The sequence below is a fragment of the Liquorilactobacillus mali genome, from assembly GCF_001437155.1.
Lineage (GTDB): Bacteria > Bacillota > Bacilli > Lactobacillales > Lactobacillaceae > Liquorilactobacillus > Liquorilactobacillus mali_A.
In genome coordinates, this window is sequence record NZ_JQAR01000021.1 from 1 (window position 1) to 40,875 (window position 40,875).

General features: G+C 36.0%; 36 protein-coding genes. 13 read left to right on the plus strand and 23 right to left on the minus strand.

What is annotated here, in order from left to right:
- Positions 1-893: 893 nt before the first annotated feature.
- Together IV36_RS08715 and IV36_RS08720 are read right to left on the minus strand one after the other, a co-directional pair.
- On the minus strand, positions 894-1,082 hold the full coding sequence (locus IV36_RS08715; RefSeq protein WP_056991753.1) for a dihydrodipicolinate synthase family protein: 189 nt from the start codon (positions 1,080-1,082) through the stop codon (positions 894-896).
- 44 nt (positions 1,083-1,126) lie between these two features.
- Positions 1,127-1,405: a hypothetical protein gene (locus IV36_RS08720; RefSeq protein WP_056991755.1), complete on the minus strand. Its 279-nt coding sequence runs from the start codon at positions 1,403-1,405 to the stop codon at positions 1,127-1,129.
- A gap of 276 nt (positions 1,406-1,681) precedes the next feature.
- Here IV36_RS08720 and IV36_RS08725 point away from each other — a divergent pair, with 276 nt between their 5' ends.
- On the plus strand, positions 1,682-2,122 hold the full coding sequence (locus tag IV36_RS08725; RefSeq protein ID WP_056991757.1) for a GNAT family N-acetyltransferase: 441 nt from the start codon (positions 1,682-1,684) through the stop codon (positions 2,120-2,122).
- A 1,208-nt stretch (positions 2,123-3,330) separates the two neighbouring features.
- On the opposite strand, the gene bioB is transcribed toward IV36_RS08725, so the two are convergent.
- The gene (bioB, locus tag IV36_RS08730; RefSeq protein ID WP_056991809.1) at positions 3,331-4,293 is read right to left on the minus strand and encodes a biotin synthase BioB; all 963 of its coding nucleotides are present in this window, start codon (positions 4,291-4,293) and stop codon (positions 3,331-3,333) included.
- Positions 4,294-4,459: 166 nt separating this feature from the next.
- Here bioB and IV36_RS08735 point away from each other — a divergent pair, with 166 nt between their 5' ends.
- Positions 4,460-5,002: a biotin transporter BioY gene (locus IV36_RS08735; RefSeq protein ID WP_056991760.1), complete on the plus strand. Its 543-nt coding sequence runs from the start codon at positions 4,460-4,462 to the stop codon at positions 5,000-5,002.
- 510 nt (positions 5,003-5,512) lie between these two features.
- Here the strand turns inward: IV36_RS08735 and IV36_RS08740 are convergent.
- The 3 genes from IV36_RS08740 to IV36_RS08750 all read right to left on the minus strand — a co-directional run bounded on the left by IV36_RS08740 (position 5,513) and on the right by IV36_RS08750 (position 8,915).
- The gene (locus tag IV36_RS08740; protein ID WP_056991762.1) at positions 5,513-5,755 is read right to left on the minus strand and encodes a GlsB/YeaQ/YmgE family stress response membrane protein; all 243 of its coding nucleotides are present in this window, start codon (positions 5,753-5,755) and stop codon (positions 5,513-5,515) included.
- A 36-nt stretch (positions 5,756-5,791) separates the two neighbouring features.
- On the minus strand, positions 5,792-5,998 hold the full coding sequence (locus tag IV36_RS08745; protein ID WP_010077916.1) for a CsbD family protein: 207 nt from the start codon (positions 5,996-5,998) through the stop codon (positions 5,792-5,794).
- A 175-nt stretch (positions 5,999-6,173) separates the two neighbouring features.
- Complete coding sequence (locus IV36_RS08750) at positions 6,174-8,915, minus strand: HAD-IC family P-type ATPase (protein ID WP_056991764.1); 2,742 nt, start codon at positions 8,913-8,915, stop codon at positions 6,174-6,176.
- 207 nt (positions 8,916-9,122) lie between these two features.
- Between IV36_RS08750 and IV36_RS08755 the strand changes: the two genes are divergently transcribed.
- Positions 9,123-10,562, plus strand: a complete 1,440-nt coding sequence (locus IV36_RS08755) for an MFS transporter (RefSeq protein WP_003691317.1) — start codon at positions 9,123-9,125, stop codon at positions 10,560-10,562.
- A gap of 111 nt (positions 10,563-10,673) precedes the next feature.
- Positions 10,674-11,360, plus strand: a complete 687-nt coding sequence (locus tag IV36_RS08760; protein ID WP_003691315.1) for a glycerophosphodiester phosphodiesterase — start codon at positions 10,674-10,676, stop codon at positions 11,358-11,360.
- Between the two features lie 119 nt (positions 11,361-11,479).
- Here IV36_RS08760 and IV36_RS08765 read toward each other — a convergent pair whose 3' ends face one another.
- Both IV36_RS08765 and yidA read right to left on the minus strand, forming a co-directional pair.
- Positions 11,480-12,907: an MFS transporter gene (locus IV36_RS08765; protein ID WP_029327377.1), complete on the minus strand. Its 1,428-nt coding sequence runs from the start codon at positions 12,905-12,907 to the stop codon at positions 11,480-11,482.
- A gap of 176 nt (positions 12,908-13,083) precedes the next feature.
- Entirely contained in the window at positions 13,084-13,899 is an 816-nt protein-coding gene (yidA, locus tag IV36_RS08770; protein ID WP_029327378.1) for a sugar-phosphatase, read from the minus strand.
- A gap of 243 nt (positions 13,900-14,142) precedes the next feature.
- On the opposite strand from yidA, the gene IV36_RS08775 reads away from it, so the two are divergent.
- The 5 genes from IV36_RS08775 to IV36_RS08795 all read left to right on the plus strand — a co-directional run bounded on the left by IV36_RS08775 (position 14,143) and on the right by IV36_RS08795 (position 18,559).
- A complete protein-coding gene (locus IV36_RS08775) occupies positions 14,143-14,598 on the plus strand; it encodes an Rrf2 family transcriptional regulator (RefSeq protein ID WP_003691310.1) in 456 nt (151 codons plus the stop codon).
- 319 nt (positions 14,599-14,917) lie between these two features.
- The gene (gene trpX / locus IV36_RS08780) at positions 14,918-15,925 is read left to right on the plus strand and encodes a tryptophan ABC transporter substrate-binding protein (RefSeq protein WP_056991766.1); all 1,008 of its coding nucleotides are present in this window, start codon (positions 14,918-14,920) and stop codon (positions 15,923-15,925) included.
- Positions 15,922-16,824, plus strand: coding sequence for an ABC transporter permease (locus tag IV36_RS08785; protein ID WP_056991768.1), 903 nt, complete (start codon positions 15,922-15,924; stop codon positions 16,822-16,824). The genes trpX and IV36_RS08785 overlap by 4 nt, the downstream gene beginning before the upstream one ends.
- A complete protein-coding gene (locus tag IV36_RS08790) occupies positions 16,814-17,593 on the plus strand; it encodes an ABC transporter ATP-binding protein (RefSeq protein ID WP_056991770.1) in 780 nt (259 codons plus the stop codon). Before IV36_RS08785 ends, IV36_RS08790 begins: the two co-directional genes overlap by 11 nt.
- Before the next feature lie 456 nt (positions 17,594-18,049).
- Positions 18,050-18,559 carry a type 1 glutamine amidotransferase domain-containing protein gene (locus tag IV36_RS08795; protein WP_056991772.1) on the plus strand — a complete coding sequence of 170 codons (510 nt, stop codon included), beginning with the start codon at positions 18,050-18,052 and terminating at the stop codon, positions 18,557-18,559.
- Positions 18,560-18,640: 81 nt separating this feature from the next.
- On the opposite strand, the gene IV36_RS08800 is transcribed toward IV36_RS08795, so the two are convergent.
- Together IV36_RS08800 and IV36_RS08805 are read right to left on the minus strand one after the other, a co-directional pair.
- Positions 18,641-18,904, minus strand: a complete 264-nt coding sequence (locus tag IV36_RS08800) for a hypothetical protein (protein ID WP_056991774.1) — start codon at positions 18,902-18,904, stop codon at positions 18,641-18,643.
- Positions 18,905-19,010: 106 nt separating this feature from the next.
- Complete coding sequence (locus IV36_RS08805) at positions 19,011-19,967, minus strand: ketopantoate reductase family protein (protein ID WP_003691299.1); 957 nt, start codon at positions 19,965-19,967, stop codon at positions 19,011-19,013.
- Between the two features lie 762 nt (positions 19,968-20,729).
- On the opposite strand from IV36_RS08805, the gene IV36_RS08810 reads away from it, so the two are divergent.
- A complete protein-coding gene (locus IV36_RS08810; RefSeq protein WP_056991776.1) occupies positions 20,730-21,674 on the plus strand; it encodes a ketopantoate reductase family protein in 945 nt (314 codons plus the stop codon).
- Between the two features lie 133 nt (positions 21,675-21,807).
- On the opposite strand, the gene IV36_RS08815 is transcribed toward IV36_RS08810, so the two are convergent.
- From IV36_RS08815 to IV36_RS08840, 6 genes are all read right to left on the minus strand, one after another.
- On the minus strand, positions 21,808-24,339 hold the full coding sequence (locus tag IV36_RS08815; protein ID WP_056991811.1) for a M1 family metallopeptidase: 2,532 nt from the start codon (positions 24,337-24,339) through the stop codon (positions 21,808-21,810).
- Between the two features lie 318 nt (positions 24,340-24,657).
- Positions 24,658-26,136, minus strand: a complete 1,479-nt coding sequence (locus IV36_RS08820) for a glycoside hydrolase family 1 protein (RefSeq protein WP_056991778.1) — start codon at positions 26,134-26,136, stop codon at positions 24,658-24,660.
- A gap of 34 nt (positions 26,137-26,170) precedes the next feature.
- On the minus strand, positions 26,171-26,488 hold the full coding sequence (locus IV36_RS08825; protein WP_056991780.1) for a PTS sugar transporter subunit IIB: 318 nt from the start codon (positions 26,486-26,488) through the stop codon (positions 26,171-26,173).
- A 141-nt stretch (positions 26,489-26,629) separates the two neighbouring features.
- Entirely contained in the window at positions 26,630-28,021 is a 1,392-nt protein-coding gene (locus IV36_RS08830; protein WP_056991782.1) for a flavocytochrome c, read from the minus strand.
- Positions 28,022-28,081: 60 nt separating this feature from the next.
- Positions 28,082-29,464 carry a class II fumarate hydratase gene (locus IV36_RS08835; protein WP_056991784.1) on the minus strand — a complete coding sequence of 461 codons (1,383 nt, stop codon included), beginning with the start codon at positions 29,462-29,464 and terminating at the stop codon, positions 28,082-28,084.
- A gap of 91 nt (positions 29,465-29,555) precedes the next feature.
- Positions 29,556-30,395, minus strand: coding sequence for an aldo/keto reductase (locus IV36_RS08840; RefSeq protein ID WP_056991786.1), 840 nt, complete (start codon positions 30,393-30,395; stop codon positions 29,556-29,558).
- 184 nt (positions 30,396-30,579) lie between these two features.
- On the opposite strand from IV36_RS08840, the gene IV36_RS08845 reads away from it, so the two are divergent.
- Complete coding sequence (locus tag IV36_RS08845) at positions 30,580-31,494, plus strand: cation diffusion facilitator family transporter (protein ID WP_056991788.1); 915 nt, start codon at positions 30,580-30,582, stop codon at positions 31,492-31,494.
- A 378-nt stretch (positions 31,495-31,872) separates the two neighbouring features.
- Here IV36_RS08845 and IV36_RS08850 read toward each other — a convergent pair whose 3' ends face one another.
- From IV36_RS08850 to IV36_RS08880, 7 genes are all read right to left on the minus strand, one after another.
- Positions 31,873-32,532 (minus strand): zeta toxin family protein, encoded by a 660-nt coding sequence (locus IV36_RS08850; protein ID WP_187328441.1) that lies wholly within the window; start codon positions 32,530-32,532, stop codon positions 31,873-31,875.
- Between the two features lie 76 nt (positions 32,533-32,608).
- Positions 32,609-33,445, minus strand: a complete 837-nt coding sequence (locus IV36_RS08855) for a class II fructose-bisphosphate aldolase (protein WP_056991792.1) — start codon at positions 33,443-33,445, stop codon at positions 32,609-32,611.
- A 30-nt stretch (positions 33,446-33,475) separates the two neighbouring features.
- Positions 33,476-33,868, minus strand: coding sequence for a tetratricopeptide repeat protein (locus tag IV36_RS12425; RefSeq protein WP_056991794.1), 393 nt, complete (start codon positions 33,866-33,868; stop codon positions 33,476-33,478).
- 42 nt (positions 33,869-33,910) lie between these two features.
- Positions 33,911-35,194, minus strand: coding sequence for a PTS sugar transporter subunit IIC (locus IV36_RS08865; protein WP_056991796.1), 1,284 nt, complete (start codon positions 35,192-35,194; stop codon positions 33,911-33,913).
- 34 nt (positions 35,195-35,228) lie between these two features.
- Positions 35,229-35,531, minus strand: a complete 303-nt coding sequence (locus tag IV36_RS08870; protein ID WP_056991797.1) for a PTS sugar transporter subunit IIB — start codon at positions 35,529-35,531, stop codon at positions 35,229-35,231.
- A gap of 2 nt (positions 35,532-35,533) precedes the next feature.
- Entirely contained in the window at positions 35,534-37,639 is a 2,106-nt protein-coding gene (locus IV36_RS08875) for a BglG family transcription antiterminator (protein WP_056991799.1), read from the minus strand.
- Positions 37,640-38,125: 486 nt separating this feature from the next.
- The gene (locus IV36_RS08880) at positions 38,126-38,620 is read right to left on the minus strand and encodes a thiol peroxidase (RefSeq protein ID WP_056991801.1); all 495 of its coding nucleotides are present in this window, start codon (positions 38,618-38,620) and stop codon (positions 38,126-38,128) included.
- A gap of 177 nt (positions 38,621-38,797) precedes the next feature.
- Between IV36_RS08880 and IV36_RS08885 the strand changes: the two genes are divergently transcribed.
- A complete protein-coding gene (locus tag IV36_RS08885) occupies positions 38,798-39,634 on the plus strand; it encodes a YitT family protein (protein WP_056991803.1) in 837 nt (278 codons plus the stop codon).
- A 137-nt stretch (positions 39,635-39,771) separates the two neighbouring features.
- Positions 39,772-40,875 (plus strand): glucosaminidase domain-containing protein (locus IV36_RS12505; RefSeq protein WP_156648655.1); only part of this gene is annotated, 1,104 nt, incomplete at its 3' end.

Consider the following 40,875-nt stretch of genomic DNA (forward strand, 5'->3'; position numbering starts at 1 on the left):
GGTTTAATTTTACAGGGGAAAGGTATTCCCATTTACACAAACTTCTTGACACTCCCGAATTATTGGTACGAAAAGCTTTCATCAGAGGACATGAGCTTTTTTCTTTGATAATAGATAGACATTAAGGGTTATACTCGCAATGTTTTTAAAGCTTGAGTTCCTACTTAGAAAATTATATTACTCGAAAGTGATTAATCACTAATATAGACTTAACACACTACACTAACAAATCAAAATATGTCTCTGTCGTGCTTAAATACGCTGTATAGAGACAGGTGTTTAGAATAGACTACAAAGTTCATTTAGTTGAATGTATACTAATTTAAAAAATAGCACACAACTGCACAATACTTTATTTTAAGGGCAGTATTACAAGGAAATTTGGATTTATGAAAAAAATAGTGTAGACTTTCGTATTACTTTTGCTATGTAATCTTTTACCAGAAACAGTATTTATGCTACCTTTACCGACATATATAAATGTCGCCATGTCAATATTATTAGTGTTCATTTTTGTACTATCTGCGGTAACCGCGGTAAAATTGGTTGGTAACCATGAAGACCTGTAAGTATTAAATTAATGCACAGTATCGTCGTTACTTTTCAGTTGACAGTCAAAATGATTTTATGGATGTAGAGATAGTTAATTATCATCATTGAGAGAGGTGAATGTTATGAACAAAATTCCCGTACCTAAAATTAGTGAGATCTTGAAAAAAGAGTTTATGATTCCACTCGGTCTTTCTGCTCATGAATTTTATTAATTATTCTAGTTTCATATACGACTTTTATAGCAAAAGTCACTATAAATGGTTTTTCAACGTATTTTATGAAAAACTCTGACAGAATATATCAAAAAATTCTTTCCATCTTGTTTAAATTGTTTAAAATTTCTAAGTTTTCTTGAAGTCTTCAGCTTTCTTAACACCAATTACTCGTGGGTAACTTAATAGATCAATAATATTTTCAATATTTAAGTCAAGTCCAGTTCGACCAAGATTATTATATACGATTACTTGTTTATCCACTAGTGAGACAATCTTCTTAAAATAACTCATTGCTTCGTGTTGAGTTGATAGCAAATACGGCGAAAACCCTCTATTACAGCATTAATCATTGATGATTCCTAAATAAATTTGCCCAATTCTTCGCCATATTTTTGTCGAATATTTGATATTCCAAATATTAATTCAAAATTCTCAGATAATTGATTCTTATGATCAAATGTATTAATTAGTTCAAATTTTTCATTATTAGAAAAACTATACTGTTTTCCAGATAATAATATGGATTTTATTTCGTGCTGATTTAAGTATTTTACATGTTGAATTGTTCTACCAACATTCAAACTATCATCTTCGTTGAATAAAGTAGAGAAAGCTACATAGGATTTTTCTTTGATCATTATAAATCATCCGCTTTTTAACCATAGTAATTAAGAAAACTATCATAATATAGGATAATTAAAACATTGATGATGAATATGAGAATGATATTTTTCCCAAAAATATAGTTGGACTTTTCTGGACCGGATCGACAGACTCCTAGTCATGCCAAATGATTTATGGTGTTATATGTGATATGATAATTTTTAAAATTTCACATCCCAATGAAAAAATACATCTACGATATGATAAAGAGTGAGCTCTTTTAATTAACGGTGATAAACATGGAGGATAACATGGAAAAATTAGAAATAAAAGTTGGTGCTTTTGACTATCTACGTGCTTCCAGCTGTTACGTTAGAATGTCTGTTTTCGTTTTAGAACGAGACTTAAGCTTAGAAGATGAATTTGATAACAACGATCGAGAAACGACAATATATAGTGTCATTTTTAGTAATAAAAAGCCTATTTCAACTGCTAGGTTTTTACCACGGGATGAAGATATAGTACGTATTACACGTGTAGCAACACTTAAGGAATATAGAGGAAAAAAGTTAGGCACTAAGGTTGTTCGTTCTCTAGAAAACATTGCTCAACAAAAAAATTTCAAAAAGATCGTCATACATTCAGAAATGACAGCAGTAACATTTTATGAAACACTCGGCTATGTTCGCAGTGGCGATATATACCAAGAAGATGGTGTCGCTTGTGTTAACCTTATCAAGACGATTGACTAAGTTTTATATCGACGTTTCTAATAATCAATCATAAACAAGACTCATTCAAACTGTTGATAAATACTAATTTGGATAAGGAGAAAAAATATGGTAAATTTTTATAAAAATATATGGTTTTATATCGGACTATCATTAATTGGCTTGCCATTTCTAGTATTTTTTAATGCGCCGGCTTCTTGGTATTATTACGATATTCTTATATGCGCCATCCCAGGTTTGATTATAAGTATTAAAAATAAAATATAGCAAATAAAAACAAAAAAATATATATTTACCAATAAAAACTTATTTTATAAAATCAAAAAGCTCTCAACATAAAGTAGGAGTTTAATTGGATGTAGTGGGCAATAAATTAAAGAGAGCTCGTCAATCGAACGAATTTTTGCAAAATGAGATTGCTACTATCTTACATAATTCAAGACAGTCCATTTAAAAAATTAAAATATTCATAAAAAATATTTTCTTATGCATACTATTACAACTGTTGATACTAATAAAATTATTGTTAGAGTAGGTAATGAAATCACATTAAAAACATAGTGAAATGCAAAAACTAAAGCAACATATAAAATTGCAATTAATGAAAAAATATCAAATTTCATGTTAACACCGCCTTATTGTATTTAATTGAATAGGTTAAGGATAAAATTATGTTTGCTACAATTCGTCTATTACTTTTGTGTTTAACATAACCAATGTCACTTGCAATTTTTCGAACACATATATATAAGTGATTTCGTTAGGAGTAGCTATATTATTTAATTCATCAATGTTTAAGCTAGCAACATATGCACTCTTATATCTTGCTCTCCCCCACCAATAAGTACCACCATCTTTCGGTTACACCCAAGCCTTAACACTTTTCTCTCTCTTTTAAAGAACGTGGTAATTTACATCGGTATATGTAAATTATGAGTTTACTTAAGCAATTACTGCTTGTAAATCCTTGGTTTCTGGTTTTATTGAGGACTCAATCGAATCTACCAGTTCGGATATTCTTGCTTCCAATATCGCATTATCAACGTAAACTTTTGCAATGTTATCTCACTGTACGTTTTAACAACATCTGAACTACAGACCAAATTTCTGCTTATGTTGTCTGACAAAACCTATTGATTGGGGCTCTTCTACTACAACATCAACTTATTTTGTGGATGTGTTTTTTGAATATTTGCCCCATATATTTTATCTGCATCTTAATGTCCTAATCAGTAGTTTTCTATATTTAAAGCCAAATTTTTAAAGAAATCTAGATCCACATTTTTATTTTCTCCTTCTTCTGTCAGATAATCACCCAGAAACGTTGAATTTACCAATAAGAGAGCCATTGGCTGTAAGAAGTCAAAATGTTTTTCACGTCCAGCACTTAAACGAAGTTCTTTGTTAGGAAAAATGAAGCGCATCATAACCATTATTTTTAAGCACTTAAGCGGCGTCAATTCATTTTTCCCCTCCAATGGGGTGCCTTCAATGGCTAACAGAAAATTAACTGGGATTGAAAAAGGATTCCTGCTCTTTAAATCAAAAGCGAGTTCAACTAATTCCTCATCTGTTTCACCCATACCACAAATAAAACCAGAACAAACATCAATCTGATGCTCATTAACTCTTTCAAGTGTTGCACATCTATCGTCATAATTATGTGTAGTTGCAATTTTGCAATAATTCTCTCTAGGAGTATTTAAATTATGATTTATTCGATCTATTCCAGCACTTTTGAGCTGTGCTAACTGTTTATCATCCACGAAACCGGCAGATAGACAAATCTCAAGACCAAGTCTATTTTTGATAGTTGGGATAATTTCACACAGTTGATTAACTTCTCTTTTAGATGGTTTTGTTCCGCTAAGCGCAATACAAAAGACACTTGCATGATTCTTCTTGGCCAGAATTGCCTTTTTTAAAATTACAGCATTTGGCACCAAGCCGTATTTTTCGATTTTCTCTTTGCTTCTCCGTGACTGGGCACAATAGCCACAGTCCTCATTGCAAATACCCTGTTTTGCACTTAATAAGACATTTAATCTTAACGAGTTTTGTGTCACTTGATTCTTTAAATAGACAGCTGCGGCAAAAATTGACCACCAGTCCTTTTTGCTATGAAGAATGTTAAGTGCTTCTTCTTCAGTGATTTCTCTGTTCCCAGCTAAAATATCTTGAGCTAATGTCATGTAATTCAATTTTCATGCTCCTTCTGTTAACAATAATTTACACAATGGTTAACAATAAAATAATTACACATAAAATAAAAAAAAACAACTGTTAACTAAATTTGACAAAATGGTTAACTAGGATATATTGTTTAACTCGTAATTATTTACACTTAGGAGGCTTATTATGAAGGTACGAACGATAACTCAAGTCGCTTTGATGACGGCTATTTTGATTATTTTGGGATTGATTCCCGGTATTCCTATAGGCTTTATTCCATTGCCAATTGTTTTACAAAACTTAGGTGTTATGCTTGCAGGTGCATTATTAGGCTCCAAGAAGGGAACTTTAGCAGTTTTCTCACTACTTGTCTTGGTTGCCTTGGGATGTCCCTTTCTACCTGGTGGTCGCGGTGGTATTGCGGTCTTCATTGGTCCTTCCGGCGGATATCTGCTCAGTTATTTACTCTGTCCTTTAATTATGGGCAAGTCTTTTGAACTTTTTTCAAATAAGAAAATGTTGGTCGATTTTGCTATCATTTGGATTATTGGAGTTGCTTTTATCAATGTCTGCGGAGCTATTGGGTTAACTGTATCAACTGGGATGCCTTTTCTGAAGTCCCTGTTGTCCGTTCTTGTGTTTATTCCTGGAGATACAATCAAGTCGATTGCAGCAGTACTCATATTCGAAAAATTAAGAGTTAATGTAGTTTTCAGAAGCAATATCTAGTGTTAACTTCTTATGTAACATAAAATACATCTTTTGCTTAGGAAGAATTAATTGACTTGATATTCTGATATGCAATTGAATAATACCTTTCAAATGGGCGTGCGCAATCATCGGTAAGAAGGGTAAACTACGATCTAGTTGACTCTAGCTATGATTAGTTCATGTTTGTCATGAAACACTTTAATTATGCAGTATATTATAATTATCGTAGGGAACAGCTGTGTTATTTGTTAACTATTTTTTTAGTTTCTATGTTCGAATATTATGTTATAACTGTTATACATTTTGGATATTCCTCCATAGGATATTGTTTTTGGACATGCTGACCGTAACCAACAATTTTTTTAATTATATCGAAAGAACTACGCTGAAAATATCATTACCTTTTCGTGTAGTTCTTTCACTCAGGACTTATATATAACCCAGTTCCCATCACTATGAATTAACCAAAAAAAGAACCTTGATGAAATTCACCAAGGTTCTCATTATTTCAAAAAGAAAGAATAAAATTTAGTGTCTAAACAGAATAAATGAAACTAGCCATACAAGAATTACTGCACCAATAATTGATGGTACAATAGCCATTCCAGCTAATTGCGGTCCCCAAGAACCAAGTACTGCCTCACCAATAGATGAGCCCACTAAACCTGCAACAATATTACTAATCCATCCCATTGATTTGCCTTTGCTTGTAATTGCACCTGCAATTGCACCTATAATCGCACCTACAATTAAGACCCATAACCAATGCATAGTCTCTCCCCCTTCGTACAACTTTGTTTCTCAAAATTATTTGTTAATTTTCGACTTTAAATCCTCGGCAGCATCTTTAACAGCATCCTTAGCATCGCCAAGTTTTTCTTTGGCTTTACCCAAGAATCCTTCTGCCTTACCTTGTGCTTCACGAGTCTTGTCACCAGTTGCTTTTCCTTCAACTTCTTTTGCTTTACCGGTAACCTTGTCTTTCATTCCATCGACTTTGTCATCCAAACTCATATACTTTCAGCTCCCTTCGAAAATTCACTTCGTATTAAGCCGTACATAACGCTTAACCTTACATAAATTGTAACAAAGGTTAATATTGTAATCAATTTTTTTGCTTTCACGAATAAAATACGGGAATTCTTTAGGATTTTTCCTGATAACCTAGCTTGAAATACTAAAAGATTTATTATATTTTCGATTTACTTGCTTTTTTTGAGTATACTAATCTTACAACTTTTACTAATTCTGTGACTATCAGCACGATTAATCCTGTTATACTTGGAATTATCCAACCATAAACAAAATTAATCGATCCAGTGTGGAATATATCCTGCATAAATGGCAAATAAATAATACCCACCTGAAATAACAACAATATACCTATAATGTAAAAAGAGATTTTATTCTGAAAAAAATATTTTGAAAAAACAAGATGATTGTTTCGCATATTGAACAAGTAGAATATCTTACCAAAGATAATAATATTCAAAGTCATGGTACTGCCCATTATATGTGACATTCCAAGAGCAGTCATACCATTATAAGCGATCATACCTAAACCTGCGATCAGGATTGATACATAGATTATTTCAACAATATCAAACTTCGTCAAAATTCCACGACCGATATCCCTAGGTCCCCTAGCCATTATCCCATTTTCTGCTGGCTCGAAGATGAAGGCAAATTGAATTGTTAATGCTGAAACCATGTTGATCCACAGTAACTGTGTAGGATATAGCGGCATAGTCTGGTTTAACAAGATACTGAAAACAACAATTAATCCTTCCGCAAAACTTGTTGGTAGTAAAAATCGGATCGTTTTACGAATATTATCAAAAACTAATCGTCCTTCTCTAACTGCAGAAAGAATAGTTATAAAGTTGTCATCTGCCAATATCATGTCAGCCGAACCTCTAGCCACATCGGTACCCTTAATCCCCATTGCAACACCTATATCAGCTTGTTTAAGTGCGGGTGCATCATTAACACCATCACCTGTCATTGATACAACGTGCTTTCTTTGCTGCTGTGCCTTCAATATCTTTAACTTATCACTTGGAGTGGTTCGTGCAAAAACCGTATACTTATCAATATTGTCAATCAAGTCCTGTTCAGACATCTTATCAAGTTCTGGACCCGTAACAGCCTTTAAATTTTCACCCATGTCAAGTTGATTTGCAATAGCTAAAGCTGTATTAGGGTCGTCACCAGTAATCATCTTAACCTTAACCCCAGCATATCGAAGTTGCTTGATGGCATCTCTAGCTTCTTCTCTGGGAGGATCAATTATCCCGACTATCCCCACAAATTCAAACTGCTTTCCTATTTTTGCCGTATCTACAAGTTTCTCAGCGTCATCGACCTTCTGTAATCCAAGTCCAACCACACGTTTTCCCTGTTTAGAAAGTTTCACAACTTTATCTAACCATTTCTGTTCTTCTTCAAAATCAGGACTAAATTTCTTAATCTTACTTAGTAAAGTCTGTGGAGCTCCTTTAACCATTAAATAACGCTGATTTTCAACCTGAACAAGTCTTGCAGAATACCTAAATTCCGAATCAAAAGGAAGTGAATCAATCTCAGATACGTCTGGTTCTTCTCCTGTGACTTTATGATAAAGTCCGGTCAAGGCTCCATCAGTTGGTTCACCAGTAAGTATCCAGGCTCCGCCTTCCAAATGGAATGATGCATCAGAAGTCTGTCCAGCAATCTTAATAAGCTTATTCAGCTTATCATCATTTTTCCAGGCAACAACTCTATTCTCAGTATCAAGAATTTGACCCGAAGCATCATAACCAACACCAGATACTGTGTACTCACCATTGAGAGTTATTATATCGGTGACCGTCATTTCATTTTTGGTAAGAGTTCCTGTCTTATCAGTATTAACAATATCAACAGCTCCTAAAGTCTCCACTGCAGGCAAGGTCTTAACAATCGCATTCTTCCCAGTCAATTTTCTCGTTCCCATTGCCAAGACAACCGAAACACTTGCAGGCATTCCTTCCGGCATAGAACCAACAACTAGTGTAATAATCGCAACTGTTAGTGTTGGCAGACTATAGATTTTAAGATGCATACCTAAGAAGAATAGTATTGCCGCAATTGCCACAATTGCCAATGATAATGTAATCCCCAATTTATCTAGGTTTTTCATCAGCGGCGTTGCCTTGTTTTTGACTTTAATTACATCGGATTGGATCTTACCAATTTGCGACTGCATTCCCGTTGCTACCACGACTCCCGTGCCAGAACCACTTATTACGGCTGTAGCAGCAAAAGCCATGTTTGCTCTCTCAGCTAACGGAACATTCTCCAATTCAATCGGCTCTTCAATCTTATCAACAGAATTCGTCTCACCAGTCAACGTCGACTCCTGTATCTTTAAATTATCGGCTGTCAGTAGACGGATATCAGCTGGAACAGAATCTCCTGCTTCAAGACTAATAATGTCCCCAACAACAATTTCCTTTGCCTCCATCATTTTTCGTTGCCCATCACGAATAACAAAACTCTCGGCTACCAATAATCCTTGAATTTTGTTCAGGGCAGTGTCGGCAGAAACCTCTTGAAAAAATCCTATGAGGGCATTTGCTACAATAACTGCGCCTATAACAATCGAGTCTGGGTAGTGATGTAACAGGAAAGTAGCAATTGCAGTCACTGCCAAAATATAGACAATACTGTTATTGAATTGTTTGAAAAAAAGAACCCAATTAGACTTCTTCTTGACCTCTAGTTCATTTTTCCCAAATCGTTCTAATCTTCTTTTTGCTTCTTTAGCACTTAATCCAATAGTTGCATTTGTCTGGTACCTATCCTCTAACTGTGCTGTACTTGCTTGCCAATCTTGCCTCTGACTGGGGGCACCGTCATCTCCGGAATCTTCACCTTGTTCAATTAAGTGTGCTTGCTGCTCATCTTGCATTAATAAAATCATCCTCTTCTATTTATATTTTTTATCGATCTGGTATACGAAGTTCTAATAATACCCTTCTGATAGTCCTCACCTCCGATTAATTACTACCAATTATAAAGGATAGTCCTCTGAAAATAAAATTCTAGAGTTTAAGATTGCAAAAAAGGTTGTTATATTCAATAATTAACTGATGCTAACAAAAAGGACGTTTGAATATTGAAAAAAAATAACCGTATTTTAATTTTATGTGCCATTTTCGTAGCAACTTTTATGACTTCAGTAGAAGTTACAATTGTTACTACTGCTCTCCCATCCATAATCAGTCAATTGCATGGTTTATCATTTCAGAGCTGGATAATGAGTTCTTATCTCCTAATGACTGCAATTGCTACTCCTATTTACGGGAAATTAGCAGATGTTTGGGGAAGAAAATCATTATTTCAATTAGGTCTCGTATTATTTACTATTGGTTCTCTACTAAGTGGATTAGCACCAAATATCTTCTTTCTAATAATTGCCCGCTGTATCCAAGGAATTGGCGCGGGCTCTGTAATCCCCCTCACATTCACCATTATCGCTGATCTTTATTCATTCAAGGAACGTGCAAAAATCATGGCATTCACCAACACTGCATGGGGGTTATCTGCACTTATCGGCCCACTCCTAGGTGGATTCCTTGTAGACCAATTAAGCTGGCATTGGGTCTTTTTTGTCAATGTTCCTTTGGGGATACTAGTATTTGTCATAATTGCAGCCGGTTATCATGAAACTTATACTAAGCAGCAACTTACTAACATCGATAAAGCTGGAATCACCTTCCTGTCGCTTACCCTATTGCTGTTGCTGATAGGTATCCAGTTATTAAACACTCATGTTATTTTGGGAATTCTGATTCTTGTCATCTCGGGTATTTGTTTACTTCTTTTTTCTTCAGCAGAAATAAAAGCGAAAGACCCAATAATTCCAATCTCAATGTTTGTTAATCGAACATTCTCAAATCAAGTTATTACAGCAACGTTGCTGAGTGGGATTTTGATTTGTTATGAAATATACTTTCCTATCTGGCTACAGTCGCTCTACCATGTGCCCGCAACAATTTCTGGACTTGTTGTAACTTCGAGTTCTGTTATGTGGCTGCTTTCATCCTTTTTTGTTGGCCCATTACTGCAGAGATTCTCACCTAAAAAAATTATATTAGTTGTTGTTATCATCCAATGCATAAGTTATCTACCATTGATTGGAGCGGGTAGAAACTTTCCTGACTGGTCATTCTATATAATTGCAGCAATTAGCGGTGCTGGAATGGGAGTCGTTATCAGTATGAATATCATGTTGTGTCAACACTTAGTTGGACCAGAACAGGTTGGATCTGCAACCGCCATAATCACTTTAGGCAGATCGCTTGGACCGACAGTAATGGCCGGTGTATATGGCGCGACCCTAAATATTATTATTAAAAACAATCTTAATGGCGTTTCACTTGCTCAAGTTAACGATACTATCAGTTCTGCAAGTAAAACGGTGATTGCGCATCAACTCAATATTGAAAATATTATTTTGCAAGCTCTACACGGTGTCTTTGGAATCACCATTCTTCTTTTTCTTGTCATTCTCATTACAAATTTACTTGATCCAAATAAAAAGATTATTGACTGATTATTCTTTACACATTAATTACAATATTTATAACAGTTGGTTACTCCAACGACTTATAATAGAAAATGGATAATGATTTTTTCTAATTGAATTTTAAAAGGATGGTATAGAATGACAGAACAAACATTGATTTTTGGTCATCGTGGTTTTCCTGCAAAATATGCTGAAAATTCACTCGAAGGTTTTCACTATGCAATTGAGCATCACATAGATGGATTGGAATTTGACGTTCATTTGACCAAAGATAACATACCTGTCGTACTTCATGATGAAACTGTTGATAGAACTACTAATGAAAAAGGAGAAATTCGTTCTTTTTCGCTCTCGGAATTGCGAGAACTCAAATTGGAGAATGGTGAATCAATCCCGACTCTAAAAGAAGTACTGGAACTAGTTGGCACTTCACCTGTCCAATTAAATATCGAATTAAAAACTGACAAAATGAACTATCCCGGAATTGAAAAGATTGTTCTTGATATGGTTAAGAGTTATGACCTTGACAAGCCTGTTGTCTACTCATCTTTTAACTTGGATACTTTGAAAAGATGTAAAAAAATTGACGATTCGCAATTATATTGTTGGTTGACCATGCATAAGGTACCTGAAGCAGCGTTGTTTGTTAAAAAATTGGGCTTGTCGGGATTGCATCTTCATCACTACCAAAAAGATGATATTCTCCAAAGGATTTGGACAGTTAATGATTCATTTAAAATAAAAAAACTATTTAGTCAGCAAGTTGCTGGAATTATTACCGACAATTTTGAAAAAGCTTTTAAAATAAGAGAAAAGATGTTGTAAAACCTACACAAAGAGGAGCTGGGTCAAAAGTTAAAGCTTGACCTAGCTCCTCTATTTACTTGGACAAATGTGTTCCATAAGTTAACATTGTCTGTCTAACCGCTAATTTTGCGACTTATCTAATGTTTCTTAGCTCTCATCCAGACACGATATAACGTCAATAACCACGTAAACGAAATAATATACGTTGCGCTTGTGAAGGCAATGTGCATGCCATACACAAAAATACTGCTGTCATGAGCCGGATAACTTGTAATGGTGTACCCTATCTTTTGACTCATAGCAAAATACAAAATTGTGGTCACAAGGCTCGTTCCGGAAATCATCCCCAAATTTCTAGCCAATGCATTCAATGCTCCAGCTACACCAAGTTTGGCTTTGGGTGCATTAGTCATAATCAAAGCATTGTTAGGAGTTTGGAAAAAGGACATTCCTACTCCACCAAGTACCAAGAGACATCCTACAAACAATAAAGAAGACTCGCCATTAACGACCCGCCAGCCGAAAAAGGAGAGTACTAAGACTGTTAATCCGAATAACGTAACATATTCCTGATCAAATTTGTCTGCAATATAACCCGAAATTGGTGTTCCAATTAACATCGTCACCGGCCAGATCATCATATAGATTCCCGCCGTTCCCGAAGAAATGCCTCTTAGATTTTCAAAATAGAATGGTAATAATACATTAATAAAAAAGTTGCTTGTAAATATCAGAAAAGCGGCAACCAGACTAATCGTAAAGAGCGACGATTTGAAAATTGTTAAGTCTAGCAAGGGGTTCTCCGTATGAAGTTCGTGGATAATGAAAAAGATTAATAATATTATCGAAACAACAAACGAACTCAATGGAATAATTTCTACAAATCCTTGCTCTTGTCCAATATTTACACCTAAAAAGAAAATGCTAATTGTCAAAAATAAACTGATGATTCCTAAATAATCAAAAGTCACTTTTGTAGTAGACCTTACTTCCTGTGGTAATACTTTCATTCCAATAATAATCGCTACGATACCAATAGGCACATTTACCCAAAAAATATACGGCCATTTAAAATGTTCCAGTATTAATCCACCAAGTCCTGGTCCAGTAATTGTTCCCAATGACACAAACATTGCATTTAAAGCCATTGCTCGCGCACGCATCTTCATAGGAGCAGCACTCGTGATAATTCCAAAGCTATTACTCATCGTCATTGCGGCTCCCAGTGCTTGAACGACCCTTGCAAAAAGAAGAAACCATAAGCCTAAATTGATTCCAGCAAGTAATGACCCAATTGTAAAGACATAGGTCCCTATCTTAAAAACTTTAATTTTTCCTATTTGATCACCAAGGCCACCAAAAAAGGTTAATATTCCTGAAATAAATATTAAATAAATTGCAACTGTCCAAGTTGCCTTATTCATTGGAATTGCCAGATCTTTAGAAATTACAGGCAGTGCGATGTTAATAATCGATGAATCTAAAGTTGACATAAAAGTAAATATTCCAACTGCGGCAATTATTAGCCAAATATTTTTTTGTGCCCTACTACCCTCATTTCTCATTTTTTGTCCTCCATCTTTCATTTTCCCAATCATTTGAAACCTCATTTTGAAAATGAGTCCCTTTAATGCCAAACAAATAAAAAGAGTTGCTTTGGAATTTCCACAACTCTAATACTAACTAAATTAATTTCCCACAGAAAAGGAAATTAACATTTATCAAAATACTACCAGCATAACTATAAAACGTATTTTTGAATAGCTTTTGCTACCCCATCGTGATCATTATCATCAGTAGTTACACTTGCGGCCTCTTTAACCTGTGGAATAGCATTTTTCATTGCTACACCTAGCCCCGCAAACTTAATCATGCTCAAATCATTTTGTTCGTCGCCAATAGCCATGATTTCATCTGGAGTTATGCCTAAAACTGCCCCTAGCTTAGACAAAGCATTTCCCTTGTTAACTCCCTTTGCATTGGCCTCTAAGTAGAAAGGAGCACTTTTGGTAAAAACAAGCTCGTTTTCCATTTTTGAAAATGGTTCCCAATTGCTTATTGCTTTATCTAAAATGGCCTGTTCGTCAATAAACATTGCCTTGATTAAGTTAATATTACTCATTTCGTCCGGTGTACGATAGGATATTCCCAGTGAAACCAGATTGCTCTCATAAACTGTATAATATCCGATATCCTTATTTGCCGTGTAGATTCTGTCTTCACTGATTGCGTGAAAGTGCAGATTTAACTTTCGTGCCAATTTTTCAAGATCAAGATAATTCTGATAAGTGATTGGCTGCGAGCTGATAATCTTTCCCGCAGTTGTCTGAACCACTGCACCGCCAAAACAGACTACATACTGTTCATCTTGATTATCAAGTTCCAATTCTTTCAACAGTTTTCTAACACCTGAGATAGGTCTGCCCGTACATATTACGACCTTTATATTTCTTTCTTTTGCTTGAGTTATTGTTTCTTTAACTTTCTTAGTTAATTCCTTCTGCGAATTTACTAGCGTACCATCAATGTCAATTGCCACTAATTTAATTGAAATTATAATCTCCTCATTTCTTGACAGCTATGATTATGTTTTCAGAATAGCCTTAAATTAATTTACTGTAAAGCGTTTTCTACCTCAATAAACTTTCTAAACCTAATAACTTAATTCATGTTACTTTTTATATTCTATGTAATTTTAACACAAATCAATCATAGTGTAGTAAACTTGTTTATTTTTTTTTTTTAAGTTTTGTGTTATATTACTTTTAAAGTAACAACAGATGAAAGGAGATGCACTCTAATGGCTAATAATCGTTTGAGCGACCTAATTCACATTCTAGTATATATCGAGTTGCATGATAATCAAAAACTAACAAGCGAATTGATTGCAAGTAGTCTTAATACTAATCCTAGTCTGACACGCAGAATGATGGGACAACTGAGAAAAGCAAACTTACTTGAAACGACTCAAGGAGCGGCTTGTCCTAAGTTGGCAAAAAATCCAAATAAAATCACTATTTTCGACGTATACATGGCAACTTGTCCTGATTCTCCACTTTTAAAAGTCGATCAAAATACCTCGAAAGAGTGTCAAGTCGGTCACATTATTCCGACTATTTTAAACAAATACTATCTGGAAATTCAAAGTACCGCTGAGGCAAAAATGCGTAGAATAACCATTGCAGATATTGCTGATGATGTTAGGATGGATATTGCACATCATCAAAAAAATAGCGATACTTTTGCAAAAATTTAACAGTTATTCTTGACACTGAGGATAATTAACAATATACTAACATCAATAATTATCGAAAGGACGAGTTTGATTATGAGAAAGTCTAGTCTATTCACAGCGAATATTTCATGGCAAAGCCGGCATAGCGGATTGTAATTCGTAATTACACGGATACAATCTGGCAAACAGTTTGTATCTGTGCCGACTAACTTTCTTGTATTCTAAAAGAAGTCTGCATGGGTCTACGCGGCAGGCTTTGGTTCGAGGGCGACCAGGCATGCTGGTTTGCCCTTTTTATTTGCTCTCATTATTTATAATAAAAAATGGGGAGATTTTAATTATGAAAAGACTTTATGGCTTTATTGCAGCATTAGTTATATTTTTAGGGGTAGCCTTTTTTATGACACAAAATAATTCATCAAATACAGCAACGACAAAGAAAAAAATACCTACTGTTGGAATTTTGCAATTAATGACTCATCCCGCACTCGATCAGATCCATAAGGGATTTGTAGCTGGTTTAAAGGAATATGGTTATACACCCGGTAAAAATATCAAAATTGATTTTCAAAATGCACAAGGTGATCAGAGCAATTTGAAAACTATGAGTACTAAATTTTCAAATGAAAAAGTATCACTAATGGCAGGAATCGCTACACCTGCAGCGCAGGCTCTAGCTAATGTTGCTGGTAAAAAAACACCTGTTATCCTTGCGGGTATAACTAATCCATCAGGGAGCGGCTTAGTTAAGACAGATAAGCATCCTGGGGCTAACATTACTGGTACTTCAGGTGAATCTCCTCTAGAAAAACAATTGGCATTGATAAAGACAGTCATGCCTAATGCTAAAACAATTGGTATTATCTACACATCTTCTGATCATGGTGGCACATACAATGCAAAGAAGTTCGCAGCACTTTGCAAAAAAGAAGGAATAAACTATAAACTCTATACTATTTCAGGCACCAATGATATGCAGCAAGTTGCTGAACAAATGGTTTCACAAGTGGATGCTGTCTATGCACCTCAAGACAACGAAGTAGCTGCAGCCATGAAAACTTTGGTTGAAGTTGCTAACAAATCTAAGATTCCTGTTTTTGCAGCCGCTGATACAATGGTCAAAGACGGCGGTCTTGCATCATATGCAATCAGTCAATATAAATTAGGTAAAGTTGCTGGTGAAATGGCTGCACAAGTTCTTCGCGGTAGAAAAACTGCGAATTTCCCAGTTAAATATATTACTAAAGGTGAATATGTAATCAATACAAAGGAAGCTAAACTATTGGGAATCACATTACCCGATGATATTGTCAAACAGGCACAAAGCAGAGGAGAAGTTTTCAAATGAGTATGATTGTCTCAAGTATTGGTCAAGGCCTCTTGTGGGCCATATTAGGAGTTGCTTTATTTTTAACGTTCCGTATCCTGAATTTTCCAGATATGACTGTTGAAGGAACATTCCCACTGGGTGCTGCCGTAACAACGGCTACGATTACACGTGGTGTTTCTCCTTTTCTAGCGTGTATTCTTGGATTCGTCGCCGGAGCAGTTGCAGGCTTATTAACTGGTTTGCTGTATACCAAGGGCAAGATTCCTATCTTACTAGCTGGAATTCTCGTAATGACAGCTTGTCTGTCCATCAACTTGAGAATCATGGGCGGTTCCAATATTTCTCTTTTAGGAAAACAGACTATTTTCTCAAATCATTTTCTTGAATCACTTCCTAAATATTTTGATAGTGTTTTCGTTGGACTAGTCACAGTAGCAGTCATCACTATCTTATTAATGCTCTTTCTTCAGACCGAATTGGGACAGGCGTTCATAGCAACCGGTGACAATCCAATGATGGCCCGTTCGTTAGGAATTAACACTGATTCCATGACCATTATGGGACTAATGCTCTCTAATGGAATTATCGGCCTTGGCGGTGCTCTAATCTCACAAAGTAATGGCTATGCAGATATTAACATGGGGATAGGGATCATTGTAATCGCACTTGCATCAATCATTATTGGAGAAGTGGTCTTTGGTGAATTAACGCTTAATCAAAGGTTAATTGCGGTAACCTTAGGAAGTATTATCTATCGTTTTGTCATTTTGATTGTCTTACAGCTTGGGTTCAGTACAAACGACCTCAACTTATTATCGGCAATAATCTTAGCTCTTTGCTTAATGTCACCTGTATTAGGGAAAAAACTAAAGTTGACTAAAGTGCTGGCTAAAGGAGGTCTCAAGAATGCAAAATAAACCAATTCTTTCTCTTAAAAATATCGTTACAACTGTGAATGCTGGAACTCCTTCTGAGAATGTTATTTTGAATAATCTGAACCTCAATGTCCATCGTGGGGACTTCATCACAGTTTTAGGATCAAATGGTGCTGGTAAATCTACCCTTTTCAATACAATTGCTGGTAATCTTGCAATAACTAGTGGACAAATCCTACTAAATGAAAGGGATATTGCAAAAGAAACCGTTGAAAAAAGAGCACGCTACTTAGGCAGAGTTTTCCAAGATCCTAAAATGGGCACGGCTCCTCGAATGACTGTCGCAGAAAACTTGAATTTAGCGCTTCGCCGAGGAAGTTCTCGTAACCTAACACTTCGCCATTTAAATAAGCACAAATCACACTTTAAGGAATTAACTAGTACCATGAGTAATGGGTTAAATACTAAGTTAGATGTTGCCACTGAAAACCTTTCTGGTGGTCAAAGACAGGCACTCAGTTTTTTGATGGCCATTATCCAAAAGCCGGAACTGCTGTTACTTGATGAACATACGGCCGCATTAGATCCTAAAACAAGCTTTCAACTAATGGAAGAAACAAATAAAACAATCTCCGAGCAGCACCTAACATGCTTGATGATTACACATCACTTAGATGATGCACTAAAATATGGAAATCGCCTAATTGTTTTAGATAAAGGCAAGGTTGTTTTTGATGTTGCTGGTCCAGAAAAGGAAAAATTAACCAAAGAACAGCTGCTGAGCTTCTTTAATGACTTGGTCGAAGTATAATTAACAAATTAATTTTAGAATATTAGTTTAATTAAAAATAAGGATTATACCCAAAATATACGGTATAACCCTTATTTTTCTTACTTATATCATTAAAATAATTCTTTTTGTTTTACTGTAAATTTGGCCAAGTTCTCAACATCAATCTCATATCCCAATCCTTTTTCTTTAGATACATTTACAAAAGTTCCATCAAGTTCAATTTCTGGTTTAATAATGTCATCATTATAATATCTATGTGAAGCAGCAATATCGTTTGTGGTCAGATAACTTTTGAAAGTTGGAGACTACAATATGACAGCTAACTTTTTCCATCTAATATTTAGGCTATATTGTTCCTATTGAATATACACTTTGATTACTATTGCTCAAGCTGATTAATTGAATATTCTTATTTTTTTTTGTTATATTGAAGGTGTAGTAGGATGTTAAGACTAATCTTAGGAGGTAATACAATTGAGTAAAGTTGCAGTTTTAGTTACTAATTTAGTAGAAGAAATTGAATATACATCCCCTGTTGCGGCCTTAAAGAAAGCCGGTCACGAAGTCACTACCATTAGCCTTGATGATACAGCCACAATAAAAGGTAAACATGGTAATGAAATCAAAGTTGACACTGGTATTAGTTCTGTAAAACCTACCGATTTTGATGCACTTCTTATTCCTGGTGGTTTCTCACCAGACCAGCTTCGTTCTGATGAACGTTTTGTCGAATTTACAAAACATTTTCTGTTGAGTGATTCTCCACTTTTTGCCATTTGTCATGGACCACAGTTATTCATTCAAACTGGCCTGGTTAAAGGGCGTACAATGACATCATATAAATCTGTACAGCCAGACCTTTACTATGCTGGTGCAATAGTTAAAGATGAGCCCGTCGTGATTGATAATAATTTGGTGACGAGTCGTACACCCGATGATATTCCTGCATTTAACAAAGCAATCACTAAAATTCTTACTAAATAAATTAATTTTTTCAATAAAAATAGACGCTCTCAAATTGAGAACGCCTATTTTTATTAAATTAACCTGCTAATTCAAAGCAAATCATTTAGTTTTTTCAGCACCAAATACTGGCCGTACTAAAATTCCTAACAATGCTACACCTAACACTGCAACTATTAAGCCTGCGAGAACATTTCCAGCTAAGAAAATTCCTAATGCAGTTGTTGCAACTAGCCCAAAGATAGTTAAAAAGATTCCTAGTTTCTGAATCATATTTAAACGATTAAATTCTCGATAAAAGCCTGCTTCTAAGAGTAAAACACCAATAACTGCAATAGTTCCGAATAAAATGTGTCCGAATACCATAATGATTTCCCCCTATTCTTAACTTTTTGAATTTAAAGCAACTAAGTATAGACCCGAGTATATCAATCATTTTAGTATTTCGTCAAGTAGATTGTGTGAAATATTTTTAGTGATATTTTCTCATTAACTCAGCCAGATGAACTTGTTGTGTGACAAATTCATGAGTACGACACACGTAATCATGTTCACGACCGATTTTTGCGATGTATCCATTAATATAATCAACTTCTGTAGGTCTTCCCTTAGAAAAATCTTGATACATTGAAGGATAATGATACTTAAGTGCATGACTTGTAGTCGTAACTGAGTCAATTTCCTCTTGCCTCGTTTCAATCAGATAAATTCCAGCTCGCTCACAGGCATCATACGCTTCGTCAAACAATTGACGTGCCATCTGGGGAACACCTTCATACTCAATAAACTGTCCCATTTGGACTTCGAACATCGTACACAAAGTGTTAACAACAGCATTGAAAACCACTTTTGACATACACATTCCAAGATAATCCTCAACGACAATTGGTCCCAAATAGGCTCTTTTTAAATCTGTTACAAATTCTTCAGCATCTTCAGGAATACTCTTGCTTGCATACATGGCAAGATGCATGACTTCTGCACCCTTTTTCCCCATAAAATCAACATCTGCTGGACCATCCAGTCTCGTTGCAATCATAGCAGTACCACAAATTATCTTCTCAGGAGCAAAGTATTGTGCAATTTTTTCAAAATGTCCCATCCCATTCATTGCGGAAAAAACATATTGATCGTCGTGAAAAAGTCCAGCCTTAGCATCACGTGCAAGCTCTTCTTCCAACTGCATCTGTTTTTTAAAAACTATCCATACATCAGGATGGCCTTGATACTCTTCTGGATAATAAATATTGATTGGAACAACCCTCCGATTTTCATGATCTCTAGCTACAGAAACACCACCTAATTCGCGAACTTTTTCTACATTTGGTTCCCATGTATCAATGAAATCGACCTCAACACCTGCATTTTCCTGCAACATAACACCATAACGATAACCCATTGCACCCGCACCAATAATTCCATACTTCATAACTTCAACAACTCCTTTCTATTTTTAAAACAAAAAACACCCCTAGATTGATTGCATCATCAACCCAAGGGCGTTCGTAAACGCGGTACCACCTTTTTTGAACTAAAAAAGTTCATCTTAACGGAAATAACAAAATTGTCTTTCCAGCTTTATAATGGAAGTATCCATCTCGCCTCTAAAAGCAAGCTCTCAAATGCGACTCTCGTAAAACAGTTTTGATATGTTTACACCACCACATACTCTCTAAGCAAAACTGAGTCATTAATATTCACATTTGAATAAATTTAGTCTATCAATATTGGTATTAGTCTATGCTTAGAAAGTTAAGATGTCAATCTTTTTTTAATAAAAAACTAATTTTAAATTCATTTTTAATATAATTAACTTTTCTTTCAAAATCTATTGACTACAACAAAAAAGTGTATTAGACTTCAAGCATATTAAAAAAAAATGAGATAGCGTGTTGAAGAGAAGCTTTATTAATTAGATGGATTTAGCGAGCCTAATCTTGGTGAAAGTAGGTATCCTAGGTTAATAAAAATCATCTCTGAGCGTAGTGATCGAAACTCGTAATGAGTAATAAATCACTTTGGGAGCACCCACTATAGTGCTGACGAATTGATTTTTAGTTCGAATAAAGGCTCACTGTTGTGAGTGAATAAAAGGTGGTACCACGCGAAGGCGTCCTTTAGACATTTGTCTATTGGATGTCTTTTTTTATCTTCAACATCTATCTTACAAAAACATATAGGAGGAATCTTCATGAAATTTACAGTATTAGGTTCAGGTGCAATGGGTTATCGTTATGGTGTTTTACTCCAAGAAGCAGGCAACGATGTTGAATTCGTTGATGCTTGGGAACCGAATGTTGAAGCAGTCAGAAAACAAAACGGTGTCTTTGTTTCGCGTGATCATGAAAATAAGCGGCTCGTCCCTATTAAAATGTTCTATCCGGAGGAATACACAGGCAATCCTGATGTATGGGTAGTTTTTGCAAAACAAATGCAGCTTGAAAATCTACTTCAACGAATGGCACCTAAGTTCAACGAAAATCAGTATGTTTTAACATGTATGAATGGCATGGGTCATGTTGAAAAACTGTTGAATTATTTTAAACCTGAAAAATTAATTGCTGGTACTGCCCTTGTTGCCACAGTGCTAAATGGACCTGGAGATGTTGATTTCATTGGTGCCCGTGGAGCCGGAACAATGAATTTAGCAAATTATACTGAAAAACCTGACGAGATGACACACAAAATCGTGACAGAACTTGAAAAGTCACAATTCAACCCGACTCTAACTACCAACTTTTTAGGAACTTTGATGGCAAAAGTGGTCTTCAATTCTGTTGTCAATACACTGTGCACCCTCTTTGAAATTACCATGGGAGAGTTTGCAAGCTATCCTGGTGCCGACGAACTGAGTCGTCAATTGATTAATGAAGCATATGATGTCTGCGAACGTGCGAATATTACTATGATCAATTCACGACAAGAGGAACTAGATAGTGTTAACTATGTGTCAAAGGTTGCTAATCCACTACATTATCCTTCAATGTATCAGGACATGTCACACAATCGCCCAACTGAAGTGGATTACATCAATGGCTATCTTGTTGAGTTAGGTAGAAAATATCGTTATGAAGCTTCTACTCACGCATTCTTGACTCATTTGGTCCATTTAGCAGAACATACAAGACATCATTAAAAATACATTATTAGTTCACATACTTCAAAACCAAAACAAAAGGACTAGGTCAAAATACAATTGACTCAGTCCTTTTTATTTTTGCATCAATACATGATATAAAATCGAGTTTTTATGACTTCTTCACACGATTTTATAGCACTTCTTTAATTGCTTTATTTACACCATCTTGCTGTTCTGCAATTAACTTAACGCGGCTCTCGATCACACTCGTATCCATCTTAATCTCGCGTGTCAACCCAGGAACTACCAACTTTGGCTCAAAGAACTCTTTAAATTCAGTCAGTCTTTCTTCTGTACGCAAGACTCGGGCAATTACGGTAATAAAGGTCGTAAATTCCATGTCACCACCAACGGTATCTTCCAACCATTGCCACTCATTTCTGATCCAGTCCCAAGCCAGTTGTTCACCCTCAGCATTTGACAATACTCCAGCAAACCATGCACGCAAATCTTGTGGCTTAATCGTGTCGGCATCCTCAAACTTATCAATAAGTTTGCTGAGGATTGCTGGATCTTTAGAGCTTGTTAACGCTGCGCAAATATCTGATTTGTAACTTCCATCTGCTGACCGACGATGTTCTTCCAGCAGCTTATCAAACAGTTCACGACTACCAAAATTTTTGACTTCATTTATTAATATTGCTGCACGAACATCAGCTTGCAAACTTGATAATTTATTTTTATTAGCGCTAAACAGTTCATGTGCTTGAGCAACAGCCGTTTTATTATTTCCATAAATTGCTGCACCGACAACATAAGGCCTTGTTAGTTGATCATCAACTGACTCGTTTGTCCTTTGAATCCACCCCAAGCGTTCGACTTGGCGTGCACTTAATTTATTGTACAATGCTTCTAAATTTTGCTCTTCAACAGTATGAGGTGTCACAAACTTACGCAGATTTCTTGCTACACTATACAAAGCCGTGTTGACTAATGCATATTTACTATCTGCAAACTTATTAAGTAATGGAACAATTGTTTCATATGAAACCTGATTACCCTCAGCTAGCAAACGCAAGTCTTGAAGAATTTGTAATTGCGTAATTGAATCGTATCCTGTAACGTCCCGCAAAATGTCATCAAGCAGCGTATCATCGTACTTAACAATAAAGTGCGAACTATTACCAATATTAATCCGCAAAGGCTTGCCCTTTCTCTCTCGTAAATTCTGATACCCAGCAATCTTAACTTCTTTTTCCGACATAATTGTAGGAATTTCATCATAGTTACTATTCAATGGAATCTGCCATTGACGTCCCTGATCATGGCCTTTACCGATAAAGAATTGTTTTTGTGACAAAATAAGCTCATCATTTTCAATTTTTGCAGTTACTACAGGATAACCTGGTTGTTCTAGCCAAGAATTGATAATTTTTAAGACATCCATACCTGATGCTTTACCTAGTGCCTTCCATAAATCAGCACCCGTTGCATTATCATATTGGTGTTCTTCAAAATAATTCTTTAAGCCAGCTCTCAATGCGTCATCACCAATCAATGCTCTGACCATCACTAGCATTCTAGCACCCTTAGCATAGACAATTGCCCCATCAAATAATGCATCAATTTCTGCAGGATTTTCAACTTGCACATGCACCGACTGAACCCCATCGGTTGCATCTCTTTGCAATGCAGCAGGTGACTCTGCTGCTTGGAAAGTCTCCCAGATGCGCCATTCGGGCTCTAATGCATCAATTGCCACATATTCCATCATGTTGGCAAAACTTTCATTTAACCACAAATCATCCCACCACTTCATAGTTACTAAATCGCCAAACCATTGATGAGCAAGTTCATGAGCAATCACAGTGGCAACAAGCTGTTTCATCTCTAATGAAGTATTATCTGGATCAAGAGTCAAATATGCCTCACGATAGGTTACCAAGCCCCAGTTTTCCATAGCACCTGCCGAAAAATCAGGTAAAGCCAACTGCCATGAATGTGGCAGTGGATATGGTGTCTCATAGAAGTCTTCATAAAATTCAATTGAACGTTTGGCAATGTTCAAACCAAAATCTAATTCATTAGCTTTATGTGCCTTCGTTGCGAAAACTCCGATTTTAACTCCACTTTTGGTCTCAGCATACTTGCCTTGCAACTCTCCAAATGCAAATGCCACCAGATACGTTGACATGCGAACAGTCGTATCAAAATAATGTACGCCATCTTCAACACGCTTTTCAGGCATATTTGCTAGAGTTAATTCTCCTGGCTTTTCATCATACTTCAAAGCTAAATCAAATGTTGCTTTTGCTTCAGGCTCATCAACACATGGAAAAGCTTGACGGGCAAAGTTAGTCTCAAACTGTGTACCAATAATCTGTTTTTTGACGCCATCAATTTCATAATACGATGGATAGATACCCATCATTGAATCAGTTAACTTTGCCTCATACTCAACTTTAACTTCAACTTCACCTAGTTTGTCCACAGTCAGTCGAAGAGCGTCTTTTGCTGTGTCAATCTCAAACTTGCTTCGTTCTCCATTTACCTCAACAAAATTAATTTTCAAATTTTTTTGATGAATTGCAATGTTAGTACTTTTTGCAATCCCTGTTATCTTTGTTGTTCCCTCTATCTTTTTAGTACCTCGATCTATCTCAAGATAGATATCATAATGCGATGGTTGGAAATCATCGTAAAATCGTGCTATTTCAGTCATATTTTCTCCCCGCTTCATCAGAATACTTCCATTATACATCCTTGTAGTACTAACTTTAAATAGACAAGTCTTACATGCTTCTTTTTAAATGTTTAAATTGTATAACTAACTTAAATAAGAAAAAAGAACAATGTAATGTGTATCAATGAAAAGTAGAAATCACAGCTTTAGCTTCTAAGAAAATTTAGCTGTAATCAATAAAAAGACTAGCTCAAAATTCAACTTTTGAACCAGTCCCTAATCACTAATAAATTTAGCTGTAATTTTCCTATTTTATACTTACTTTTTGCCTAAAAATTGTTTCTTTCATCACATTTTCTAGATTTTCGAGCCATTATTTTGTATAACTTCTTTGTACCAATAAAATGAGTCTTTGGGAGTTCGTTTTAATGTTCCATTACCCTGATCATCACGGTCAACATAGACAAATCCATATCGTTTTCTCATTTCACCAGTCCCCGCTGATACCAAATCAACACATCCCCACATCGTATAGCCCAACAAATCAATACCATCGATATCGATTGCTTCTTTCATTGATTTAATATTGGCCTTTAGATACTTGATTCGATAGTCATCATGAATTTTCCCATTTTCAAGGACATCAGCCCAGCCTATTCCGTTTTCAACAACCCAAAGCGGCTTATGATACCTATCCCACAACGTATTTAGTGCTATTCGCAAACATTCTGGATCAGTGGCCCATCCCCAAGCATTTGTTTCCAAATATGGATTCTTTACTCCATTAGTTCCCAAGTTTCCGCTAGCTTTTGCTTCTTCTTGATGTGTTGTAAATACAGACGAACCATAACACGAAAAACTCAAAAAATCAGCAGGATAATTTGCAAGGAGCTCATAGTCCTCTGGGCTATCATTCAACACAATTCCTTCCCGCTCATATTGTTTCCACCGATACTCAGGATACTTTCCACCGGTTTGTACATCAGAGTAAAATAACATTTTTTGGTTCAATTCCATAATTTTAACTTGATCAACTGGGTCACAAGTATATGAATATAACGGCTGAAAAGCTAACATTTGTCCTACTTTTATTTTCTCATCTATCTTGTGTGCAAGTTTAACTACTTTTGCACTAGCAATAAACTGATTATGTGCCGCCTGAGCACGATTCTGTGGTGTAGGATCAAGAACTCCTCCCGCAATATATGGAGCTAAATCCATGGCATTGATTTCATTAAATGTCAACCAATACTTCACTCGATCATGATAACGTTCAATCACAATTGCCGAATACCTTTCAAAATAGTCAATTAACTTGCGATTAACCCAACCACCATATTTAATGGATAAATTCAATGGCGTCTCGTAATGAGAAAGCGTTACTAAAGGTTCAATCTCATATTTTTCCAGTTCATCAAACACTTTGTCATAAAACGCTAAGCCTAATTCATTGGGATGTTCATCGTCCCCATTGGGAAAGATTCTTGCCCAGTTGATTGATAATCGATACACCTTAAATCCCATTTCGGCCATTAATGCAATGTCTTCTTTGTAGCGATGATAAAAGTCAGTTGCTGTATGGCTTGGATAGTATTCATCCTCAAGTACAGCAGGTATAGCTTCTTCAGGTATTCCAAACTTCTTCCCCCAGATCACTGGAGCATACCCTTTTCCATTTGTTTTCTCGTTAATCCACGTAACTTTTCGTGCCTCAGTGTGAGATCCATTGGTTAATACATCCGCTGTATTTAGACCTTTGCCGTCTTCTAGATACGCTCCTTCATACTGGTTGGCAGCTGTAGCTCCACCCCACAAAAAATTTTCTGGAAAGCCCATCCTTCTACCACCTCTCGTTGATTAGAATATACTGTTAGGCCATTAAATCTTCCGCCTGCGTCAAAACTTTCGCACCGTTCATCATCCCATATGATTGCATATCAATTACATCCATCGGAATCTTTTTATCAACTAATTTCTTATTAATATCATTTTTCATATATCTAATCTGTGGCCCTAGTAAAACAACATCAATTTCTTTTTCTACTAATTTCTGATCAATTTCGGAAGCCGAGACTGCAAAAATATCATAGTCTTTGCCTTGTTCCTTTGCTGCAGTCTGCATCTTAGCAACAAGCATGCTGGTACTCATTCCTGCTGCACAACATAACATAATAGTCTTTTCACTCATAATAACCCCATCCTCTCATTATCAATTAAAGTACTTTATTACATATTCATTTTACATTATTTAGATAGCGCTTACAACCCTTCCAAATTTATACAAAAAAAGCTGCATTTTAGCAGCTCTACCATAAATACTTTCCCTCATTTATTGTTTCAAATATACATATGCTTGCTGTGCAGCTTGCCTCCCAAAAACAACGGTTTCTGCAATGGAATTGCCTCCAATTCTATTATTACCATGTAATCCGCCAGCAACCTCACCAGCAGCAAAAATTCCTGGAATCGCATAACCATTTCCATCCAGCACTCTAGTTTTTTCATCAACATGAATTCCACCCATTGTATAGTGAACCGCTGGTGCAACGTGAATTGCATAATATGGTCCATCATCTAATTTGATATTCATTCCTGTTTTTCTTCCAAATGCTGTATCCACTCCAGCCTCAACTGCTTTATTCCATTCTGCTAAAGTTGAAGTTAAGTTATTACTATCAATTTTCAAGTTTCCTGCTAGTTCAGTAACTGTTTCTGCACTCTCAACCAGTCCTATATGGTTATAGAATTCAATTGCTTTAACACGTTTTCTGACCTTCTCATCAAAGATCAAGTACGCACTTTTTCCCGGTAAAGCAGTAATTGCATGTGAAACAACTTTCCTTGTATCCAGTTCATCAACAAATCGCTTTCCTTCATTAGATACAAGAATAGCCCCTTCACCGCGAACCGTTTCACCTATCAGGTAAGCATGCGGCGTATCTTGTTGCACTGTTGGATGAATTTGAATCATTTCCATCTGAATTAATTCAGCACCTATTTCCTGTGCCAGCGATAGCCCATCTCCAGTGGCGCCACCATGGTTGGTTGTCTTATAGTTCAACAATTCTGGTCGGTACCTCTTTATCCATTTAGTACCAGCCCCGAATCCACCCGTTGCGATAACAATCGTCTTTCCTACGATCGTCTTTCGCATCTCATCACTTAATCTGATAACTACTTCGTTGTCAGAAGTATTCTTTTTTATATGTTCAACCCTGATCTGTGTAAATAAGGGAATGTTCTCTTTCTGAATAATACGTAGCAGTCCTTTAATTAGATATGCCCCAACTGGTGCAGTCGAAGCTGGCCGATGTGCTCTTTTCTTACTCATTCCACCCGTTATTGTTAAATCGGTCAATTCTATATCGTGAGAAGAAAGCCATTCAATTGCCAAGGCTGTATGTGTAGTAAAGTACTCTAGCATTTCTTGGTTATTCAGCTTTCCTCCGCCTTGATACGTCTCATTGTAGAATTCAGCAAAACTATCAACTACCCCATTAGCTAATTGAACTTCCGTTTCGGCGGCATTCATCCCAGAAGACGCACGATTAGTATTACCTCCAATTTTGTCCATCTTTTCTAAGATAACTGGTTTAAGGCCAAGTTCATGTGCTTGAATTGCACAAGTTAGTCCCGTACTACCAGAACCTATTATTATTACATCGTAGTCTGTTCCAAGTTGTTCAATCGGACTAGGTGTGAAAACAAACTTATCAGGCATTATTTTTCTCCCCCATATTTAGCTCTATTTGTATTTGAGTCTTCTACTTCATTTATTCTTTTATTTTGCGTTGATCATTGTCATCTTCTTAGGATCAACCCACTTATCAAAATCACTTTCTGAGATTTCTCCTGTTTCTAGTGCTGCCTCTTTCAATGAAATACCCTTGCTTTGAGCCTTTTGTGCTATCTCAGCACTTTTATGATATCCCAAATGTGGTGACAATGCCGTTACAGTCATCAGTGAATTATTTACCAGCTCTGCCATTTTCTTCTCATTAACTGTCAGCCCCGCAATCATTTTTTCATTAAAGCCATTGACAGTGAGTGTCAGCAGGTTAACTGATTCTAGAAAAGCATCGATAATCACAGGTTTATAAACGTTCATTTCGAAATTTCCCTGTGATGCTGCCACGGAAATTACCGTGTCATTGCCAATAACGCGAACAGCTGCCATAGTTAACGCCTCTGCCTGTGTAGGATTGACCTTGCCTGGCATGATTGACGAACCGGGTTCGTTTGCTGGAATGTTCAATTCACCATATCCGGCACGAGGTCCACTTGCTAAAAATCTGACATCATTTGCTATTTTAAGTAAATCTGCCGCCAATGTTTTTAGTGTTCCGTGTACAGCATTGATTGCTGAATGTGCTGCTAATCCATAAAATTTATTATTTTCCACATTGAATTTATCATGATAATGGTCGCTGATCTCAGCATTTACGATTTTGGTAAATTCCTTTGTCGTATTTAATCCTGTACCTACTGCAGTTCCCCCAAGCGGTAATTCATACAAACTCCGCTTCGTATTATTGATGAATGATAAATCATGCTCCAACATACTTATCCAACCGCTGATTTCTTGGCCAAATGTCAGTGGAGTTGCATCCTGCAGGTGTGTTCTGCCAATCTTTACAGTCTCCCAATAGAGTTCTTGCTTATCCTTTAACGTGGCTGCTAATTTTTGGACTTCTTCAATTAGATTCTTTAAAGCCTGAGTGGCTGCAATATTCATTGCGGTAGGAAAAACATCATTGGAACTCTGCCCCATATTAACATCATCATTGGGTAAAATTTCTAGATTGGAGTTAAGCTTCTTTGCCATATGCGCAATAACCTCATTAACATTCATATTAGTTTGTGTCCCAGAACCAGTTTGGTACACTCGTAATGGAAAATCACTTCTTAAATCTGCATCTCCAAGCTGTAATAAAGTATCTACTGCTTCGACAATTAAGTCTCTTTTTTCTTCAGTCATTTTCCCAAGTTGACAGTTAGCCACTGCGGCAGCCTTTTTAATTACTAACAGTACCTTAATTATATCCAAAGGCATCTTATTTCCGGCTTTAAAATTTTGCCTGCTTCTTTCAGTTTGCGCTCCCCACAAAGCATCGGCAGGAATATTAACAGACCCAATCGTATCGCTCTCAATCCTAAAATCCACTTTGTTGTCAACTCCTTAAAATAATAGTTTGTTACATTTTACACAATAAATTTTATAACAAAACAGTTAAAAACCTGCTTTGATTGCCTTTTTATTTTAAATTTCCCAGTTCATTAAATTCTGCATCTGTTAACTCAATCTTAGCTGCCTCTAAATTCTGCACTGCATGTTCTTTTGATTTGGTACCAGGAATTGGCATTATTACTGCACTTTTCTTCAGCAGCCATGCTAATGCAATCTGTGAAGGACTTGCGTCATATTTATCTGCAATCTTTAACAATCTTTTATCCTCACTCAACTTTCCTGTTGCAAGCGGAAACCATGGAATAAATGCCAAGTGATTTTTTTCAGCGAATTCTAAGACATCTTCATCAGCACGATCTATCAAGTTATATCTATTTTGAACGGATACGATTGGAACAATTTTTTGTGCTGCCTCAATCTCGGGAACGGAAACTTGGCTTAGTCCAATATGTTTTATCTTTCCCTCACTTTGTAATTCTTTTAGCACTCCGAGCTGTTCTTCAAGAGGAACTGTTTTATCAATTCTGTGAAGCTGCAAAAGATCAATTTGTTTTAATCCCAATGAGAATAAGTTTAATTCAACTTGTTGTCTTAGATAGTCTGGTCGACCATTAGGGGTCCATTGCCCTGGACCTTGTCTTGTAAATCCAACTTTAGTTGCTACCATTACATTGTTATCTGGTCGTTGTTTCAATGCTTCTTTCAAATAGAGATTAGCGAAGAAAGGTCCATATGAATCGGCAGTATCAATAAAATCAACTCCGTGGTCAATTACAGTTGTTATCACTTCTACAGCATTTTCAACGTCTTTAGCAGGTCCCCAAACACCCTTACCAGGTAATTGCATCGTCCCATATCCTAAACGGTTGACTTTCAAGCCCTTACCAAAATCAAAGAATTGTTCCATCGTAGTTCCCCCTTTTCATTTATATACTGATAATACATCAGATAGCCTCAATAATTGTTGCAGAAGTGTTTCTTTTTTAGTTTCTTAAATTTTCGAAAGATTTCCATTGTTTTTCTTAACTCACAGTGCTATATTTAAGATGATATGAACATATACTCATATTATCATAGAGAGGAGTAGTAATATGGATCAACCCAATAAAACAAACTTAAGATTCTTATCAGTTACGACTTTAAACATACTAATCACCTTCTTTGAATTAGTTGGTGGGTTACTTTCAGGGAGCCTCTCGCTGATTTCTGATGCATTTCATAATTTTAGTGATACTTTTTCGATTGTTTTAAGCTATCTGGCCAATGTAATTGGGAACAAAAAAGCTACTCCTAAAAATTCTTATGGTTATCGTCGCGCGGAAATTCTAACTGCATTACTCAACTCCATTATACTGGTTTTGATCTCTTTGTTCCTACTGTTCGAGGGAATTGATCGTATTCAGCATCCTGAAGCTGTTAAGGGTGCCATTATGTTCTGGGTGGCAATAATTAGTTTTATTGCTAATCTGAGTGCTGCTCTCTTATTACGTGACGGCTCACATAATAATCTTAATATGAAAGCTACTTACTTACATCTATTGAGTGACTCACTTGCCTCAATCGGTGTAATAATTGGTGCTATTTTTATTTATTTCTTCAATCTTACTTGGATCGATCCTATTATTACCATCCTAGTATCACTCTATATTGCTTACGAATCTCTACCAATTATCCAACAGACATTCAGAATACTTATGGAAGGATCACCTGATATTGATGTCGAACATGTTAAAAATGATTTGCTGGCTATTCCAGAAATAAAAGATGTCCATCATTTTCACTCTTGGTCAATTAACGAAAACGAACTAATGGCATCTGTACATGTCAATCTCCCCGATTTGCCGCTCAGTGAAACCGAGAAAATATACAGCAGTATTGAGAATGTATTAAAAGCTAAATATAATATTAGTCACGTTACAATTCAGGCGGAGTGTACTCGTGGTCTAAAAAAAGCAATGTGCCTGTCTAACGAAGATGAAGATAACGATATACGAAATGGTAAGTAAAGTCATGTTCCAGTAAATATCGAATTCACAAAAATTTATTAAGAACTCAGAATAAAACAAGTCATATTTTCCAAACAAACAGCTCTACCAGAAGAAGTCATGATTTTTTCTGATAGAGCTGTTTAAGTATATTCTAGAATGAAAATACAGACATGCTACAGTATCTTCAAAACAATACCCTAAAAAATAAAATGCTTATATAAACACGTATTACAACTTGAAATTACAGTATATTTCCATTATTATCCATGCTTTTGCTAGTTTATTTCAGTCTTTTGTCTGCCAATCGTTTCTTCATTATGACCTCCTTGATCAAAAAATTGGTTCTGACAGCACTGCCAATTTGTCACTTAAATAAATAATATATCTCCTCATATGCTAGTTGCCTTTGTTATTTACAGGTAAAGGAGTGATGCCAATTAATTTCTCAAGTGTATTAATTAACCTTGAATAATCAATTTGAGAATAATTACTCACATTAACACGAAGTAATTTTCCTAAACTAAAATTTGCATACCCGCGATCCTTCATTCTTTTTTCAAATGTTTCTATACTTGGCATTCCATCAAATTTTGTGTTTGATTCTAATATATCATCACGATGATAGTGATTCATCAGGTGTCCGAGATGTCGTGGATCTTCTTGATCGCGATTACGTTGACGCCAATACAAAATATCAACTGGAGCCTCTAATCTCACAGTAATTACTTGATAATCGTTTTTTTTTGCAATGCTTTTAAGATGTGGTTTTTGTTTATAGCTAAAAGGATAATCACACAGTATCTGTTTTTTATAACTCATCATGAGTTCAACTGCTCGATAAAAACGTTCTCGTGCCTCTTCATCAAGAACTTTTTTTTGCTCTAAATTATCAAAACCAATTTCATCGTATATGTGTTCCTTAAACATATCTAGCGGTGTATAAATTAGAAAAGGAAATGCTCGCATAATAATTCTTCCTGTGTAACTTTTACCTGTTCCTGGAGCCCCAGCTAATAAAATTAATGTTTTTTGTGCCGAATTCACTACTATCACCATCCCCACTGCAAAGTAAAAGATTGGAAAATTAACGAACTTTTCTCCCAATCTTTACTGTCACATTAAACAATACTTTTTATTTATTCAAAAACAAACCTATCTTGTGTTTTACCACATCATACACTGCCTTATTGCATGGCATGATATTGTTTCGCAAAGAGTTATTAACTTCAGTTTTATTAAAATACTTCTTAGCAGTTCGTGTCCAAGCAACTAGTAATTCAGTGCCAACATTAAATTTACGAATACCATTTTCAGTCAGACGATGATAATCATTCTCGTTAACTCCAGTACCGCCGTGAATTACAAGTGGCGTTGATATATTTGAATGAAGTTCTTCAATTAAGTTCCAATTAAGCTTCGTTTTAGACTCAAACTGGCCATGGTGAGTACCAACACCTACAGCAAGTGCATCAACTGGCACATTACTCAGAAATTCAAGTGCCTGTTTAGGATCTGTATACACCCCTTCGGCAACTGTTATTCCCTCCTCAGTACCTCCAATTGTGCCAATTTCACATTCAACTGCTGCACCACGTTTATGTGCATAATCTGTTACACGTAACGAGCGCTCCATATTTTCCCGAAAGGGCAATGCCGAGCCATCAAACATCACAGAATTGTACCCAGCATCAATTGCCTCTTTTATATTGTCAAAGGATTTGGCATGGTCAAGATGTAGATCCACATCGACAAGTAACTCTTCGGCCATCATTTTACATATAGCTACAAAGTTTTTCATTCCAACATATTTTGCAGTAGATTCACTGGTTTGAATGATAACTGGCGCTCCAGCATCTTTAGCCGCTCGAATCATATCTGGTACCATTTCAAGATTATGCGCATTAAAAGCACCTACAGTATAGTTCAATTTTTCTGCTTCACCTAACATCGACTCAAGATTCTTGTACATAAGATAACTCCTCCTGTTTAGATATAATTTTCAGAACATGTTTGAACGCAGAACTCGTTTTGACATATCCAATAATCTATCTGTTTTCCCAATCCATTTTTGAATTTCAGCATCATCTTTAGCCGCAGCCGCAATTTTGCGTTTTTCCTCATAAAGATTCAATAATACGTTATATGCGTCCCCAAACTGTTCCTTGATCTTCAAGCTTGCTTCATATGCAGAGATAGCATTATCTGTTTGATTAAGTTTCACATATACCGTACCAAGATCCTCATACAATTTAATTTTTTCATCATCAGCATTGGCCGCACTTACCTCTTTTTTAAGTTTTGCTGCTCTAATGATAAGATTTTCAATTTCCTCAGAAGTTAGTTCTTTAGCATTAGTGAACTCTACTTTTTTCTTTTTATTAAATCCAAACATGACATCATCTCCCATTCACAAAATCAGCTATTTTTGTCATACCTAGATTGCCTTCAAAATCGGTGCAAAAATAAATGCATACATTAACGCCGCGACAATCGTATCTGAATCAGTAGCACTGGCGTTTACAAAACCAAGGCTTTGCAAAGCAACAACTAACAGCGCTGGAAGTAATGTAATGAACAAGCCGTGAAGCACACCTCCGATGATTGCCCCTCGTCGCCCACCAACAACATTACCAAAAATTCCAGCAGTCCCACCTGCAAAAAAGTTTGTTAACATTCCCGGTAAAATAACGGCTAGACCCATCACTGGCATTAAGAACATACCAATTACTGTACCAATTGTAGTTGTTACAAATCCGAGAATAACTGCATTTGGTGAATATGGGAAAAGAACAGGGCAATCTAATGCAGGTTTTGCGTCGGGAACGAGCTTCATAGCAATACCACGAAATGCTGGCACAATCTCTCCCAACAGAAGTCGGACCCCTGCCAACAATACGTAGACACCAACAACGAACTGGACGGCTTGTAAGAATGCTTCAACCATATAATTAGTCGTACCGACACTTGCCCACTTGGGGCCTGCAAATGCTGCAGTGATTAAATACAAAGGGACCATAACAACAGCAACTGACAAATAAGTATCCTGCATGAATTCAAGGGCCTTAGGAAGTTTAATGTCCTCAACAGAATGCTTATTTTCGCCACGTTCACCAAAAATCCAAGCCGCACCGGCTTCAAATAGATAGCCGACTGTACAGAAATGGCCTAATGCAATTGCATCGTTGCCTGTAATCTTGCGAATAAACGGCTGAGCCAGTGCTGGCATAGCAACAGCAAAAATCCCCCCGATAACACTTCCCAAAATAACTGTTATGACAGTATTGAAACCACAAATTTTACCTCCAACGACTGTCATTGTAGACATCCATAATAATGCTTGACCTGTTAAGAAAATATATTTCCAAGGCGAAAAGCGTGCAATAATAATATTAACAATGAAAATCCCTAAGAATGTGAATGCAATTGCATTACCTAAACCCAATGTGTTCATTGCTTGACCGTTGATTGCCTCTATACTTGGAACAACACCGTTCAAATGAAATGCATGTTGAAAAATTTTACCAAAGTATGTCAAGCTGGCAACAATGACAGCTGATCCTGCACTTAGAACTTCAAATCCAAGTAATGTTTTAAAAGTACCTGTGAGCACCGTCCCAAATGATTTCCTTTGCAGAACTAAACCCAGTAGCGCAATAAGTGCAATAATAACGGCTGATTGCGTCAAAATGTTTTGAATAATGAAATTAATAACAACCATATCGTCTTACCTCCAGACAAATTTACTGACTACTTTATTCTGACAATTCTCTAATAACTGGAATAAGCTTCTCCTTAATTTCGTTCTCACTAACAATATTGTGTAAAAATACAAAATGAATTTCTGGATCCATTTCAAATTTTTCGAATTGCATTTTAAAATTCTCGGCCGAAACAATAATGTCTGTTCTTAACCCTGGTGCTGATGATATAGATTCGTGCTCTAAATCTGCCTCAATTTTTTCTTTGCTAAGCACATCTTCTACCACCATTTGGCAAGCCAAAGAACTTCCCAGCCCATTACCACAAATAAAATAAATTTTCAATTTCCTACTCATTTTTAAATCCTCTCCTTAGTCTCGTTTGGACCAAACAGCACTTTACAAAATTCGTTAATATCAGAAATATCAGCAAGTCTTTCAACCTTATCTTGATCATTAATTAACCGCACAACAGATTTCATTACATTTAAGTGTGAGTAATTATCAACCGCTGCTAGACAAAAAATAATTTTAACAGGATCATTTTCGGGATTTCCAAAATTGATTGGGTGGGCAAGAGTCATGATTGACACACCAAGTTTTTTTGCACCATCCTCTGGCCTTGCATGTGCCAATGCAATTGATGGACCAATAACGATATATGGCCCATAATCTTCAACTGACTCTATCATTGCCTTTACGTATCCCGACTCAATATAGTTTTCATCTAGAAGTGGCCTTGCAGACTTCATAATCGCATCTTTCCATCCACTAACTGGTACTTGTAATTGAATTTGACTATTGTTAATAAGATCCCTCAACATTGGTTGAACCTCTCTTTCATTTATTTTCAACCTATTTTTTTCAAATACCCTCCGTAGCTCAAAAACCAAGCCATTGCTAACGTCTATGCTATTTTCCTTGAGAACAATCAAAATATTATTGAATAATCGTGCAGGCTCTAACTGATTTTCCTCATACTTTGATAGCTTAGAGTGTTCTTTTAAGAAATTTGCTACGGCTTGAACATCTTTAACAGAAGGTATTGGATTTACTTTAAGGCTCGGAAATCCTGCAATTTCGACATCAACTGTTTTAAAAACCAATCCAACTGGTATTTTATTCAGAACATCAAGTTCAGACACACTTAAAATTGCCAAAACGTCAACATTGAAATGCTCCTCAAGTTTCGCTGCCAGTAAGCGCCCAGTTGCCAATCCATAGTTACAGATAATTGCAATTCTGTACTTACGAACCTGTTCTTGACGAATTTCAACCTGTGTAGTTGAAAAGTAAACAGCAAGATATCCTATTTCATCGTCTGAGAGATTCATTTGGTACTCCTGACCCCTTTTTAAAAAAAATGCTTTAACCGAATTGAAGATTTCTGGATAACTTTGCATAATAGTCCTTTTTAATGGATTATATGCATTTACACTCCTACTTTGTCTCTTAATTAATGCCGAAATATGTTTATATACTCGCTCGAATAGACTCTCACTTTTTGAAAATGGAAACTCAAGTATTTCTTCCATCCACTCGATCAATGCTAAACATATAATTTGGGATTTAGCCCAATTTTCCAATTCTGCTGGTTCATCAGAGTCAAAACTACTAATTGTAAATGCCAAATAACTGGCCTCTGATTTACCAACAATTTTCAAACCAAAATGTCTACTTACAGCATTTACAAATTCTGATTGATGAGTATTAAGTGCAGCCACATCTGTATCTGCGGTATCAACGTTATGACCATTTTGTACACGTAAGAGCCATACCATTGTCAGCACAATCGCTTGCTGTTGATAATTGTCATTTACTCCTAAATGTGAATCAGAAAAGATATTCTGTAAAATTGTTTTCAAATAAATAACATCAGTATTGTTAAAAACTTTTCTTGCCTCATCCACTAATATCTTCGGCCATTTAAATCTATCGCGAACTATATCTAAAATATTAGGCTGGCGACTAAGCATATCTGTAAACATCATTCGAATCGCACGTTCATTTCCTTGCACGCTCACCCCACTTGTATGATTGGTAACAATACGTAATCCATAAGGTTGAACCAACTTTCGCAAATCACGCATATCGTTGTCCATTGTACTTTTGCTAATTTGCATATCTTCTTGCAATTCAACTAAAAATAAAGGGTCCTTATCAAACAAGAATTCCATGAGCAAAAATATGATTCTTTGTTGTGGGTTTAAATATGAATCATCTTGTACATTGTCGTTTGTCATCCGGATAAACTTTTTTATTATTGTCGAGGAGAACGGATTATAAATTATACCCTTATTGATAGCTATTTGATCAAGCCCTTTGCTGGCCAGCAATTCATTGAGCTGTCTGATATCATTTCGTACAGTTTTGGTAGTCACTCCGAGCTGAATTGCTAAATCCTTCACCTTCAGTTCCTGTAAACCACTTAGTACTTCTAATACCTGAATCAATTTATCTCGCATGTTCTCACCCCACATTTACATTCTATGTAACCGCTTACCATTTTAAAAGTACTAATTGTTTCCCTCACTATGGGAAAACAATTGTTATTAGCTCCATATGTTGTAAAAGAGTATAATTTACTCATCATATTTTCTTAATATTTTTCTAAATAAAAGCAGGTACATTTTAAAAGCTATTCGGTCTCAAATATACAACCTTTTTATTGTTGCTCACCTCAATAAAACCCTCTGTTCTTGTAAATATCACCCTGCCAAAAACTATTATACTGAAAATAAGTTTTTCTCGCTAAAACTGTGCCGTTCTACTCCCACAAGTAAAATTTATGGTTTATCTGACATGTATAATAAAAAGGAATGGGACAAATTTAAAATTTGTCCCATTCCTTTTTATTGATTTCATATAAATTTGCCGCATAAGTTAAAAATTTTCCGTCAAGCTTCAAATATTACTAAGCTTATATCATATTCTAGTACTTTGGGTCTATACTACTTATTTTTATTCAAAAATTCTAAAGCAGCCTGATAATTTGGTTCATTCGTTTGTTCAATAATTAACTCACGATACGCTACTTCTCCTTGGGGATTAAGAATCCAAATGCTGCGTGCATCAACATTCCCATCTTCTACGAAAATTCCCACCTTTTTTCCTAAGGAACCATCTTTATCAGAGAGTAATTTCATCTTCGTAACGCCTTCGGCCGCACACCAGTCTTGCTGCTGCTCGACGGTATTAGTTGAAATGGTCAAAAAGTTAATATCTGGAAAAAAATCCACATCTTTATTGAATTTCTTTGTTGAAAGACTGCATACCCGGGTATTAATATCTGGAACGATACTAATCAATGTATACTTTCCACTGATATCTGTATTTGTAATGGTTTCACCCTGTGTGCTTTTTAATTCGAATTCTGGAAAACGACTTGCAATACTAATTGGTTCTCCATTAGTAGATGTTGGTTTTTCATGTCTGGTTATCTTCACTTTACTCATTCCTTCCGTAACTCGATTATCTCAATTGTATGCTAGAAACTCACTGATAAGCAAATATTTGTTCTGATAAAATTTATATTTGTGCAAAAAATTATTACTGATTATCTTGTCTTACAAAACTGTTGTATTTATACTTAGATTGCGCTAATTAACTTCTGAGAGGAGAAATTGATCATAAAAACAACTCGCAAATTATTTTATATTACTTTAGGTTCTTTATTATACGCAATTTCAATAAATTATTTTCTTATTCCAACCAGATTAGGTGAGGGTGGTGTTACTGGCCTGACAACTATTGCTTTTTATACACTACAAATTCCCACATATCTGACAAATTTTGTGCTTAATAGCATTTTATTATTGATTGGCTTAAAATATCTCAAACGAAAAACAATTTTACTATCACTTTGGGCAATTATTTGGCTTTCTATTTTCTTGAAACTTCCCGTTATTTATACTTATCATACGCAACAGACTATTATTCCAACTATCGTTGGTGGTGCTCTAACAGGTATCTCAATGGGTTTAATTTTGAATGCGGAAGGATCCATTGCTGGAAGCACCATTTTGGGAAGAATACTTAATCAATATCTCGGAATTCCCATAGGATCAGCTACTCTTTTTTTTGATCTAGTCGTTGCAATTCCGTCCGTTTTCATTATTGGCTTTGAAAATACGATATTAACAGTTCTAGAATTATATATTTCTGCCAAAATAACCAATATTGCTTTAGAAAGATTTGGTTCAAAAAAGGTAATCCAAATAATTTCATCTCACAGCAGCAGTATTGCCCAAGCAATCTCTGACTCATTGGGACAGGGTGTTACACTCCTTCAGGCCACCGGTTTTTACAGTCAATCGGCAAAACCCATTATTTATTTCGTTTGTACTTCAAAAAATCTGGCAAGAATCATACCAATAATAGCAGCCACTGATCCAGCTGCTCTAATCATTACTGAAAATGTACGCAGCGTGCGTGCCACTGAAATATATCGTCTGCTCTAACTGTAATGTTATTGTAATAATTTATCTTAACAATTATAGTTCATATTATAATATTCTTTTGCTATACTGTAATTATTCTTATATGTCAATATTGAAATTAAATTTTAAAAAATAATTTATTTAAGGAAGTGAACTTTTTGAAAAAACGTAAGGAACGAATTGCCCATCAAAAATATTTGCGGCAAGTCAAGCACATTAAGGGTATAAGTCGAACTGCTTCATACGTTGGAACAGGTTTTTTACTTGGCTCAGCCTCCCTTCCAATCCTTAAAGTAAAGGCTGATACTACAACTTCTCAAAATGCCGTCACTTCTACCACTGGATCTGTCGGATCTACAAGTGTTAGCGAATCCAGCAGCACTTCGGTTCCTAGCACGAGCTCTGCCAATTCAACTAGCTCAACTGCTTCAACTGCTTCAACTGCGGCTAGTTCTACAACAGCAAGTACAGTTGCTACAAGTAGTAGCGTCCAAAAGGCTCCCGTTTCATCTTCAAGCAGCTCGAGTTCGCAAAGTTCTGCAGTCTCATCTTCCAGTAGTTCAGCTAGTGCCGCAGTTTCGTCATATAGCGCTGTCACATTAGATACGTCATCATTGACCTCTGCTCCTGTAAAAGTGGCAACTTTTATCAATAGTATTGCTAGTTCGGCACAACAAATTGCACAACAATACAATCTTTATGCGTCTCTAATGATTGCACAAGCTGCAACCGAAAGTGGCTGGGGTACTAGTACCTTGTCTACAAAGGCTCACAATCTCTTTGGTATTAAGTATTCTGGATCTGGTAGTTACATTACTATGAATACTCAAGAGTATTACAATGGCGCTTATCATACTGTTTCTGCCAAATTTCAGTCATATAGTAGTTACAGCGACTCGTTAGTTGCTTATGCAAAATTGATCTCTAACAATTTTGGTAATTCGACCAAAGCTAATGCATCTACGGTTTCTATTGCCGCAGCTAACCTTTCCAAAGGAAAGTATGGCACATATGCAACTGATCCCAGCTATGCTACAAAGCTTTTGTCCATCATTAATCTGTACAGTCTAACAAAATATGATACTGGTAGTTCGAGCAGTTCAAGCACTAATTCTGCTACTTCTACTTCAAGTTCTAACTCTAGCAGTTCTTCTAATAACGGTTCCTCTGCTTCAAGTAGTTCTACTACTTCATATATCGTTAAATCGGGGGATTCACTCTGGGCTATCGCTAATAAGTATGGGATTTCTGTTGCTAATTTG

Coding starts and splice junctions, on each gene's coding strand:
- IV36_RS08720 (WP_056991755.1), bottom strand. CDS start 1,405: ATGATCAAAGAAAAATCCTATGTAGCTTTCTCTACTTTATTCAACGAA.
- IV36_RS08725 (WP_056991757.1), top strand. CDS start 1,682: ATGGAAAAATTAGAAATAAAAGTTGGTGCTTTTGACTATCTACGTGCT.
- bioB (WP_056991809.1), bottom strand. CDS start 4,293: ATGACATTAGCTCAAGATATTTTAGCTGGGAACAGAGAAATCACTGAA.
- IV36_RS08735 (WP_056991760.1), top strand. CDS start 4,460: ATGAAGGTACGAACGATAACTCAAGTCGCTTTGATGACGGCTATTTTG.
- IV36_RS08740 (WP_056991762.1), bottom strand. CDS start 5,755: ATGCATTGGTTATGGGTCTTAATTGTAGGTGCGATTATAGGTGCAATT.
- IV36_RS08745 (WP_010077916.1), bottom strand. CDS start 5,998: ATGAGTTTGGATGACAAAGTCGATGGAATGAAAGACAAGGTTACCGGT.
- IV36_RS08750 (WP_056991764.1), bottom strand. CDS start 8,915: ATGCAAGATGAGCAGCAAGCACACTTAATTGAACAAGGTGAAGATTCC.
- IV36_RS08760 (WP_003691315.1), top strand. CDS start 10,674: ATGACAGAACAAACATTGATTTTTGGTCATCGTGGTTTTCCTGCAAAA.
- IV36_RS08765 (WP_029327377.1), bottom strand. CDS start 12,907: ATGAGAAATGAGGGTAGTAGGGCACAAAAAAATATTTGGCTAATAATT.
- IV36_RS08775 (WP_003691310.1), top strand. CDS start 14,143: ATGGCTAATAATCGTTTGAGCGACCTAATTCACATTCTAGTATATATC.
- trpX (WP_056991766.1), top strand. CDS start 14,918: ATGAAAAGACTTTATGGCTTTATTGCAGCATTAGTTATATTTTTAGGG.
- IV36_RS08785 (WP_056991768.1), top strand. CDS start 15,922: ATGAGTATGATTGTCTCAAGTATTGGTCAAGGCCTCTTGTGGGCCATA.
- IV36_RS08790 (WP_056991770.1), top strand. CDS start 16,814: ATGCAAAATAAACCAATTCTTTCTCTTAAAAATATCGTTACAACTGTG.
- IV36_RS08800 (WP_056991774.1), bottom strand. CDS start 18,904: ATGGTATTCGGACACATTTTATTCGGAACTATTGCAGTTATTGGTGTT.
- IV36_RS08805 (WP_003691299.1), bottom strand. CDS start 19,967: ATGAAGTATGGAATTATTGGTGCGGGTGCAATGGGTTATCGTTATGGT.
- IV36_RS08810 (WP_056991776.1), top strand. CDS start 20,730: ATGAAATTTACAGTATTAGGTTCAGGTGCAATGGGTTATCGTTATGGT.
- IV36_RS08815 (WP_056991811.1), bottom strand. CDS start 24,339: ATGACTGAAATAGCACGATTTTACGATGATTTCCAACCATCGCATTAT.
- IV36_RS08820 (WP_056991778.1), bottom strand. CDS start 26,136: ATGGGCTTTCCAGAAAATTTTTTGTGGGGTGGAGCTACAGCTGCCAAC.
- IV36_RS08825 (WP_056991780.1), bottom strand. CDS start 26,488: ATGAGTGAAAAGACTATTATGTTATGTTGTGCAGCAGGAATGAGTACC.
- IV36_RS08830 (WP_056991782.1), bottom strand. CDS start 28,021: ATGCCTGATAAGTTTGTTTTCACACCTAGTCCGATTGAACAACTTGGA.
- IV36_RS08840 (WP_056991786.1), bottom strand. CDS start 30,395: ATGGAACAATTCTTTGATTTTGGTAAGGGCTTGAAAGTCAACCGTTTA.
- IV36_RS08845 (WP_056991788.1), top strand. CDS start 30,580: ATGGATCAACCCAATAAAACAAACTTAAGATTCTTATCAGTTACGACT.
- IV36_RS08850 (WP_187328441.1), bottom strand. CDS start 32,532: ATGGTGATAGTAGTGAATTCGGCACAAAAAACATTAATTTTATTAGCT.
- IV36_RS08855 (WP_056991792.1), bottom strand. CDS start 33,445: ATGTACAAGAATCTTGAGTCGATGTTAGGTGAAGCAGAAAAATTGAAC.
- IV36_RS12425 (WP_056991794.1), bottom strand. CDS start 33,868: ATGTTTGGATTTAATAAAAAGAAAAAAGTAGAGTTCACTAATGCTAAA.
- IV36_RS08865 (WP_056991796.1), bottom strand. CDS start 35,194: ATGGTTGTTATTAATTTCATTATTCAAAACATTTTGACGCAATCAGCC.
- IV36_RS08870 (WP_056991797.1), bottom strand. CDS start 35,531: ATGAGTAGGAAATTGAAAATTTATTTTATTTGTGGTAATGGGCTGGGA.
- IV36_RS08875 (WP_056991799.1), bottom strand. CDS start 37,639: ATGCGAGATAAATTGATTCAGGTATTAGAAGTACTAAGTGGTTTACAG.